Annotated in this window: 52 protein-coding genes and 4 pseudogenes (2 of these 56 only partly in view); 29 read left to right on the forward strand and 27 right to left on the reverse strand. The window is 43.9% G+C overall.

Translation table 11 applies throughout. The features are described from left to right. Both A4V03_RS12605 and A4V03_RS12610 read right to left on the reverse strand, forming a co-directional pair. A protein-coding gene (locus tag A4V03_RS12605) for a helix-turn-helix domain-containing protein (protein ID WP_065540413.1) crosses the window boundary here: on the reverse strand, positions 1-225 show its 5' portion. It extends 81 nt beyond the left edge of the window; 225 of the gene's 306 nt are visible here — the first part of the coding sequence; it begins with the start codon at positions 223-225; its stop codon lies off the left edge, out of view. 33 nt (positions 226-258) lie between these two features. Further along, the gene (locus tag A4V03_RS12610) at positions 259-552 is read right to left on the reverse strand and encodes a helix-turn-helix domain-containing protein (RefSeq protein ID WP_032535412.1); all 294 of its coding nucleotides are present in this window, start codon (positions 550-552) and stop codon (positions 259-261) included. A gap of 223 nt (positions 553-775) precedes the next feature. Here A4V03_RS12610 and A4V03_RS12615 point away from each other — a divergent pair, with 223 nt between their 5' ends. Genes A4V03_RS12615 through A4V03_RS12625 form a run of 3 tightly spaced genes read left to right on the forward strand, consistent with a single transcriptional unit; the run spans position 776 to position 3,071 of the window. Next, entirely contained in the window at positions 776-1,117 is a 342-nt protein-coding gene (locus A4V03_RS12615; RefSeq protein ID WP_458249831.1) for a helix-turn-helix domain-containing protein, read from the forward strand. A gap of 3 nt (positions 1,118-1,120) precedes the next feature. Continuing rightward, complete coding sequence (locus A4V03_RS12620) at positions 1,121-1,471, forward strand: helix-turn-helix domain-containing protein (RefSeq protein ID WP_065539140.1); 351 nt, start codon at positions 1,121-1,123, stop codon at positions 1,469-1,471. Between the two features lie 19 nt (positions 1,472-1,490). Then, a complete protein-coding gene (locus tag A4V03_RS12625; RefSeq protein ID WP_065539141.1) occupies positions 1,491-3,071 on the forward strand; it encodes a DUF4099 domain-containing protein in 1,581 nt (526 codons plus the stop codon). Positions 3,072-3,283: 212 nt separating this feature from the next. Here A4V03_RS12625 and A4V03_RS12630 read toward each other — a convergent pair whose 3' ends face one another. Genes A4V03_RS12630 through A4V03_RS12640 form a run of 3 tightly spaced genes read right to left on the reverse strand, consistent with a single transcriptional unit; the run spans position 3,284 to position 6,543 of the window. Then, positions 3,284-4,309 (reverse strand): site-specific integrase, encoded by a 1,026-nt coding sequence (locus tag A4V03_RS12630; protein ID WP_065538215.1) that lies wholly within the window; start codon positions 4,307-4,309, stop codon positions 3,284-3,286. A gap of 4 nt (positions 4,310-4,313) precedes the next feature. After that, the gene (locus tag A4V03_RS12635) at positions 4,314-5,321 is read right to left on the reverse strand and encodes a tyrosine-type recombinase/integrase (protein ID WP_065538214.1); all 1,008 of its coding nucleotides are present in this window, start codon (positions 5,319-5,321) and stop codon (positions 4,314-4,316) included. Further along, positions 5,314-6,543: a site-specific integrase gene (locus A4V03_RS12640; protein ID WP_065538213.1), complete on the reverse strand. Its 1,230-nt coding sequence runs from the start codon at positions 6,541-6,543 to the stop codon at positions 5,314-5,316. Before A4V03_RS12640 ends, A4V03_RS12635 begins: the two co-directional genes overlap by 8 nt. A 1,092-nt stretch (positions 6,544-7,635) precedes the next feature. Here A4V03_RS12640 and pheS point away from each other — a divergent pair. The 6 genes and pseudogenes from pheS to A4V03_RS20820 all read left to right on the forward strand — a co-directional run. Further along, on the forward strand, positions 7,636-8,655 hold the full coding sequence (gene pheS, locus A4V03_RS12650; RefSeq protein ID WP_065539142.1) for a phenylalanine--tRNA ligase subunit alpha: 1,020 nt from the start codon (positions 7,636-7,638) through the stop codon (positions 8,653-8,655). A 141-nt stretch (positions 8,656-8,796) separates the two neighbouring features. Then, complete coding sequence (locus tag A4V03_RS12655; protein WP_065539143.1) at positions 8,797-9,996, forward strand: MFS transporter; 1,200 nt, start codon at positions 8,797-8,799, stop codon at positions 9,994-9,996. Further along, entirely contained in the window at positions 9,993-10,670 is a 678-nt protein-coding gene (nth, locus tag A4V03_RS12660; protein WP_065539144.1) for an endonuclease III, read from the forward strand. The genes A4V03_RS12655 and nth overlap by 4 nt, the downstream gene beginning before the upstream one ends. A 93-nt stretch (positions 10,671-10,763) precedes the next feature. Beyond that, entirely contained in the window at positions 10,764-12,023 is a 1,260-nt protein-coding gene (locus A4V03_RS12665) for a phosphoglycerate kinase (protein ID WP_065539145.1), read from the forward strand. Positions 12,024-12,132: 109 nt separating this feature from the next. Beyond that, positions 12,133-12,310 (forward strand): annotated as a pseudogene (locus A4V03_RS12670) (ABC transporter substrate-binding protein); the annotation flags it as partial. 89 nt (positions 12,311-12,399) lie between these two features. Next, positions 12,400-12,534 (forward strand): annotated as a pseudogene (locus tag A4V03_RS20820) (DUF418 domain-containing protein); the annotation flags it as partial. A 30-nt stretch (positions 12,535-12,564) separates the two neighbouring features. Here the strand turns inward: A4V03_RS20820 and A4V03_RS12675 are convergent. Continuing rightward, positions 12,565-14,124, reverse strand: coding sequence for an IS1634 family transposase (locus tag A4V03_RS12675; RefSeq protein ID WP_065538612.1), 1,560 nt, complete (start codon positions 14,122-14,124; stop codon positions 12,565-12,567). 146 nt (positions 14,125-14,270) lie between these two features. Between A4V03_RS12675 and A4V03_RS12680 the strand changes: the two are divergent. The 3 genes and pseudogenes from A4V03_RS12680 to A4V03_RS12690 form a co-directional block, all read left to right on the forward strand. After that, positions 14,271-14,448, forward strand: a pseudogene (locus tag A4V03_RS12680) (ABC transporter substrate-binding protein); the annotation flags it as partial. 89 nt (positions 14,449-14,537) lie between these two features. Further along, positions 14,538-15,722: a DUF418 domain-containing protein gene (locus tag A4V03_RS12685; RefSeq protein WP_065539147.1), complete on the forward strand. Its 1,185-nt coding sequence runs from the start codon at positions 14,538-14,540 to the stop codon at positions 15,720-15,722. Positions 15,723-15,729: 7 nt separating this feature from the next. Further along, positions 15,730-17,937 carry a tetratricopeptide repeat protein gene (locus tag A4V03_RS12690; protein WP_084081150.1) on the forward strand — a complete coding sequence of 736 codons (2,208 nt, stop codon included), beginning with the start codon at positions 15,730-15,732 and terminating at the stop codon, positions 17,935-17,937. A 143-nt stretch (positions 17,938-18,080) separates the two neighbouring features. On the opposite strand, the gene A4V03_RS12695 is transcribed toward A4V03_RS12690, so the two are convergent. The 5 genes from A4V03_RS12695 to A4V03_RS12715 all read right to left on the reverse strand — a co-directional run bounded on the left by A4V03_RS12695 (position 18,081) and on the right by A4V03_RS12715 (position 20,912). After that, complete coding sequence (locus tag A4V03_RS12695; RefSeq protein WP_065539148.1) at positions 18,081-18,662, reverse strand: Maf-like protein; 582 nt, start codon at positions 18,660-18,662, stop codon at positions 18,081-18,083. Positions 18,663-18,733: 71 nt separating this feature from the next. Continuing rightward, the gene (locus A4V03_RS12700) at positions 18,734-19,255 is read right to left on the reverse strand and encodes a KdsC family phosphatase (RefSeq protein WP_004314223.1); all 522 of its coding nucleotides are present in this window, start codon (positions 19,253-19,255) and stop codon (positions 18,734-18,736) included. Continuing rightward, positions 19,236-20,030, reverse strand: coding sequence for a Rossmann-like and DUF2520 domain-containing protein (locus A4V03_RS12705; RefSeq protein ID WP_065540415.1), 795 nt, complete (start codon positions 20,028-20,030; stop codon positions 19,236-19,238). The genes A4V03_RS12700 and A4V03_RS12705 overlap by 20 nt, the downstream gene beginning before the upstream one ends. A gap of 7 nt (positions 20,031-20,037) precedes the next feature. Next, on the reverse strand, positions 20,038-20,373 hold the full coding sequence (locus tag A4V03_RS12710) for a hypothetical protein (RefSeq protein ID WP_065539149.1): 336 nt from the start codon (positions 20,371-20,373) through the stop codon (positions 20,038-20,040). A gap of 2 nt (positions 20,374-20,375) precedes the next feature. After that, entirely contained in the window at positions 20,376-20,912 is a 537-nt protein-coding gene (locus A4V03_RS12715) for a nitroreductase family protein (protein ID WP_065540416.1), read from the reverse strand. Between the two features lie 180 nt (positions 20,913-21,092). On the opposite strand from A4V03_RS12715, the gene A4V03_RS12720 reads away from it, so the two are divergent. Beyond that, positions 21,093-21,350 carry a hypothetical protein gene (locus tag A4V03_RS12720; RefSeq protein ID WP_065539150.1) on the forward strand — a complete coding sequence of 86 codons (258 nt, stop codon included), beginning with the start codon at positions 21,093-21,095 and terminating at the stop codon, positions 21,348-21,350. On the opposite strand, the gene A4V03_RS12725 is transcribed toward A4V03_RS12720, so the two are convergent. Further along, complete coding sequence (locus tag A4V03_RS12725; protein WP_065540417.1) at positions 21,333-21,875, reverse strand: beta-class carbonic anhydrase; 543 nt, start codon at positions 21,873-21,875, stop codon at positions 21,333-21,335. The genes A4V03_RS12720 and A4V03_RS12725 overlap by 18 nt on opposite strands. Positions 21,876-22,167: 292 nt before the next feature. Here A4V03_RS12725 and A4V03_RS12730 point away from each other — a divergent pair, with 292 nt between their 5' ends. The 6 genes from A4V03_RS12730 (at position 22,168) to A4V03_RS12755 (ending at position 27,898) form a co-directional block, all read left to right on the forward strand. Continuing rightward, the gene (locus A4V03_RS12730) at positions 22,168-23,166 is read left to right on the forward strand and encodes a GNAT family N-acetyltransferase (RefSeq protein ID WP_065539151.1); all 999 of its coding nucleotides are present in this window, start codon (positions 22,168-22,170) and stop codon (positions 23,164-23,166) included. 175 nt (positions 23,167-23,341) lie between these two features. Further along, positions 23,342-23,746, forward strand: coding sequence for a methylmalonyl-CoA epimerase (gene mce, locus A4V03_RS12735; protein WP_004311398.1), 405 nt, complete (start codon positions 23,342-23,344; stop codon positions 23,744-23,746). A gap of 28 nt (positions 23,747-23,774) precedes the next feature. Then, positions 23,775-25,328, forward strand: coding sequence for an acyl-CoA carboxylase subunit beta (locus A4V03_RS12740; protein ID WP_004300890.1), 1,554 nt, complete (start codon positions 23,775-23,777; stop codon positions 25,326-25,328). A gap of 31 nt (positions 25,329-25,359) precedes the next feature. Continuing rightward, positions 25,360-26,280 carry an OadG family transporter subunit gene (locus A4V03_RS12745; protein WP_065539152.1) on the forward strand — a complete coding sequence of 307 codons (921 nt, stop codon included), beginning with the start codon at positions 25,360-25,362 and terminating at the stop codon, positions 26,278-26,280. Between the two features lie 24 nt (positions 26,281-26,304). Further along, complete coding sequence (locus tag A4V03_RS12750) at positions 26,305-26,736, forward strand: acetyl-CoA carboxylase biotin carboxyl carrier protein (RefSeq protein ID WP_024986741.1); 432 nt, start codon at positions 26,305-26,307, stop codon at positions 26,734-26,736. Position 26,737: 1 nt separating this feature from the next. Further along, positions 26,738-27,898 (forward strand): sodium ion-translocating decarboxylase subunit beta, encoded by a 1,161-nt coding sequence (locus A4V03_RS12755; RefSeq protein ID WP_065539153.1) that lies wholly within the window; start codon positions 26,738-26,740, stop codon positions 27,896-27,898. Positions 27,899-28,048: 150 nt separating this feature from the next. Here the strand turns inward: A4V03_RS12755 and A4V03_RS12760 are convergent, their stop codons facing one another. Then, positions 28,049-29,053, reverse strand: a complete 1,005-nt coding sequence (locus tag A4V03_RS12760) for a class II fructose-bisphosphate aldolase (protein WP_024986739.1) — start codon at positions 29,051-29,053, stop codon at positions 28,049-28,051. Positions 29,054-29,482: 429 nt separating this feature from the next. On the opposite strand from A4V03_RS12760, the gene A4V03_RS12765 reads away from it, so the two are divergent. The 4 genes from A4V03_RS12765 (at position 29,483) to A4V03_RS12780 (ending at position 35,689) form a co-directional block, all read left to right on the forward strand. Continuing rightward, positions 29,483-29,737 carry a type B 50S ribosomal protein L31 gene (locus tag A4V03_RS12765; RefSeq protein ID WP_004300906.1) on the forward strand — a complete coding sequence of 85 codons (255 nt, stop codon included), beginning with the start codon at positions 29,483-29,485 and terminating at the stop codon, positions 29,735-29,737. A gap of 395 nt (positions 29,738-30,132) precedes the next feature. Then, positions 30,133-31,197 (forward strand): efflux RND transporter periplasmic adaptor subunit, encoded by a 1,065-nt coding sequence (locus A4V03_RS12770; RefSeq protein ID WP_065539154.1) that lies wholly within the window; start codon positions 30,133-30,135, stop codon positions 31,195-31,197. A gap of 86 nt (positions 31,198-31,283) precedes the next feature. Next, positions 31,284-34,316: an efflux RND transporter permease subunit gene (locus tag A4V03_RS12775; protein ID WP_065539155.1), complete on the forward strand. Its 3,033-nt coding sequence runs from the start codon at positions 31,284-31,286 to the stop codon at positions 34,314-34,316. 101 nt (positions 34,317-34,417) lie between these two features. After that, on the forward strand, positions 34,418-35,689 hold the full coding sequence (locus tag A4V03_RS12780; protein WP_065539156.1) for a TolC family protein: 1,272 nt from the start codon (positions 34,418-34,420) through the stop codon (positions 35,687-35,689). Between the two features lie 53 nt (positions 35,690-35,742). On the opposite strand, the gene A4V03_RS12785 is transcribed toward A4V03_RS12780, so the two are convergent. From A4V03_RS12785 to A4V03_RS12810, 9 genes and pseudogenes are all read right to left on the reverse strand, one after another. Next, the gene (locus A4V03_RS12785) at positions 35,743-36,978 is read right to left on the reverse strand and encodes a sodium ion-translocating decarboxylase subunit beta (protein WP_024986735.1); all 1,236 of its coding nucleotides are present in this window, start codon (positions 36,976-36,978) and stop codon (positions 35,743-35,745) included. Next, positions 36,978-38,810, reverse strand: coding sequence for a biotin/lipoyl-containing protein (locus tag A4V03_RS12790; RefSeq protein ID WP_065539157.1), 1,833 nt, complete (start codon positions 38,808-38,810; stop codon positions 36,978-36,980). The genes A4V03_RS12785 and A4V03_RS12790 overlap by 1 nt, the downstream gene beginning before the upstream one ends. Before the next feature lie 26 nt (positions 38,811-38,836). Beyond that, entirely contained in the window at positions 38,837-39,097 is a 261-nt protein-coding gene (locus tag A4V03_RS12795; RefSeq protein WP_024986734.1) for an OadG family protein, read from the reverse strand. A gap of 598 nt (positions 39,098-39,695) precedes the next feature. Then, entirely contained in the window at positions 39,696-40,463 is a 768-nt protein-coding gene (locus tag A4V03_RS12800) for a phosphate ABC transporter ATP-binding protein (RefSeq protein ID WP_065539158.1), read from the reverse strand. Continuing rightward, positions 40,451-40,576: pseudogene (locus A4V03_RS21680) on the reverse strand (phosphate ABC transporter permease PstA); the annotation flags it as partial. The gene A4V03_RS12800 and the pseudogene A4V03_RS21680, both read right to left, overlap by 13 nt. Then, a complete protein-coding gene (locus A4V03_RS20825) occupies positions 40,537-40,722 on the reverse strand; it encodes a hypothetical protein (RefSeq protein WP_135999279.1) in 186 nt (61 codons plus the stop codon). The pseudogene A4V03_RS21680 and the gene A4V03_RS20825, both read right to left, overlap by 40 nt. A 2-nt stretch (positions 40,723-40,724) precedes the next feature. Continuing rightward, positions 40,725-41,582: a phosphate ABC transporter permease subunit PstC gene (gene pstC / locus A4V03_RS21140; protein ID WP_065539159.1), complete on the reverse strand. Its 858-nt coding sequence runs from the start codon at positions 41,580-41,582 to the stop codon at positions 40,725-40,727. Between the two features lie 12 nt (positions 41,583-41,594). Then, positions 41,595-42,626, reverse strand: a complete 1,032-nt coding sequence (gene pstS, locus A4V03_RS21145; protein WP_236588634.1) for a phosphate ABC transporter substrate-binding protein PstS — start codon at positions 42,624-42,626, stop codon at positions 41,595-41,597. A 59-nt stretch (positions 42,627-42,685) separates the two neighbouring features. After that, entirely contained in the window at positions 42,686-43,660 is a 975-nt protein-coding gene (locus tag A4V03_RS12810) for a hypothetical protein (protein WP_065539161.1), read from the reverse strand. Positions 43,661-43,845: 185 nt separating this feature from the next. Between A4V03_RS12810 and A4V03_RS12815 the strand changes: the two genes are divergently transcribed. Together A4V03_RS12815 and A4V03_RS12820 are read left to right on the forward strand one after the other, a co-directional pair. After that, entirely contained in the window at positions 43,846-44,544 is a 699-nt protein-coding gene (locus tag A4V03_RS12815) for a response regulator transcription factor (RefSeq protein WP_065539162.1), read from the forward strand. Positions 44,545-44,674: 130 nt separating this feature from the next. Next, a complete protein-coding gene (locus A4V03_RS12820) occupies positions 44,675-45,964 on the forward strand; it encodes a sensor histidine kinase (protein WP_236588633.1) in 1,290 nt (429 codons plus the stop codon). Positions 45,965-46,151: 187 nt separating this feature from the next. On the opposite strand, the gene A4V03_RS12825 is transcribed toward A4V03_RS12820, so the two are convergent. The 4 genes from A4V03_RS12825 to A4V03_RS12840 all read right to left on the reverse strand — a co-directional run bounded on the left by A4V03_RS12825 (position 46,152) and on the right by A4V03_RS12840 (position 49,868). Continuing rightward, positions 46,152-47,726, reverse strand: coding sequence for a peptide chain release factor 3 (locus A4V03_RS12825; protein WP_024986730.1), 1,575 nt, complete (start codon positions 47,724-47,726; stop codon positions 46,152-46,154). 70 nt (positions 47,727-47,796) lie between these two features. Beyond that, positions 47,797-48,657: a dTDP-4-dehydrorhamnose reductase gene (gene rfbD / locus A4V03_RS12830; RefSeq protein ID WP_065539164.1), complete on the reverse strand. Its 861-nt coding sequence runs from the start codon at positions 48,655-48,657 to the stop codon at positions 47,797-47,799. After that, a complete protein-coding gene (locus A4V03_RS12835; RefSeq protein ID WP_065539165.1) occupies positions 48,658-49,203 on the reverse strand; it encodes a DUF4924 family protein in 546 nt (181 codons plus the stop codon). A gap of 11 nt (positions 49,204-49,214) precedes the next feature. After that, positions 49,215-49,868 (reverse strand): LysE family translocator, encoded by a 654-nt coding sequence (locus A4V03_RS12840; protein WP_065539166.1) that lies wholly within the window; start codon positions 49,866-49,868, stop codon positions 49,215-49,217. 610 nt (positions 49,869-50,478) lie between these two features. Between A4V03_RS12840 and purL the strand changes: the two genes are divergently transcribed. The 3 genes from purL (at position 50,479) to A4V03_RS12855 (ending at position 55,646) form a co-directional block, all read left to right on the forward strand. Then, entirely contained in the window at positions 50,479-54,183 is a 3,705-nt protein-coding gene (purL, locus tag A4V03_RS12845; RefSeq protein ID WP_065539167.1) for a phosphoribosylformylglycinamidine synthase, read from the forward strand. 189 nt (positions 54,184-54,372) lie between these two features. Then, positions 54,373-54,915 carry a chromate transporter gene (locus tag A4V03_RS12850; protein ID WP_065539168.1) on the forward strand — a complete coding sequence of 181 codons (543 nt, stop codon included), beginning with the start codon at positions 54,373-54,375 and terminating at the stop codon, positions 54,913-54,915. Positions 54,916-55,097: 182 nt separating this feature from the next. Then, positions 55,098-55,646, forward strand: a complete 549-nt coding sequence (locus A4V03_RS12855; RefSeq protein WP_065539169.1) for a chromate transporter — start codon at positions 55,098-55,100, stop codon at positions 55,644-55,646. A 176-nt stretch (positions 55,647-55,822) separates the two neighbouring features. On the opposite strand, the gene A4V03_RS12860 is transcribed toward A4V03_RS12855, so the two are convergent. Beyond that, positions 55,823-57,409: a glycoside hydrolase family 10 protein gene (locus A4V03_RS12860; RefSeq protein ID WP_201442219.1), complete on the reverse strand. Its 1,587-nt coding sequence runs from the start codon at positions 57,407-57,409 to the stop codon at positions 55,823-55,825. 17 nt (positions 57,410-57,426) lie between these two features. On the opposite strand from A4V03_RS12860, the gene uvrA reads away from it, so the two are divergent. After that, a protein-coding gene (gene uvrA, locus A4V03_RS12865) for an excinuclease ABC subunit UvrA (protein ID WP_065539171.1) crosses the window boundary here: on the forward strand, positions 57,427-57,671 show its beginning. It continues 2,527 nt past the right edge of the window; the window shows 245 of its 2,772 coding nt (coding positions 1-245); its start codon is at positions 57,427-57,429; the stop codon falls past the right edge of the window.

The following is a 57,671-nucleotide window of genomic DNA, read 5'->3' on the forward strand; positions in this document are numbered from 1 at the left end:
GATAAAGGGCAGCACCCTGTTGTTGCGGTACTCCTGCAAGGTGCGGCGGCTGACACGGAGCAGTTCCGCCACCTCCCTGTCCGTCAGGTAACGCTCCCCGTCCAACGGCGGACGGTAACTTTCCAGAAAGGCGGAGAGCCATTTCGAGCCTTTGCGCATGTTCTGCACAAGGGTGGCAAGCGGCTCGTTCTCCATTGTAAACACTTCATTGTTCTCGTTCATCATCATTTCGGATTCAGTGGGAATATAAAAATCAAATCATTTTCCGCCGGGATAGAGCGTGCCGACAAGCGGAATGAGCCTTTTGACCTCCTCCGGCTTGTAATAGAACCTGCGGTTAATCTGCGAGTAGCCGATAAGCCGCCTGTCACGCAAGGTTTGCAACGTGCGCGGGCTGATCCTCAACTGCCCGCAGACCTCCTCGCCCGTGAGCCACCTTTCCATCCGCCCGCCGTCGCTCCTGCGCCTCAGGGCGGCTACCTTCTCCGCGAGGGCGTTGAAGGACGCCACCATCATCTCGAAGGTCTTTTTCTCGATAGATACTATTTCCATAAGCAAAACATTTCTGAGTTTGCCGCAAAGGTAACGAAGCCGCCATGAACACGAGCCGTTTTCCGCTAAAAGGCAGCTTGTTGCGCCGTCTGTCCGGGTTACGGAGCCATTATCCGTAAAAATCTTACGTGAGCCACGTAGTGAGCTGTTAAAGCCCCTTTGGTTTATTGCCGAATTTTGCCGCAGAAACCAAAAGAAAGGACTGAATATGAAAGTGATAACGATGGAAAGTTCCGCCTTCACCGCATTGACGGAACAGATAGCCGAGATAGCGGCACACGTGCGTGCCGTTTCCGGCGGTAGGAAGGAAGAAGCTCCCGACAGGCTGCTCACCACCCGCGAAGCGGCGCACCTGCTGAACGTGAGTTGCCGCACCCTCCAGCGCATGCGCAGCGAACAGCGCATCGCCTATGTCGTGCTGCGCGGCAAGTGCCGCTACCGGCAGTCGGAAATCGACCGCCTGCTCGAAGACAGCACCGTCACGGGAGATGCCGCGACACCGGAACAGATGAAACGCAACCACACGCTGCGCACGGGCGGCAAACCCAAAGGAAGGAGGACGTAGGACATGGAACTGCTTACCCGCAACAATTTCGAGAACTGGATGCAGAAGGTGATGGAACGGCTCGACCGTCAGGACGAGATGCTGCTATCCATGCAGCCGTCCGGCAAAGCCCCGAACCCGATGGACGGGATCAGGCTTTTCGACAACCAAGACCTGTGCATGCTGCTCCAGATCAGCAAGCGCACCCTGCAACGCTACCGCAGCATCGGCGCGCTGCCCTACAAGACGCTCGGCAAAAAGACCTATTACAGCGAGGCGGACGTGCTGACGTTCCTCTCCGAACATGTAAAGGACTTCCGCAAGGAAGACACAGCCTTCTACAAGGCTCGTATCCATAATTTCTTTCAAAAATAACCATTAAAACATTTTTCAGATGGCAAAGAAAAAAGACGAAAAGGACGTGCTGGTTGTCCGTGACGAGAAGACGGGCGAAATCAGCGTGGTAGCCGGGCTGAACGCCGACGGCTCCCCCAAGCGCATCCCCGCGAAAGCGGAGAACGCGCAGAGTTTCCTGCAATTCGACCGGCACGGCAACGTGCTGGACAACTTTTTCAAGAACTTCTTCCGGCAGTGCAAGGAACCCAGCCGCTTCGGTTTCTACCGTGTCGCGGCGGACCAAGCCGACAAGCTATTGGAGATTATCAAGGACTTGCTGAAAGACCCCGACGGCAACAAGGAGATGCTTGCTCCCCACAAGGTGGACACCTCCGGCTACGAAAAGAAAATACAGGAGGAGCAGTCCGCCGAAAAGCAGGAACAACCGGAACAGAAACAAGATGACGAACCTAAAAAACAGGAAGAAATGGAACAGAAAAACGAACAGAATCAGGAAAGCCCGCAGCAGACGCAGGGCAACCGGGGCTACCAGCCTATCGACGAGAGCAAGATCAACTGGCAGGAGTTGGAGGAGAAATGGGGCGTAAAGCGCGACGACCTTGAAAAGTCGGGCGACCTTAACAGGATGCTCAACTACGGCAAGTCCGACTTGGTGAGGGTGTCGCCCAATTTCGGCGGAGAGGCTTTCGAGCTGGACGCCCGCCTCTCCTTCAAGAAGGACGGCGAGGGCAACGTCAGCCTTGTGCCGCACTTCATCCGCAAGGAGCAGAAGCTCAACGAGTACAAGGAACACAAGTTCTCCGACGACGACCGGAAGAACCTACGCGAAACGGGCAACCTCGGCAGGGTCGTGGACCTCGTGGACAGGGAAACGGGCGAGATCATCCCCTCGTTCGTCAGCATCGACCGCAAGACGAACGAAATCACGGATGTCCCGGCAAACAAGGTGCGCATACCGGAACGCATCGGCAAGACGGAAATCACCAAGCAGGAGCAGGACATGCTGCGTGCCGGGCTGCCCGTGCGCGACAAGCTCATCGAGCGCAAGGACGGCAGGAAGTTCGTCACCACCCTGCAAGTGAACGTGGAGCAGCGCGGCGTGGAGTTCGTGCCGGGAACCGGCAGATCGCCCCGTACCGCACAGACACAGGAGAAGCAAGCGCATGGTCAGGCACAGGGCGCAGAAAACGCCACAGCCACCCGGAAGGAGCAACGCCGCAACACGTGGACGAACGCCGACGGCAGCATCCGCCCCATCAGCAAATGGAGCGGCGTGGACTTCACCGAGCAGCAGAAAGCCGACTACGTGGCTGGCAAAGCCGTGAAATTGGAGAATGTGACCGACAAGCAGGGCTTCCACGCCACGATGTACATCAGGTTCAATCCGGAGAAGGGACGCCCGTACCGCTACGACACCAACCCCGACAACGCTCAGAAGGTCGCCCCGTCCAACGAGAGCCGCACGCAGGTGGCAGTGAACAGCGAGGGCAAGACCAACGAGGCTACCAAGAACCTGAAGGAGCCGTTGCGGAAGGGACAGACCGCCCCGAAGGACACCGCACAGCAACAGCAGCAGGAGAAGCCGCAAAAGAAAAACAATAAGGGCATGAAGATGTAATCCGGTGTCCGCCACTAAATCCGAAGTAACATTTGTAAAATTCAAAACGACAGAAAAATATGAAGACAATCATTGCAGAGAAGTTATCACAAGTTATGATAACTTTTCTTATCATAAGTAAATTATTATCCAAAGCTCTTATTTTTTGTTAGTCTGTATATCAGCTAATTAAATACATTACTTTATATTACAGCTTTGGATAATAATCATCTTCATTTAGATAGATTCCTTAGCCATATCTTAAGTTCTTGGTCTTTTTCCCATGAACGTTCTGTTATATCGTTTGGTATCATATTAACATAAGCTGATTCCAAAGCCTCTCTTTTTTGTTTAGAATCAGCCCGAGCATATATTTCAGTAGTTTGTATAGATACATGTCCTAAAATATCACGAATATAGACCAAATTTACACCAGCTTGTAACAAGTGCATAGCTTTACTGTGCCGTAAAGTATGCGGGCTTATTTTTTCCGGTATAAGTTCCGGATTTTGTATTCGGGCGTGATTAATATAATTGTTCAAGATATAAGATATGCCAGAGTTTGTCAGCTTTCTGCCACAACTGTTAAAGAAAAGAGGTCTTTGATTAAAACCGGACAGGTCTAAACGATTTTCTTCCATATAACTGCGTAGTAAATTCACTTGTTCGTCTTGTAAAGGGACAATTCTTTTTTTGCGTCCTTTACCAAATAAGGTGACATGACAAGGCTTTTCCAATTTCAAAGATGCGGGTGTCAAGTCTATTAATTCTTGTACTCTGGCTCCACTATCATAGAGTAGGGATATCAAAGCTAAATCCCGCCGTCCTTTTTTCGTGTTGATTGGTATTTGTGCCAATAAAAGCCTAATACCATCTATGCTGAGATAATTGACACTTCTTTTTTCATGTGTTTTTACCTTGATGGATAATATCTCTTGCCATTGTTCCAGATGCTTTACATCCTCATATTGCATATACGTACAAAAAGAACGTAATGCCGCCAATCTTTGATTTCTTGTCGCGTTACTCGATTTTTTCGTGTCTTGTAACCAATCAAGGAAGTTTAAAACCATTTTTCTGGTAATATGTTCCAATCTAAGATTATCAGCCTTTATGTTTACCTGTTCGTCCAGAAAGTTTAACAGCAAGCTAAATGATTCGCTGTATGACCGTATGGTATTAGGGCTTACGCCCTTTTCTCCGATAAGGTACTCTGTGAAAAAGGACGTTAAATGCTTTGCAGAATCTGTTGTTCTCATAAGCCTATATGTTTGAATCTGTTATTACGTTCATTTCAGGATATACAAACCGTGTTATGGTAGTTTGTTTCAATAGAATATCGGGAAACATGTCTTGTGTCAGGCGCACGTAGGTTTCAGTCCCTTTCAACGTCTTATGCCCCAAGAAGACCGACAAAAGGGGAAGCGCACAATATATGTCCATTCCTTCTTGCACCATCTTTGCAAGGGAATGGACGGCAAAAGTATGTCTGAGACTATGTATGCAGGCTCCTCCGGAACGGTTGCTCGAACAGGGTATATTGCATTTTTCCAACACTTTCTTAAAACCGCCCAAGACAGTGCAAGAAGATAACGGTCGTCCTGATGGAGATATTAACAGGAACTTGTCCGGGGCATCAACATCTGGCAAGGGCATCTTATTGCGATATTCCAAATACTGTTGTAGAACCTTGGACAGGGAGCCACTTAAAGGAATAAGCCTTTCCATCTTGTTCTTTGTCTTCCGAACAATGATGCAATTCCTTCTCAAATCAACATCCCGATTCCTAATGGATATGGCTTCTCCGATTCTAATCCCTGTAGCATATAAGATTCTATATAAAGTAGGTAATGCAAAAAGATTACAATATATATTATGACTATACATCCTTTGCTTGTCACAGGTTTCAAATATATCCTGTATCTGTCCACGAGTAAACACATAAGGAGTAAAATCCGAATATTCCTTCTTTGGTAACTTGGGTATATAGCATTCTTTTCCTATGTGGCATAAGTATAGGCAAAACTGCCGGAACATGGACACCTTGTCATAGAGGGTTTTCTTTTTGTCATGTATGCGGGTGCACTTCCATGCATCAATCATGCTTTTAGTTATGAACACATCCCTGATGTTGCTATTAACGAAGAACTTGTCAAACTCCAAGAGCATCCACTTTATCCGTCCAATGTCGGAAACTTGACTCTCTTTCATCGCAAGAAAATCCTTAAAATAAGGAGCGAACACGCTTTGATATATGAATTGTTCAGACATAGAACAAACCTCCTTTCTGTGTGTAGAAATCGGATGGGACATCCGGAACTTCAAGGACACATTTCATCAAACCATCAATGTCTATCCGAAGATAGCCCATTGTCGTTTGCGTAGTTTTGTGTCCCAATGTTTCAGAAATGACGGGCAGTGATACGCCATTACGCAATAGCTGGCTGGCTAAAGTATGTCTCATTGCGTGAGGGCCTTTTTTTCTATCCCTTGTATCTATTCTTGAATGGCAGATAATCTTTCTGACCGACAAAGAAACTACCGCCCCATTCACAGGATTATATGGGGCTAAAGAGGATAGGAATATCTGTTTGGAAGAAGAACTTGGTCTGCCATATTTTACATAATTTATAATAGCTTCCCCCACATCCTTTAATAGCGGCAATTCTATTTCACGCTTAGTCTTGTACTGTATCAGGCGGATAATGTTTCTATCCCAATCTAAATTACTGAATTGTAATCCAGCAATATCGGAGGAACGTAGTCCTAACCGTGTCGCTAATAGGAGCATGGCGTAATCTCGTTTTCCTACAGGAGTGGATTGATTTACCGAAGATTCTATTTGCAAGACTTCTTCACAAGTGTATGTTGACGGTAGTTTTTCTTTTACAACATAACGGTTTCTTCCTATCACATAATCAATATTCTTATTGATAAGCTTTTGTTCGTACAGGTAACGACAAAATACACGCATCGTTGCCAATACTCTTTGTTTACTGTTTTGGCTGGAAGATATAAAAGTTAGCACATCATCCTCACCTATATCTGAGATACGGAATACATTCCTCAAAGACAAATGCCTGAGAAAATAGCTAAATACATGTTCGTAGCCATCTATCGTTTTAGGAGATAGTCTTTGTTCTTCCAAGAGATGAAGGTATTTTGTCATAATGCCTCCTATTTCTCCTGAGAATTTGCGTATAACGTATCTCACAACTGGTTTTTGGATAGTTCTATCCGTAAGATAATTAACGAATAGCAGCAATCGATAATTGGTTCCATGTATCAACCGCGTTTTTTCTTGTGGCATAGTCTTTAAAAACAAATTGATGGATTCTACATTACAGTCTTGTATGTAGTTTATATCCATGTAAACGATAAAAAGACGACAGGTCTTTTTATACTGTCGGATAGTCGATTCTGAATATCCGGCTTTACGCAACGCTTCTAAAAAATCCGAAACTTTGGATTCAAAATGATTTTTATTGTCCATAATACTATATTTGGAGGGAGCAACATTACTCTCTCCACAATATAGCATATTATTATCAGAACATTATTATCACGAGTTTGATTGATTATCTGTCAGTTATTTGATGTATTAGCCTATAGCTTTGGATAACAATTTACTTGTGATAAGAAAAGTTATCACAAGTTATGATAACTTTTCGGGAAAAATACTACCCACAGGGCTGGAGATTTTTCCCGAAAACAGGAGGCTTGACCTTGCTTTCCCGTCAAATCCCGGAGTTACCTTTGCGCCCAGAACGGAAATGACTGCCTGATGCGGCTCACTGAAAGGCGCTAAAATGGAGGTAAACGGAAGTAGAGGCAGATTAGACAGAAAACTTCAAAAGAGAAATCCGAGAAAACTGGAAGCCCCCAACAAAAAAAGAACATAGCCGGTAACGTGAAACCGGGCAAACCACCTGTAAGGAAGTAGGGTTTTATCTGTCCGGCCAGACGTGTCGGGGTGGTCAGATAAAATTTTTCTTCCCGGTTTGCCTGCTGTGGGTGACGGCTTGTTACATTTATGGACAAGCGGTCATACACGGCTTTCCGCTTTCGGCTCAAAGGAACAGCGAAAAAGAAAAATCATCTGAAAAACCGTAAAAGCACCTCTTTGGCATAAGCACAAAAGAAATGGGCCTTGCCTCATTAGTCTAAACAGTTGTTTAGGTGTGAGACAAAGCCCTTTTCTCAGTTTATGCGGTAGTCGGCACACGTTCGTTCAAAATTCTTTTGGACAATGGTGTGCCGACGGATAAAATCGCTTTTACGGAAAAACGTATATGATAAAGAAAAAATCAGGGAGATTCATTTCAAAATCTCCCGTTTTATTGTTACTTTTGCATACGAAGAGTTCTTTGAAGGTTACGCAATGCGCAGAAGAATAATGCAGCAGATAACTAACTAAATCGTAACCTATTACTATCATGAGCGATTAACATACGCTCATTTCCAATAAAATACACTCTTTTCGTAACTTCGAATAACAAAGATACAAATTATTTCGATGGTTCGTGATAAAATTATATCTTTGCACGGTTTTTACTAAGAAACTGAATAACAATACATCGAAAATATGATAGCTAAGATTGAACAACTTCTGAAAGAGGTGGAAGCCTTACACGCCTCCAATGCCGAAGAACTCGAAGTTCTCCGCATCAAATACCTAAGTAAGAAGGGAGCCATTAACGACTTAATGGCAGATTTCCGTAATGTAGCTGCCGATCAGAAAAAAGAAGTCGGCATGAGACTGAATGAACTGAAAACAAAAGCGCAAGACAAAATCAACGCGCTGAAAGAATTGTTTGAAAGTCAGGACAATGATTGTGACGGATTGGATTTGACGCGTTCGGCTTATCCCGTGGAACTTGGTACACGCCACCCGCTCACCATTGTAAAGAACGAAATCATCGATATCTTTGCCCGCCTGGGATTCAGCATCGCCGAGGGTCCGGAAATTGAAGATGACTGGCATGTATTCTCGGCACTGAACTTTGCCGAAGATCATCCGGCACGCGATATGCAGGACACTTTCTTTATTGAAGCTCACCCGGACGTTGTATTGCGTACGCATACTTCTTCCGTACAGACCCGTGTGATGGAAACTTCACAACCTCCCATCCGCATCATTTGCCCGGGACGTGTGTATCGTAACGAAGCAATCAGCTATCGCGCACACTGTTTCTTCCATCAGGTAGAAGCGTTGTATGTAGACAAAAACGTATCGTTCACCGACTTGAAACAAGTATTGTTACTTTTCGCTAAAGAAATGTTCGGCGCTGATACAAAGATTCGTCTGCGTCCGTCTTACTTTCCGTTCACTGAACCTAGTGCGGAAATGGACATCAGCTGTAATATCTGCGGCGGTAAGGGTTGTCCGTTCTGTAAACACACCGGCTGGGTAGAAATCCTCGGTTGCGGTATGGTAGACCCGAACGTACTTGAATCTAACGGTATAGACAGCAAAGTATACAGCGGTTATGCTCTCGGTATGGGTATCGAGCGTATCACAAACCTGAAATATCAGGTGAAAGACCTCCGTATGTTCTCTGAAAATGATACTCGCTTCCTGAAAGAATTCGAAGCGGCATATTAATTTACGATTGGACAATTTACGATTTACGATTGATGGTAGCGTCTCTCGTAAATCGTAAATTTTCAATCACTCTATATTTTCACTATCCGAATGGGCACTCCCAATCGTAAATAGTAAATCGTCTAATCGTAAATAATTCCCATGGCAAAGGATAGACTCATTACTCCCAGTTATTGTTTCATCTTGGCAGCCAACTTCCTGCTCTACTTCGGCTTTTGGTTGTTGATTCCTGTTTTGCCGTTCTATTTATCAGAATTCTTCCAAACTGGAAATTCTACTATTGGCATTGTACTTTCCTGCTATACGGTAGCCGCTCTTTGCATCCGTCCGTTTTCCGGTTACCTGCTCGACACGTTTGCCCGCAAACCTCTCTATCTGTTTGCTTACTTCATCTTTATGATGATGTTCGGCGGATACCTGATAGCCGGCTCCCTTACCTTATTTATTATATTCCGAATCATTCATGGCGTCTCTTTCGGAATGGTTACAGTAGGAGGAAACACGGTAGTGATAGACATTATGCCATCTTCCCGCCGTGGGGAAGGTTTAGGCTATTACGGGCTTACTAACAATACGGCTATGTCCATCGGACCGATGTTCGGACTGTTTCTGCACGATGCAGGAGTCACTTTTGCTACGATCTTCTGTTATGCATTCGGTTCCTGCATTTTAGGTTTTCTATGCGCCAGTCTGGTGAAAACGCCCTATAAACCTCCAGTGAAACGGGAACCGATTTCACTCGACCGCTTTATCTTGATGAAAGGATTGCCAGCCGGATTTAGTCTGTTGTTACTTTCCATCCCTTACGGAATGACAACCAACTATGTCGCCATGTATGCCCGCCAAATCGGACTGAACACGCAAACCGGATTCTTCTTTACCTTTATGGCTGTAGGGATGGCAATCTCCCGCATTTTTTCGGGGAAGCTGGTGGATCGTGGAAAAATAACACAAGTAATAATAGCCGGATTATACCTGGTTGTTTGCAGTTTCTTCCTGCTTTCAGCCTGTGTATATCTGATTCAATGGAATGATACTGTTTGCAACATTCTGTTTTTTGGTATCGCATTGTTGATGGGCGTCGGATTTGGAATCATGTTTCCGGCATTTAATACGTTGTTTGTCAACCTTGCCCCCAATAACCAGCGGGGAACAGCCACTTCCACTTATCTTACCTCTTGGGATGTAGGAATCGGCATCGGTATGCTGACGGGCGGATATATTGCAGAAATAAGTACATTTGACAAGGCCTATCTTTTCGGAGCCTGCCTGACGGTAGTTTCCGCCCTCTATTTCAAACTTAAAGTGACGCCTCATTACCATAAAAACAAGTTACGATGAGAAAGAAAGAACGTTATGAGAAAGTAATCGCCTGGTTTCAGAAGAATGTGCCTGTAGCCGAAACCGAACTGCATTACAACAATCCGTATGAGTTGCTGATCGCTGTTATTCTTTCTGCACAATGTACGGACAAACGGGTGAATATGATCACTCCCCCTTTGTATAAAGACTTTCCGACTCCGGAAACACTGGCAGCCACTACGCCGGAAGTTATTTTCGAATATATACGAAGTGTGTCCTATCCGAACAACAAAGCCAAACATCTGGTCGGTATGGCAAAGATGCTGGTGAATGACTTCAATAGTCAGGTGCCCGACAATCTGGATGATTTGATAAAGTTGCCCGGTGTAGGAAGAAAAACCGCCAATGTCATCCAGTCGGTTGTGTTCAATAAAGCTGCAATGGCAGTAGATACACACGTATTCCGTGTCAGCCACCGCATCGGACTGGTGCCGGGCAGTTGCACCACTCCGTTCAGTGTGGAAAAAGAATTGGTGAAGAATATTCCGGAAAAACTCATACCGATTGCCCACCATTGGCTCATTCTGCACGGTCGTTATGTTTGTCAGGCACGCACTCCCAAATGTGACACCTGTGGTTTGCAAATGACGTGCAAATATTTCTGTAACACCTATAAAGTTACGAAAGAGGAACCAAAAGCCAAGAATAAATAACGATTTAATAGCAAGGAACCGAAATAAATAGTAACTTTGCGGTCGTTCTAAAAGAAGAATTTTAAAAACACTTTTAAATAAAAATAGAGTATTATGCAGACAATTGACAAATTCAATTTTGCCGGTAAAAAGGCATTTGTTCGCGTGGACTTCAATGTACCCCTGGACGAAAACTTCAACATCACAGATGACACTCGTATGCGTGCAGCTCTTCCTACTTTGAAGAAGATCCTGGCAGACGGCGGAAGCATCATCATTGGCTCTCACCTGGGCCGTCCGAAAGGCGTTGCCGATAAATTCTCTTTGAAACATATCATCAAGCACCTGTCTGATTTGCTGGGCGTTGAAGTTCAGTTCGCTAACGACTGCATGGGCGAAGAAGCTGCTGTAAAAGCTGCTGCTCTGCAACCGGGAGAAGTGCTGTTGCTCGAAAACCTTCGCTTCTACGCTGAAGAAGAAGGCAAACCAAGAGGTTTGGCTGAAGATGCAACTGACGAAGAAAAAGCTGCTGCCAAGAAAGCTGTGAAAGAAAGCCAGAAAGAATTTACCAAGAAATTGGCTTCTTACGCTGACTGCTACGTAAACGATGCATTCGGTACTGCTCACCGTGCACACGCTTCTACAGCCTTGATCGCTAAATATTTTGATGTAAACAACAAGATGTTCGGTTACCTGATGGAAAAAGAAGTGAAAGCCGTTGATAAAGTATTGAACGACATCAAACGTCCGTTCACTGCTATCATGGGTGGTTCTAAAGTTTCTTCTAAAATCGAAATCATCGAAAACCTGTTGAACAAGGTAGACAACCTGATCATCGCTGGTGGTATGACTTATACATTTACTAAAGCTATGGGGGGTAACATCGGTATCTCTATCTGTGAAGACGATAAACTTGACCTGGCTTTGGATTTGATGAAGAAAGCAAAAGAAAAAGGTGTAAACCTGGTATTGGCTGTTGACGCTAAGATTGCCGATGCATTCTCTAACGACGCAAATACTAAATTCTGTGCTGTTAACGAAATTCCTGACGGATGGGAAGGCCTTGATATCGGTCCTAAGACGGAAGAAATCTTCGCTAACGTTATCAAAGAATCTAAAACTATTCTTTGGAACGGTCCTACAGGTGTATTCGAATTTGACAACTTCACTCACGGCTCACGTACAGTAGGTGAAGCAATCGTTGAAGCAACTAAGAACGGCGCATTCTCACTTGTGGGTGGTGGCGACTCTGTAGCTTGTGTTAACAAGTTCGGTTTGGCTAACGGTGTATCATACGTTTCAACAGGTGGTGGCGCATTGCTCGAAGCAATCGAAGGAAAAATTCTTCCGGGTATCGCTGCTATTCAAGAATAATAGAACTAGATAATTAATTTCTAAATAGGAATAATAAAAGGGCAGTTCTTTGTGAAAAGAGTTGCCCTTATTTCTAAAAACGAAATCCTTCTCATTTATAAAAACGAGGAATGAAATGAATATGCCGGAAATCCGGTCAGCTTCCTCTCCGACTGCAAATGTTGCAGTACAATCAGATTGACGTCTTTTTCCTACCTGACCCTGCCGTATCCATCGCCCTGAACAGCCAGCATCGTTCATTGGTGAATACAATGGAATTGAGCATTGAATTTACTCGCAGTCGGTTTGTTATCTGGCGGAAGTAGCAGTATTGAAAACAGCAGAATCAAATAATTATAGAATATCAACTTTATAAATAACAGTAACTAAAAAAACCATGAAACACAAAATCGCGGAAACCAACGCCCGAATAGACGTGGCCGACGTATTAAGAGGGTTGGCAGTAATGGGAATTATTCTCTTACACAGTATCGAACATTTTAATTTCTACTCTTTCCCGGAAGAAGTACCTTTTCCTGACTTTATCATTGCGTCACCCAAATCATAACTCTAACCAATCATCAGTATCAATGAGGTACGCTATAGCTCTCTCCTCCTCTGTGAGGCAGAGAGTTTTTGTTATAGTGTCTTTATTCTCCGGACGTGCAATCTCAATAGTAACTATAGTCTCGGCTATCTTGAGTGTTTCATCTACAGAGTATGGACACCCAGACAATTTTAATAGCCTTTCAAGTTCCTTGTATACTTTCAAAGCAACGAAACATATACAAACATGAGCCTCAATTCTTCTTGGCGTGAAATGGAACATCGGTCTTACATCCAGCGTACCTTTGGTAATACGAAACGACCGTTCCACATTCCATAGATTCTGATAGGCTTCATAGACTTTCTCTGGACTTAGATCCGTATTTGTCTTATACCCTTTTAATCCATCCCATATTGCATCTTCCTTTATCTTTTCCTCATCTATACTGACTGTAATTCCAGAACTGACTGAAAGGAACTTGTTGTAGCCTCGTTTGTTGATGTCCGCCTTCGTCAGTGTTCCCTTAGAAAAACGTTTTCTTAGCCTTTCCACACCTTGTTCTCTATCGAATGCGTTCTTCTTTGCCCTTTCATCAGAGTATCCAACAATAAGCCTGTCTCCATCCGGATATTTGATATCATTGAACACCCCACACCGACGCTCTGTTGCAATTATTTTCTCCATTATCCGGCCGGATTCCTTCTTTATCCTGGCACCTATTATATACTTATATCCACCATCACGGAGTAGCTTTACATTCTTTGCGCTCATAAGCCCGGAGTCTGCAATTACTACAAAATCATTGCCGAGATTGAATCTTTGAACAAAATCATCTACGATGGGAAGCATTGTATATCCCTCATATTGTGAACCGTTAAACAGAGAATAAGACAAGGGATATCCTCCACGACTGACAAGAAGTCCTAAAACTACTTGTGAATTTGCATTTTTACCATCTTTGGAAAAACCGGATTCCCGTAACTCGTCCTTATTCGTTGTCTCAAAATAAAGGGTTGTGACATCGTAGAAAAGTATCCCTAAATTCCCGCCAAACAATCCTTTTGTATGCTTAACACTTATCTCCTGCACGAGTTCCTGCTGGGTATTATATAGTTTATCGAGATAACGATAAATCTTCTGTAAACTGACCTCTTCCTTGAAATGCCGTCTCAGATAATCCACTGTGGCCTTCTTGCTCATAGGAGAGCATATTCTGGATACTACAAGATGACGTAGTTCTTCATCCTGTATGATATTGAATCCGATTTTATCGTAAACTTTATTGATGATTCTCTGAGGTGAATTCAGAGAAGTACTTATTATATTGGATACTATGTACTCAGTCATTGAATTCTCTTCCCGTCTTAGTTTTTCACACTCATCATCAGGGAAGCTTATGGTTTGCTGTCCACCGTAATGGGCTATCCAATTCTTTCCTTCATTTACAAGTTGACTAATTTCATCCTCGGTTGTACCCACACCTATGACATGGAGTTCCGTAAATCTACTGGAACTCTTATCGGCGACGACAACACTGGTCGAACCGGATCGATTCTTTTTCCTACGCACAAACATAGCACGAAGATACAAAATTCCCGTGCGTCACCCAAATTAGACTTAAAAACACTGCTACAGATATCTATAGGGCAGGTTCATGAGAAAATTTTAAAAAAGTGATAAAGTCAGGAAAAACGAAATCCTTCTCATTTATAAAAACGAGGAATGAAATGAATATGCCGGAAATCCGGTCAGCTTCCTCTCCGACTGCAAATGTTGCAGTACAATCAGATTGACGTCTTTTTCCTACCTGACCCTGCCGTATCCATCGCCCTGAACAGCCAGCATCGTTCATTGGTGAATACAATGGAATTGAGCATTGAATTTACTCGCAGTCGGTTTGTTATCTGGCGGAAGTAGCAGTATTGAAAACAGCAGAATCAAATAATTATAGAATATCAACTTTATAAATAACAGTAACTAAAAAAACCATGAAACACAAAATCGCGGAAACCAACGCCCGAATAGACGTGGCCGACGTATTAAGAGGGTTGGCAGTAATGGGAATTATTCTCTTACACAGTATCGAACATTTTAATTTCTACTCTTTCCCGGAAGAAGTACCTTTTGAATGGATGAAGTTTACCGACCAGGCTATCTGGAGAGGGTTATTCTTCACATTCAGCAACAAAGCATACGCTGTATTTGCCCTGCTCTTCGGTTTCAGTTTCTATATCCAAGACAACAACCAACAACGGAGAGGGAAAGATTTCCGCTTGCGCTTTTTATGGAGATTATTCATTCTCTTCCTGATAGGACAGTTCAATGCCGCCTTCTTTACCGGTGAAATATTGACCATGTATGCGATTTTAGGAATTATCCTTCCGATATTCTGCCGGATGAGTGACCGCACAGTTGTCATCTTCGCTACTTTACTAATTTTACAACCTATCGATTGGGGGAAATTAATTTATGCTTTGTGTAATCCTGACTATGTGGCTGGAAAAAGTTTGGCAAGTTATTATTTCAGCATTGCTTTCGACGTACAAAAGAACGGAACTTTCCTCGAAACAGTCCGCATGAATATGTGGGAAGGACAACTGGCCAATATGACCTGGGCACTAGAACATGGACGTATCTTGCAGACACCGGGGTTATTCTTATTCGGAATGCTTGTCGGTCGCCGCAAATATTTCCTGTACAGCGAACAGAACGAACGCCTATGGTTAAAAACATTGGCCGTTTCGCTTCTCTGCTTTTTCCCCATCTACGGATTGAACAATATGCTGCCGGAATTCATCGAACGAAGTGCTGTCCTTGTTCCCCTGCAATTGATTTTAAGCTCACTCAGCAACCTTAGCTTCATGGTGTTGCTGGTTACAGGATTACTGCTGACTTTCTACCGCGTGAAAGACCGCAGTTTCTTTATGCGTTTCACATCTTATGGTAAAATGAGTTTAACAAACTATCTCGGACAATCTATTTTCGGTTCTCTTTTGTTCTATCATTGGGGATTCGAACTCGGACGGTATTTAGGAATAACTTACAGTTTCCTTTTTGGCATCCTTTTTGTTCTATTACAAATGGCATTTTGTTCATGGTGGCTCCGACACCATAAACACGGTCCTTTTGAGGGTCTCTGGAAACGTTTGACCTGGATTGGAAAAAATAAATAATTAAATAATGATGAACGAAAAAACGATTAACGAACAATACGCATATATACGTACTTTACTCGAAAAGAAAAGACTCAAAGAGGCCTTGATGCAATTGGAATCTTTGCTGTGGCAATGTCCTGACTGGGATTTGCGCGCCCGCCTGGAACAATTGCAGACCTCTTACAAATATATGCTGGAATACATGAAACAGGGAGCAAACGACCCTGACCGGTGGAACCTGTATCAGAAAATGGTAGCAGACACCTGGGGAATTGCCGACCAATCACGTCTGCTCATGTTGGATAATGCTTCATCAAGATACTATCATGAGGTACGCCGTACTCCCGTACCGGCAGAGTTGTCGGACTATAGCCTTAAAACCATACTACACATGCTGGAGTCATTTAATGACGACTTGGCAGTCAGCGGATTACTGTCTGACGAAAAGATGGATGAAGTATTAAAGCGACATGAAGACACGCTCAAGTTTATGTTTATAAGAACATGGGCAAACAGTGCATGGACTCCCGAAGACGAGGAAGACGCAAAAGCTATGCTTGCCTCGGAATTACTTCCGGGGGACGACTTATGTTTATTTGTCAGCGCCCTCACATTGAGCTTGATGGAATGTTTCGACTTACGAAAAATAATGTGGTTGCTTAATGCTTACGAACATCCTAACGTCAACGTCAGCCAGCGGGCATTGGTAGGTACAATGATTATCTTCCACCTCTACAGAAGCCGTCTTTCTTTTTATCCGGAACTCATCAAAAGGGTAGATCTTATGGCGGAAATACCTTCATTCAAAGAAAACGTCGCACGTATTTACCGCCAAATGCTATTATGCCAGGAAACAGAAAAGATTGATAAAAAGATGAGGGAAGAGATTATCCCTGAAATGCTGAAGAATGTTTCCTCCATGAAAAATATGCGGTTCGGTTTTGAAGAAAACGATGAAGAAAACAATGATATGAACCCGGACTGGGAAGATGCGTTCGAGAAGTCCGGTCTGGGGGATAAATTGCGTGAAATGAACGAATTGCAACTAGAGGGAGCAGATGTGTATATGAGCACTTTTGCCGCATTGAAGAATTATCCGTTCTTCCGCGAAGTACATAACTGGTTTTATCCGTTCAGCAAACAACAGTCCAATGTGCTCAAAGCAATGAAGCAAGCGGGGAATCAAGGCAATAGTTTACTGGATTTAATTCTTCAATCCGGCTTTTTCAGCAACAGCGATAAGTACTCGCTCTTTTTCACGATTCATCAATTGCCACAAGCGCAACAAGATATGATGTTGAGTCAGCTGAACGAACAACAGGTGGCAGAATTGGCAGAGAAATCGAATGTTGAAACAATGAAAAAATTCAATGAACGTCCGGGAACGGTCAGTAACCAGTACCTGCACGATTTGTACCGTTTCTTCAAACTTAGTGTGCGCAAGAATGAATTCAGAGATATTTTTAAAGAAAAACTCGATCTTCATCACGTTTCTGCACTTGACAATACATTGTGTTGGAAAGATGTATTGTTCCCCATTGCCGATTTTTATCTGTCAAAAGAACGTTGGGACGAGGCTACCGAAATTTATGATGACCTGGAGTATATCGGAGGATTCCTAGGAGAGAGTGCGGAATGTTATCAGAAATTTGGCTATGCATTGCAGAAAAGAAAAAAATATGCAGAAGCTATTCAGGCTTACCTGAAAGCAGACACACTGAAGCCGGATAATATCTGGAATAATCGCCACCTGGCTATTTGTTACCGGCTAAACAAAAACTACCAAGCTGCACTCACTTATTATAAAAAGGTAGAAGAAGCTGCTCCCAAAGATGCTAATGCGACTTTCTATATCGGTAGTTGCCTGGTTGAATTGAAACAGTATGAGGAAGCTCTGAATTATTTCTTCAAATTGGATTTCATCGAGAACAATTGCATAAAAGCATGGCGCGGCATCGGTTGGTGCTCGTTCATCAACGAAAAGTATGAACAGGCGATGAAATATTATGAAAAGATTATTGAACAAAAGCCGCTAGCTATTGATTATATGAACGCAGGACATGTGGCTTGGGTAATGGGAGATATTCAGAAAGCTGCCGTTTTCTACGGAAAAGCCATTACAGCTAGTGGAAATCGGGAAAGATTCCTGGAAATGTTCTATAAAGATAAGGATTCTCTTATCATACAAGGGATTCGAGAAGAGGACATTCCTCTGATGCTGGATTTGTTATAGTCTTCTACATCTTTCAATTCGGGATATTCAGTAAATGTCCCTGCTTAAGAATACAGAAAAAGGCTGTCTCATTTTCTATTTTGAGGCAGCCTTCTCATATTATTGGGTTACGTAGAAATATTCAGATAGATTCAGGATCCTTACTATAACTTTTTCAACTCTCCATACAACTTCTGTATGGGAAGTCCCATAATATTATAAAAGCTCCCTGAAATTGATTTTACACCGATATACCCGATCCATTCCTGAACCCCATAGGCTCCTGCCTTATCCATCGGCTGATAGCGGTCGACATAATACAGGATTTCATCTTCTGACAGAACATCAAACACTACTTCGGAAGAAGCAGTAAAGCTTTTTTGCCATTCAGTAGTAGTCAGGCAAACGCCTGTAAAAACCTGATGAGACTTTCCCGAAAGAGCGCGGAGCATTTCAATGGCTCCTTCCCTACCCTCCGGTTTTCCAAGTACTTTTCCATCCATCCAGACAATAGTATCTGCTGTAATCAATAATTCTCCCGGCTCCATCATGGTACGATAGGCATCTGCTTTTTCACGAGCAATATATTCGGGTATCTCAGCACCAACCAACGTATCTGGATATGACTCGTCTACATCCGGCAATGTTCTGACTACATAGTCCACTCCCAGCCCTGACATCAATTCTTTCCGACGGGGAGAATTGGAGGCGAGTATAATCTGATATTTCTTTAAATTATCAAGCATGATTTTATTTACAATTTGACGATTTACTATCTACGATTGAAAATACTATTTATTGATGTCACCAGTTGATTTCACCAGCCGAAAGCATCTTCTGCCATCCACAGACCATGAGCTTTCAGTACTTGCTCCACTACATCACGTCCGCAACCACGTCCACCGTCTGCATAAGAGATATATTTTGCTACGGATTTCACTTCCGGCACGGCATCTTTCGGACAACACGGAAGTCCACATTCACGCATCACTTCAATATCCGGAACATCATCGCCCATATAGAGAATTTCATCATCGGTCAGTCCGTATTTATCACGAAAATCACGATAGTCGTGTATCTTGACGGCGGATCCCATATACAGATCCTTCACGCCCAGTCCCTCAAAACGGATACGCACTGCTTCTGTACGGCCACCGGTGATGATGGCTATGTGAAGTCCTTTCTTCACAGCCAACTGGATGGCATACCCGTCTTTGATATTCACGGTACGCATCGGCTCTCCGGAAGGATGCAAAGGTATGGTTGTCGAACTCAATACTCCGTCTACGTCAAAAGCTAAAGCCTTGATACGAGATAAATCATAATTGATGGTGCTCATGGATACTTTTGCTCATTAATTTATATATTTCCTGCAATGCCGGAGAATCTACCAACATGGCAAGATGATTGCTAATCACATTCTCATCGTAACGGACAGCGGGCCCGGTCTGTGCATCACGTGGTGCCAGTTCGTGTACTTTACGTGCCGTTTCATCTATCAACGGCAGCATGGCATCGAAAGGCAAATTATATTTTTCAAGCAAATCAGCAGCTAATGCATACATGTGATTTGTGAAGTTGCAGATAAAAACAGCTGCCAAATGTAGGCTTTTACGTTGCTCGGAAGAAGCTTCGTAAACTTTCTCCGAAAGAGTGGCGGCAACAGCTTTCAAGAACTCTACATCTTCCGGCCGTTTTGCTTCAACAAAGAAAGGAATTTCCTGAAAACTTACCTCACGTTGTTTGCTGAATGTCTGCATCGGGTAGAATACTCCATATCGTTCTGCATGCCCTTCCCAAATACTCATCGGAATACTTCCCGCCGTATGTACCAACAAAGAATTCTGTTTCCCTTCTGTTATCTGCGGCAACAAATCTACTAAAGCGGCATCCTTCAAAGATACGATATACAATTTGGCATCTTTGGAGACTTCTTGTAAATCTGTTGTATATTCAGCTTCCACTTTCTCGGCTAAAGTACGGGCAGATTCTATGGTCCGGCTATATACCTGCACAATACGGAAACCTTTACGATAGAGAGCTTTCGCCAGATTAGTGGCCAGGTTGCCTGCACCGATAAACACAATCGGTGTATCTTCTATACTTCTCTTCATTATTTCTTTACCGTCTTGCAAACCAGAATAAAATGATGCCGACAATGAGCAAAGTCAATGGCAACAGATAGCCGGATAACGAACCCAGCAATGATATTACCAGACTGATATTCATCACCAGCCAAAGCCCAAGCAACACCACACCTATTGATTTGTCGCGTTTAAAAATAAGAAAACAGATCGAAGCATATAATAACATATTGTCCTTATTCATTACCCAGGGTAACCCAATAGTAGAGAAATGAATCAATTTATCAATCAGATAAAGTGCTCCGATAACAATAAAGGTAACAGCAGTAGCCAAATAAGTATCTTTGCTGTTACTCGCTTTAGCAGCTCCCATATTTATTTTCCTCCGAATTTATTTATGTGAATTTTCTCCCATTGAAGATGTTCTTCGTTGAAAGGTTTACGTTCCATCCCTTTATGTCCGATAGCAATAACGGAAAGAATTTGAAGTTGCAGAGGAATACCCAGGATTCCATGGACAAACTCATCGGAAGGCATTCCGGTAGCAGTGAAACGTTCGCGAACCTGCACCCAGCAGCTTCCCAAGCCTAAATCTTCAGCCTGCAACTGTATCATGATGGAAGCGATGGAAGCATCTTCAATCCAAACATCACTCGCCAACGGATCGGCCATTACCACAATTGCCAAAGCTGCGTCGGCAATGAATGAAGAAGCTTGTTCCTTGCAATGAGACAATTCTTTCAATACCTCTTTATCATCAATCACAACAAACTGCCAACTATTACTACGTTTGGAAGAAGGAGACATCAAAGCTGCTTTCAACAACGTAACTACCTGATCTTGTGTCAACTCTTCACCGGTGAACTTCCGCATACTACGACGGTTCTTTATTAATTCACTGAAATTTTCCATATTATTTTCCGGTTTCATTTGATTAATGTATGCAAAGATAATGCAAACCGAGCGTAATAGGAAATAAAAATATCTTTTTCATTTCTTTTGTCAGAAGGGAATCTATGACATGAAAAGAGTGCCAAATACTCCACTAAATGAAGAATATTTTTTATCTTTGCACAGAGAAATAATTTCATTATGAAAAAGCGAATTACACAAGACGATTACATTAAAGCGAATCGTAAAGCCAGCCGTGAGGCAGAAATTGAGATGTACGGGCACCCTATTTGTCACAAACGAGTGCACCAGTCAAAGAAAGTATATAACCGTAGAAAGATAAAGGCAGCCGATAAAAAGCTGCCTTATTTTTTTCTTCAGGATAGCGTCACTATATCTAGGAAATTAAAAAGAAGTTTATCTATTTACCTATCTAATTATCTATACAATCCGAGTTAATTCCCCGGTCGTAGAATCAATAATAAACCCGTAGACTGTCACATCTGAAGGAATCAAAGGATGGTGTACAATAAAATCAACCGTTCCTCTCACCGACTTTTCTGTATCTTCGAAACCATCCAGCCACGAATTAAAGTCAACTCCGCAGAAACGCATCATGTCAATATAATCCGGATCAATTCCGCGTGCTTTCATTTTTTCAATCATTTCTTCACTGTGCATGTGGCAAGCTCCACAGTCAGAATGAGCAATCACCATTATTTCCTCTACCCCCAACTCAAAAATAGCAACGAGCAAACTACGTATCACGCTACCGAAAGGATGGGAAATAACGCCACCTGCATTTTTTATCATTTTCACATCGCCATTCTTAATTCCTAATGCTGCTGGAAGCAAAGCAGTCAGTCGGGTATCCATACAGGAAAGAATAGCTATTTTCTTATCGGGATATTTATTGGTGATATACGATTCGTATCCCTTGTTCTCAACAAATTGCTTATTGTAAGCTAAAATTTCTTCTACCATAGTTCCGTTTAAATTATAGAGTCCTGTTTGATTAGACAAAGATACGGAAAATATATAAAAAAGGAATATATCATCACGATATATCCCTTCCTAAATTAAAACTTAATCTAAACAGTTGACACTACACTAAAATATCTTAGAAGTTCGGATTCTGATATTGGCTTCATCAGCCATCGGATTCACTTTTCCCCCGTCTTTACAATATTCATAGTTGATGTTTACTTCAAGCATCTCCAACAAAATCTTAGTTTTGTTGTTGGATAAAGAATAAAAAGTGTAAATTTGTACCTAAATGCCACTTAAACTAACAACATATTACCATGGGAAGGACATTCCTGAATTGCCGGGAAACAATGCCTTCCATTCCAAAGAGTTATTTCAGATTTATGAAGCGACTCCGGGATATACTCCTTTATTAATAGTGGCAACAGAAGACGGCAGACCTGTGGCACGCCTGCTTGCCGCCATCCGCAAAGCGAAAAAGTGGCTTCCCTCCTCTTTGGTAAAACATTGCGTAGTATATAGCGAAGGTGAATTTCTGGATGAGTCATTTTCGACCAACAAAGAAAAAGCTGAAGAAGTTTTCGGCGAGATGCTCGAACATCTCACACAAGAGGCATCGCGTAGTTGTGTCTTGATCGAATTCCGGAACCTCAACAATTCGATGTTCGGTTACCGGGTTTTCCGTGCCAATGATTATTTCCCTGTCAATTGGTTACGGGTACACAATTCGCTGCACAGTATGAAAAATACGGAAGACCGGTTCAGCCCGTCACGCATCCGTCAGATAAAAAAAGGACTCAAGAATGGAGCTAAAGTAGAGGAAGCACATACCGTGGAAGAGATACACGACTTCTCACGGATGCTGCACAAGGTTTATTCTTCCCGCATACGCAGATACTTCCCTGCCAACGACTTTTTCCATCACATGAACAACATATTAATCAAAGGACAACAGGCAAAAATATTCGTAGTAAAATACAAAGAGAAAATCATCGGCGGTTCCGTCTGTATTTATTCGGGAGACGATGCATACCTTTGGTTTTCGGGAGGAATGAAAAAGACATACGCACTTCAGTATCCGGGGGTACTGGCCGTATGGAAAGCCTTGGAAGATGCGCGCCAGCGGGGATTCCGCCACATGGAATTTATGGATGTAGGACTTCCGTTCCGGAAACACGGTTATCGTGATTTTGTTCTCCGCTTCGGCGGAAAGCAGAGCAGTACCCGCCGCTGGTTTCGTGTCAATTGGAATTGGCTGAACAAACTCTTAATCAAATTTTACGTCTAAATGTAATCTCAAGATTACAAAACAACCCTTCATACCCCTTCTCTACCATTCTTTCTGTTCAATAATCCAATAATTAAATGCAGAAATATTTCTTTATTAGGTAAGAAATGTCTTTCTTTGTACTGTTTTATGCCATATAAGCACATGATTAAAACCAAATAAAAAAAGTATAGTTATGAAGATTTCACACATTGAACATCTGGGCATTGCTGTAAAAAGCATCGAAGAAGCCCTTCCCTACTACGAAAACGTATTAGGTCTGAAGTGTTACAACATTGAAACAGTGGAAGATCAGAAAGTAAGAACCGCTTTTTTAAAAGTAGGCGAAACAAAAATTGAATTGTTGGAGCCGACTTGCCCGGAGAGTACTATTGCCAAATTCATTGAAAACAAAGGTGCAGGCGTTCATCACGTTGCATTTGCTGTAGAAGATGGCGTAGCCAATGCTTTGGCAGAAGCAGAAGGCAAAGAAATCCGTCTTATCGACAAAGCTCCCCGCAAGGGTGCTGAAGGTTTGAATATTGCTTTCCTTCACCCGAAATCAACTTTGGGCGTGCTGACAGAACTCTGCGAACATTAATCATAAACTCTAAAACCAACAAGAACTCATGAGTAATCAACTTGAAAAAATTAAAGAGCTTATTGAACGCCGTGCCGTAGCACGTATCGGAGGCGGTGAAAAAGCAATTGCGAAGCAACACGAAAAAGGAAAATACACAGCACGCGAGCGTCTGGCTATGCTGCTTGACGAGGGTAGCTTCGAAGAAATGGACATGTTCGTTGAGCACAGATGCACGAACTTCGGTATGGAGAAAAAGCATTATCCGGGAGACGGTGTAGTAACCGGCTGCGGTACAATCGAAGGACGTCTGGTATATGTGTTCGCACAAGACTTCACTGTTTCTGCCGGCTCACTGTCAGAAACAATGTCATTGAAGATTTGTAAAATTATGGATCAGGCCATGAAGATGGGTGCTCCTTGTATCGGTATCAACGACTCGGGTGGTGCACGTATCCAGGAAGGTATCAACGCTTTGGCAGGTTATGCAGAAATCTTCCAACGCAACATCCTTGCTTCAGGTGTTATTCCGCAGATTTCCGGTATCTTCGGTCCTTGTGCCGGTGGTGCTGTTTATTCTCCGGCTCTGACCGACTTCACACTGATGATGGAAGGCACTTCTTATATGTTCCTCACCGGACCGAAAGTGGTGAAGACCGTTACAGGTGAAGACGTCAGCCAGGAAAACCTCGGTGGCGCAAGCGTTCACTCCACTAAATCGGGTGTGACTCATTTCACCGCCCAAACAGAAGAAGAAGGTTTCGAGCTGATTCGCAAACTGTTGAGCTATATTCCTCAAAACAACCTTGAAGAAGCTCCTTATGTAGATTGCACAGACCCAATCGACCGCCTGGAAGATTCTTTGAACGATATTATCCCCGACAGCCCTACTAAACCGTATGACATGTACGAAGTGATCGGCGCTATTGTGGACAACGGTGAATTCCTTGAAATCCAGAAAGATTATGCTAAGAATATCATCATCGGTTTCGCCCGTTTCAACGGCCAGTCGGTAGGTATCGTTGCTAATCAGCCTAAATATCTGGCTGGCGTGCTCGATAGCAACGCATCTCGTAAAGGTGCACGCTTCGTCCGTTTCTGCGATGCATTCAATATTCCTATCGTATCGTTGGTAGACGTACCGGGATTCCTTCCGGGAACAGGTCAGGAATACAATGGTGTTATCCTTCATGGTGCTAAGTTGTTGTATGCTTACGGTGAAGCTACTGTGCCTAAGGTTACTATCACATTGCGTAAATCTTACGGCGGTTCTCACATTGTGATGAGCTGTAAGCAACTTCGCGGTGATATGAACTACGCATGGCCTACTGCTGAAATCGCAGTAATGGGTGGTGCAGGAGCAGTAGAAGTATTGTACGCACGCGAAGCCAAAGATCAGGAAAACCCGGCTCAATTCCTTGCAGAGAAAGAAGCAGAATACACGAAACTGTTTGCCAATCCTTACAATGCAGCTAAATATGGCTACATCGACGATGTGATTGAACCGCGCAACACACGTTTCCGCGTCATCCGTGCTTTGCAGCAGTTGCAGACTAAGAAATTGAGCAATCCGGCTAAGAAGCATGGTAATATTCCGTTGTAATCCTACTTTTCACATTAAAACAAGAACGATTATGAACAAAACCAAAATCGGAATATTCCTTTCTTTGCTGTTGCTGATTGGTCTGACTTCTTGTGGAGAGCAAAAGTCGAACAATAAGCTGGTGCTAAACGAAATCCTGATAGACAATCAGAGTAATTTTCAGGACGATTACGGATTGCACAGCGCATGGATTGAAATATTCAATAAATCATTCGGTAGCGCCGACTTGGCAGCTTGCTTGCTGAAAGTAAGCAACCAACCGGGCGATACAGTTACTTACTTTATCCCGAAAGGTGATATACTTACATCAGTGAAACCACGCCAACATGCGCTATTCTGGGCAGATGGCGAACCCAACCGCGGTACGTTCCACACCAGCTTCAAGCTGAATCCGAAAACCGCCAACTGGATTGGTCTGTTCGACTCCGGCAAAAAGTTGCTCGACCAGATTGTAGTGCCCGCAGGCACTCTCGGTCCCAACCAATCATACGCTCGTGTAAGCGACGGAGCAACTGAATGGGAAGTAAAAAGTGGAAGTGGTGACAAATACGTGACTCCAAGCACTAACAACAAAACTCTTGACAGCAATGCCAAGAAGGAAAAGTTTGAAGAACACGATGCTAATGGTATTGGAATGGCCATTTCTGCCATGAGTGTAGTATTCTGCGGATTGATTCTTCTTTTTATAGCCTTCAAGATTATAGGAAAAGCAGCCGTTAATTTGAGCAAGCGCAACGCTATGAAATCTAAAGGCATCGACAAGCATGAAGCTAAGGAACTGTCACAAGCTCCGGGTGAAGTGTATGCGGCTATTTCTATGGCATTACACGAAATGCAAGATGAAGTGCATGACGTAGAAGAAACAGTGCTGACCATCACTCGTGTAAAACGCAGCTACTCACCATGGAGTTCGAAGATTTACACGTTGCGTGAAACTCCTTCCAGAAAGTAAGTCACCTTTTAAAAAGTAAAAACGATGAAAGAATATAAATATAAAATCAACGGTAACTTATATAAAGTAACCATCGGAGATATTGAAGACAACATCGCTCATGTAGAAGTGAACGGTACACACTATAAAGTAGAAATGGAGAAACAGCCGAAGCCTGTTGCAAAACCTGTGACAGTACGCCCGATGCCTAATGCTCCTACTGCTCCTACTCAAGTAGTGAAACCGACCGCTCCATCTACCGGAAAATCAGGAGTGAAATCTCCGCTGCCGGGTGTAATCCTCGACATCAAAGTGAATGTAGGCGATACTGTAAAGAAAGGACAGACCATTATCATATTGGAAGCCATGAAGATGGAAAACAATATCAATGCGGATAAAGACGGTAAGGTTACTGCCATCAACGTAAATAAGGGAGATTCTGTTCTTGAAGGTAATGACCTCGTAATTATTGAATAATATGGGAGATTTTATAAACTTTTTAGGAAACAACCTCGCCGACTTCTGGACCTACACAGGCTTTGCCAATGCTACGGTAGGGCATGTAGTCATGATTCTCGTTGGCTTGGTATTCATCTATTTGGCAGTAGCCAAAGAATTCGAACCGATGCTTCTGATTCCTATCGGTTTCGGTATATTGATTGGTAATATACCTTTTAATATGGAGGCCGGATTGAAAGTCGGTATTTATGAAGAAGGTTCAGTATTGAATATATTGTATCAGGGAGTGACCTCCGGCTGGTATCCGCCGCTCATCTTTTTGGGCATCGGCGCCATGACGGACTTCTCGGCACTTATCTCTAATCCGAAATTGATGTTAATCGGTGCGGCAGCACAGTTTGGTATCTTCGGTGCATACATGATCGCCTTAGCAATGGGCTTTGATCCTATGCAAGCCGGTGCAATCGGTATTATCGGTGGTGCAGACGGTCCGACGGCAATCTTCCTATCCTCGAAGCTGGCACCTAACCTGATGGGAGCCATTGCAGTGTCCGCCTATTCCTATATGGCGTTGGTTCCGGTGATACAGCCGCCTATCATGCGTTTGCTCACCACAAAGAACGAACGTATCATACGTATGAAACCGCCGCGTGCCGTTTCTCACACAGAGAAAGTGATTTTCCCGATTATCGGTTTGTTGCTGACTTGCTTCCTGGTTCCTTCCGGTCTGCCTTTGTTGGGTATGCTGTTCTTTGGTAACCTGCTGAAAGAAAGTGGCGTAACCCGTCGTCTTGCCAATACGGCAAGTGGTCCGTTGATTGACACCATTACTATTCTGTTAGGTTTGACAGTAGGTGCTTCTACTCAGGCTTCCGAGTTCCTCACTTTCGACTCTATCAAGATTTTCGCCCTCGGTGCATTGTCATTCGTCATTGCAACTACATCAGGCGTAATCTTCGTGAAGATATTCAACCTCTTCTTGAAGAAGGATAACAAGATCAATCCATTAATCGGCAACGCAGGAGTATCTGCTGTTCCCGACTCGGCACGTATCTCACAAGTGATTGGTTTGGAATACGATTCGACCAATTATTTGCTGATGCACGCTATGGGTCCGAACGTTGCCGGAGTGATCGGTTCAGCTGTTGCTGCCGGTATTCTGCTTGGATTCTTGATGTAAGAAACATTAATAATAGATAAGAACACCCGTGTTACATTCAGTTGTGACACGGGTGTTTTTATTAACGATTAAACATCATAAAAGAGGCTGCTACCGATGTTCAAACCGGAGCAGCCTCTTTCTTTTATTTATGGAATAATCCGGAGATTATTACTGTGCCAATTTATTGTCAGAACCGAGCACGTTGATGATTTTGTGCTTGTACAGTTTTTCCATGTTGTCACGAGCCGGACCAAGATACTTACGTGGGTCGAATTCTGCCGGTTTTTCTGCGAACACCTGACGTACAGCAGCAGTCATAGCCAGACGAGAGTCTGAGTCGATGTTGATTTTGCAAACTGCAGAAGTAGCTGCCTTACGCAACCATTCTTCAGGAATACCGATAGCAGCTTTCAGATTACCACCGAACTTATTGATAGTCGCAACTTCTTCCTGAGGAACTGAAGATGAACCGTGAAGAACAATAGGGAATCCAGGAAGTTTTTCCATTACAGCATCCAATACTTCGAATGCCAATGGAGGAGGAACCATTACGCCTGTAACCGGATCGATGTGGCATTGTTCCGGAGTAAACTTGTAAGCCCCGTGAGAAGTACCGATTGAGATAGCCAAAGAGTCGCAACCAGTGCGAGTAGCGAAATCGATTACTTCTTCAGGGTCAGTATATGTGTGGTGGTCAGCAGAAACTTCATCTTCTACACCAGCCAATACGCCAAGTTCACCTTCTACAGTTACGTCGAACTGGTGAGCGTATTCAACAACTTTCTTAGTCAATGCTACGTTTTCTTCGTAAGGAAGGTGAGAACCGTCGATCATTACAGAAGAGAAACCTGAATCGATACAAGATTTGCAAGTTTCGAATGTATCTCCGTGGTCAAGGTGAAGAACGATTTCCGGATGTGCGCAGCCTAATTCTTTAGCATATTCTACAGCACCCTGTGCCATGTAACGCAACAAAGTAGCGTTAGCATACTGACGAGCACCTTTAGAAACCTGAAGAATCACAGGAGATTTAGTTTCAACAGCAGCCTTGATGATAGCCTGCATTTGTTCCATATTGTTGAAGTTGAATGCTGGGATAGCATATCCACCTTTGATAGCCTTAGCAAACATTTCTCTTGTGTTTACCAATCCTAAATCTTTGTAATTTACCATTTTGTTTAAAGTTTATTGTTAGTGAATAAAAATTCTACGCAAAAGTAAGCATTATCCATCGAATAACGAACACCGGAAAGGAAAATATAGTAGAAAAAGGTTTAAATCAGACTGCAAAATTTAGCAGGAATACGAGTGTGACATTAGATTGTAATGTCTACCTTGCAAACTTTGAGATTTCTGATTTCTGATTGATGGTTGATGCCTTCGGATTTATATCTCCTTATTTATACCTTAATTTATACCTCATTTTTCAATTCATTTAATCACCAAAATCTGCATAGTAAATTAGAAATTAGAAATCAGAAATTTTAGAAAATCTTTTTCTATTTCACAGAAAAGCATTATCTTTGCGCTCTGAAAAATGACCATTACACTATTTCTTACCAAAATAGTAACAGAATATAAATTAAAAAAACAGATACTGAAATGAAAAAAGGCCTTCATCCAGAATCATACCGTCCGGTAGTATTTAAAGATATGTCAAATGGTGACATGTTTTTGTCTAGATCAACTGTAGCAACTAAAGAAACCATCGAATTCGAAGGTGAAACTTATCCGTTGCTGAAGATTGAAATCTCAAACACTTCTCACCCGTTCTATACAGGTAAATCTACATTGGTAGATACTGCTGGTCGTGTTGATAAGTTCATGAGCCGTTACGGTGACCGTAAGAAGAAATAATTCGATCTTTCGTGAAAGATGAAAAAGAGGAGATTCTCGCAGAGAATTTCCTCTTTTTCGTTTTCTATATTCCTTAGTGCCAAGCATCATCCAATAAGGAATCGACTATATGACGATGCCTGACACTCTTCACATTATCCTACCACAAGCTGTCCATGCTAACTTCCCCTTGCACTAGAACTCCCGTTTCCTGGATGGAAAGAGAGTTCCCACGTAGGGAAATCGACAATTTCACCACAGAGGACCCGTAAAGTTCCCGTTTTTTTTGTGTTCCATATAAAGGTTAACAGGCAGGATATGAAAAGACAGGAATATTGAACATAAATAAACAGGAGTTGTTTTAGTATATTATTCGCTATTTATCAACGCAAAACCTCTAAACATCAACGTGGTATATGAAAAAGGAATTTGGATTCGTCTTGGCAGCCGCAATCTTGCTGGCCGGCTGCGGACAGAAAAAAGAAACGACAACAACAACTGCACGTCCCGTAAAGACTACGATTGTCGAGTCAAGATCGATTATCAGAAAAGATTTCTCGGGAATCGTGGAAGCGGTGGAATATGTGAAGCTGGCTTTCCGGGTCAACGGGCAAATCATCCAGCTTCCTGTCATCGAAGGACAGAAAGTGAAAAAAGGACAACTCATCGCGGCTATCGACCCCAGAGACATCGCGTTGCAATATGCCGCTACGAAATCGGCATACGAAACGGCTTCGGCACAAGTGGAACGCAACAAACGGCTCCTCTCCCGGCAAGCGATCTCCGTACAGGAATATGAAATCAGCCTCGCCAACTTCCAGAAGGCGAAGTCTGAATACGAACTGTCTGCCAACAATATGCGCGACACCAAGCTGACAGCTCCTTTCGACGGTTCTATCGAAAAACGACTGGTGGAAAACTATCAGCGTGTCAACTCCGGTGAGGGTATCGTGCAGCTTGTCAATACGCACAATCTGCGTATCAAATTCACCATTCCGGATGCGTATCTTTATTTGTTGCGTGCCAAAGAGCCGCATTTCCTGGTAGAGTTCGACACATTTAAAGGACACGTGTTTCAAGCGAAACTGGAAGAATATCTTGATATTTCTACAGATGGCACAGGAATTCCGGTCAGCATCACGATTGACGATCCGTCATTCGACCGCGACCTGTATGCTGTGAAACCCGGTTTCACGTGCAGCATCCGTTTCACGGCAGATGTAGGTCCGTTGGTGCAGGATAGCTGGACGATCGTACCGCTTAGTGCCGTATTCGGCGAAAGCGAAGGGAATAAAATGTATGTCTGGGTGGTAGAAGACAATAAAGTCCACAAACGGGAAGTAACCGTCAACGCCCCGACCGGAGAAGCACAGGCGCTCATCTCGGAAGGTTTGAAACCCGGTGAAGAAATCGTCATAGCAGGCGTATACCAACTAGTAGAAGGAGAATCTATCACAACTGTTGACAGGGAGACTATCTGAAAAGTCGTTAGTAACTCCAACTCCCCTACGGGGACTCACAGCCTCTTTATCCACTTTCATTCATCAATTATCAACGACCATTTATTATGAGTTTAGCCAAATATTCATTAGATAATACGAAAATCATCTATTTCTTTCTTGCTGTATTGCTGATTGGGGGAATCACTTCCTTCGGCAAGCTGGGTAAGAAAGAGGATGCTCCTTTCGTCATAAAGTCGGCGGTTATTATGACCCGCTATCCGGGCGCCGAGCCGGCAGAAGTGGAGCGGTTGATTACCGAGCCTATCTCTCGCGAGATCCAAAGTATGAGCGGTGCGTACAAGATTAAATCAGAATCGATGTACGGGCTCTCGAAAATCACATTCGAGTTGCAACCTTCCTTGTCGGCAAGCTCCATTCCGCAGAAGTGGGATGAGTTGCGACGGAAGGTACTTAATATACAGCCACAATTGCCGAGCGGTGCTTCTGCACCGACGGTTTCCGATGATTTCGGCGACGTGTTCGGTATCTATTACGGTCTGACGGCGGACGACGGTTACACATACGAAGAGATGCGCAACTGGGCGGAACGGATCAAAACGCAGGTAGTGACGGCGGACGGAGTGATGAAAGTCGCCCTGTTCGGGACGCAGACGGAGGTGGTTAATATTTTTATTTCCACCAATAAGCTCGTAGGTATGGGCATCGACCCGAAACAGCTTGCCAGTCTGTTGCAATCGCAGAACCAGATTATCAATACCGGAGAAATCCGTGCCGGCGAGCAACAACTCCGAGTGACCGCCAACGGTATGTATACCACCGTAGACGATATCCGCAACCAGGTGATTACCACCAAAGCCGGACAAGTGAAACTGGGCGATATCGCCGTCATCGAAAAAGGGTACATGGACCCTCCATCCAACATCATGCACGTGAACGGCAAACGTGCCATCGGCATCGGCGTCTCCACCGACCCGCAACGGGACGTGGTGCAGACGGGCAAGAACGTGAAAGCCAAACTGGACGAATTGTTGCCACTGATGCCTGTGGGACTGGAACTGCAAAGCCTGTATCTGGAGAACGAAATTGCCAACGAAGCCAACAACGGATTTATCATCAACCTGATCGAATCGATTCTGATTGTTATTGTAATCATCATGTTGGTGATGGGTTTGCGCGCAGGTATGCTGATCGGCTCGTCACTGATTTTCTCTATTGGCGGCACATTGCTTATCATGTCTTTCTTCGGTGTCGGGCTGAACCGTACTTCGTTGGCGGGATTTATCATCGCCATGGGGATGCTGGTGGATAACGCCATCGTGGTAACGGACAATGCACAGATTGCCATCGCCCGCGGAGTAGACCGACGGAAAGCGCTGATAGACGGAGCAACCGGTCCGCAATGGGGATTGCTTGGGGCTACGTTCATCGCTATCTGTTCGTTCCTCCCGCTCTACCTTGCTCCTTCTGCCGTGGCGGAAATCGTGAAACCGCTTTTTGTGGTGCTTGCCATCTCGCTGGGATTGAGCTGGATACTCGCGCTGACGCAGACCACTGTTTTCGGTAACTTCATCCTGAAAGCGAAAGCAAAAGATGGCACGAAAGACCCGTATGACAAACCGTTCTACCATAAATTCGCCTCCATCCTCCACACGATGATTCGCAGGAAAACATTGACACTGGGTTCGATGGCAGTGCTCTTTGTTGCTTCGCTGGTTATTATGGGAATGATGCCGCAAAACTTCTTTCCTTCTCTCGATAAGCCTTATTTCCGGGCGGACGTGTTTTATCCCGACGGGTATAGCATCAATGATGTAGTGAAAGAGATGAAATCTGTAGAAGAGCATCTGGCAAAGCAGCCGGAAGTGAAGAAAGTGTCGATCACCTTCGGCAGCACGCCGCTAAGGTATTACCTGGCTTCTACTTCGGTGGGTCCGAAACCGAATTTTGCCAATGTATTGGTTGAGTTGACGGACAGTAAATATTCGAAAGAGTATGAGGAAGATTTCGACGCGTATATGAAGGCAAATTATCCGAATGCGATTACCCGTACCAGTCTGTTCAAACTGTCGCCTGCGGTGGATGCCGCTATCGAAATCGGGTTTATCGGTCCGAATGTGGACACGCTTGTGGCGCTCACCAACCAGGCTTTGGAAATTATGCACCGGAATCCGGATTTAATCAATATACGCAATTCGTGGGGAAATAAAGTTCCTGTATGGAAGCCTGTATATAGTCCCGAACGGGCGCAACCGTTAGGGGTATCGCGTCAGGGAATGGCACAAAGTATCCAGATCGGAACCACAGGCATGACGCTTGGAGAGTATCGACAGGGCGATCAGGTACTTCCTATCTTATTGAAGGATAACACGGTGGATTCGTTCCGCATCAATGACCTGCGCACGTTGCCCGTGTTCGGCACAGGCAATGAAACGACCAGTCTAGAACAGGTGGTATCGGAATTTGATTTCCAATATCGTTTCTCGAATGTGAAGGATTACAACCGGCAAATGGTGATGATGGCGCAATGCGATCCGCGTCGCGGAGTAAATGCGATTGCTGCTTTCAATGAGGTTTGGCCGCTGATGCAGAAAGAGATTAAAGTGCCGGAGGGGTATACGATGAAGTATTTCGGGGAGCAGGAAAGTCAGGTGGAGTCTAACGAGGCGTTGGCCAAGAATTTACCGTTGACGTTCTTCCTGATGTTCGTCACCCTATTGTTCCTCTTCCGCACCTATCGCAAACCTATCGTGATTCTGTTGATGTTGCCGTTGATTTTTATCGGCATCGTGCTGGGGCTAGTGGTGTTGGGCAAATCGTTCGACTTCTTCTCCATCCTCGGACTGTTGGGGTTGATAGGAATGAATATCAAGAACGCAATTGTATTAGTGGATCAAATTGATACTGAGACGACTATGGGCAAAAAGCCGTTGGATGCAGTGGTCAGTGCCACCACCAGTCGTATTGTCCCCGTAGCAATGGCGTCCGGCACTACCATTTTGGGGATGTTGCCCCTGTTGTTCGACGCAATGTTCGGTGGTATGGCGGCAACGATTATGGGAGGTTTGTTAGTGGCTTCGGCACTGACATTGTTTGTGCTGCCTGTGGCTTATTGTGCCATTCTGAGAATCAAAGGATAAATGGCATTTTTCAGACACGGATTTCACGATGCGGATGCGCCCGGTCAGCAATTACATTGCATTCATTCTAAAATTCGAATTTATTATTTACAATTAGCGAAATGAAAACTCAACTTATCACTCTGTCTCTGCTGCTCCTCGGCCTCACAGCCGAGGCACAGCAACCATCTCTCAGCCGGGAAACTTACCGGAATAAAGTGGAAGCTTACAGTCAAATCCTGAAGCAACAGAAACTAAAGACGATGGCAAGTACGGAAGCACGGAAGATTGCTCACACGGGATTCTTGCCTAAAATTGATGTCAATGCGGACGGGACCCTCAACATGAGCGACCTTAATGCCTGGAACGAACCGGTAGGCGAATACCGTAACCATACCTATCAAGGTGTATTTATCGTCTCGCAACCGTTGTACATGGGCGGGGCACTCAACGCGCAGCACAAGATTGCCCAAGCGGATGAAAGGCTAAATCAACTAAATGAAGAGCTCACTATCGACCAGATTCATTATCAGAGTGATGCGGTCTACTGGAATGCTTCCGCTTCACAGGCTATGTTGCAGGCGGCGGACAAGTATCAAAATATCGTGAAGCAACAGCATGACATCATTCAGGATCGTTTTAACGACGGTATGATTAGCCGAACGGACTTATTAATGATTTCCACCCGGCTGAAAGAAGCGGAATTGCAATACATCAAGGCGCGTCAGAATTATACGCTGGCGCTGCAAAAGCTGAATATCCTGATGGGAGAAGAGCCGAACAATCCCGTAGACAGTCTGTACACAATTGACGCAGCTTCCGCTCCGGTGCAGATCCTTTCTCTGGAGAATGTACTGCAACGTCGTGCGGATTACGAAAGTACGGAGGTGAATATCATGAAAAGTCAGGCGCAACGCAAAGCGGCTCTTAGCCAGTTCAATCCGCAATTGAATATGTATTTCAGCGGCGGATGGGCTACAGCAACACCTAACCTCGGTTATGATGTTTCTTTCAATCCCATCGTCGGCATTAACCTGAATATACCGATCTTCCGTTGGGGAGCCCGGTTCAAAACCAACCGTCAGCAGAAAGCGTATATCAGCATACAGAAACTGCAACAAAGTTATGTGGCGGATAATATCAACGAAGAACTTTCTGCCGCCCTGACCAAACTGACGGAAACGGAATATCAAGTGAAAACCGCCAAAGAGACTATGAATCTGGCCAATGAGAATCTCGACTTGGTTTCTTTCTCTTATAATGAGGGAAAGGCAAATATGGTGGATGTACTCTCCGCACAATTGTCATGGACACAAGCGTACACCAATCTGATTAACGCGTATCTGTCGGAAAAGATGGCGGTAGCGGAATACAGAAAGGTGATTAGTGAATAAAAAAAAGAGGCTTTGAAAAGCCTCTTTTTTTATAATATCAGTTACATTCAGCGTTACGCAAGGAAGGAGATCAACACACCCGCAGCTACGGCAGAACCGATTACTCCGGAGATGTTGCTTGCCATGCAATATTGCAATACGTGATTCTTCGGATCATACTTCAAAGCAATCTCATTGGCTACACGGCTCGCCATCGGAACGGCACTCAAACCAGTGGCGCCGATAAGCGGATTGATTTTCTTCTTCGAGAAGAGATTTACCAGTTTCACAAAGAAAATGCCACCGGTTATAGAAAGTGCAAATGCAAGGAATCCACCGATTACAATACCGATTGTTGTCCAATTGAGGAATGCTTCGGCTGTCATCGTTGCTCCTACGGACAGCCCGAGGAAGATGGTAGCAGCATTCATGATGCTATTGGAAGCAGCATCGAACAAACGGAATGTATTGGTTCCGATTTCTTTCACCAGGTTACCAAACATCAACATACCCACCAAAGGCACTGCACTTGGCACGAAGAGGGCAACAACGGTAGTTACCACAATCGGGAAGATAATCTTCAATACACGCAGATTCTTGATTTCAGTCTTCGAAGGATACATCTTTTCCTGTTCTTTCATGTTGATGCACAACTCTTTCTTCGTGCAGAACAGTTTCACTACCAGCGGAATAATCACCGGAACGAGCGCCATATACGAATAAGCGGCAATAGCAATCGGTCCCAGCAAATGCGGCGCCAATTTGATAGTGGTAAAGATGGCTGTCGGACCATCCGCCCCACCGATAATACCTAGAGACGCGGCTTCTTGTGGAGTGAATCCCATCAGGATAGCCACCAGCAATACGGTAAAGATACCCAACTGTGCGGCTGCACCGAATATAGAAAGATGCAAGTTACGTAACATCGGCCCGAAGTCCGTCAACGCACCAACCCCCATAAAGATGATCGGTGGCAGAAAACCTGTTTTAATCAACATATAGTAGATGAAGTTCATCAGCCCCAACTCGTGGGCAATGTCATGCAAAGGCATTTCCCAGATGTTCTTCAGCACTCCGTTTACCATCACCATACCATTTTCGTCCGCCTGAATCACGCCCATATCTCCTCCGGGGAAGTTGGCTAACAACACACCGAAAGCAATAGGAATAAGCAACAGCGGCTCGTACTGTTTCTTAATACCCAGATAGAGCAGAACGAACGCAATAGCATACATTATCAGGAACTGCGGTTCGGCAATGATATTGCTGAACGCAGTCATGTCATATAAGTTCTCAAATATTTCGTTCATTATCCTATCTTCATTAATATGTCATCTTCTGATACAGCATCTCCCGGGTTGACACAAATAGCAGTCACCGTACCGCCAAACTCCGCACGAATAGCATTGTAGGTTTTCATCGCTTCTACATAGCAGATTACATCACCCTCTTTCACCGCATCGCCTACTTTCAAAGCAGTTTCCTGCGCATTCTTCACCAAGAAGAACTTGCCTTCCAGTGGTGAAAGCACCTCTTTGCCCTCTCCTGCCGGAGCAGCAGCACCCGCAGGCGCAACAGGCAGTTCGGCATCACCGTATGCTACCGTCACACGATAAGCCTGTCCGTCCACTTGTACAGTCAGCGTCTTCGGTTTGGCATCTTCTGTCGGCGACTTATCTTTCTCGGCACGGCGTTTGGCCACGTCTGCCAAGAAATCTTCTTTCGCCTTGCCGCTCTTATAAGCCTCATATTGAGCCGGGTGCATCGCATATTCAAAGAGTTCTTCGTCGTCCTGTCCCACTTCCCATTTGTTCTCTTTCATCAGTTTGCGATATTTGTCGAGAGCATCGGGATAGTTATTCTGCGGATCACCTTCGAAGAACTTACGACCTTCACGTTCAGCCTTTTCAACGATTTCGGGAGCAAGTTTGCCCGGCAGACGTCCGGCTTTACCCAGAATCATATCCCAGATATCATCGGCAATCATTCCCCAACGTTCCTTGCCTTTCTCCATAGCCATCACGTTCATCATAGCGAGGTTCTTCACATACTGACTGAACGGAGTCACCAACGGAGGATAACCGACACGAGGCCATACGTATGCCACTTCGTCAAAGAGCTTAATGAGCAACTGGTCCTGCGTCATAAACGGCAAATTGCGTTTTGCCTTATATTTATTGATTGATTCCAGATTGGATTCGAGATCGGCCATCAAACTACCCATCATACCGCCGGGAAGTCCGGGAGCAATCAGCAAAGAGTTCATCAGACGGTTTTTCGGGCTGATATACAAGCCGAGGAAGTCGTCCATAAATTCCTGAATCATGCCACGTACTTTCATGTAGGCTTCCATATTGATTTCGGGCACTTGATATCCGGCGTCTTTCAGCATCGCCTGCACGCTAAGCAAGTCTGCGTGACCTGTTCCCCATGATAGTGGTTCCATACCTACGTCGATGTAGTCGCAACCGGCTTCGCATACTTCGAGGATGCTTGCCATATTGAATCCGGGACCTGCATGGCTGTGATACTGGATAGGGATTTCGGGATGCGCCGCCTTGATATTTGCTACGATCTTACCTAACGATACAGGGCGACCGATTCCTGCCATGTCTTTGATACAGATTTCGTCTGCTCCCAGTTTGATAAGTTCCAGCGCCATATTGGTGTAGTACTCCACGGTATGGATAGGCGAATGAGTGATGCAAAGCGAGCATTGCGAAATCATGCCGGCTTCCTTTGCGTATGTGATGGAAGGAGCAATGTTACGCACGTCGTTCAATCCGCAGAACGTACGGGTAATGTCTGTTCCTTGCGCTTTCTTTACTTTGTAGAATAATTTGCGGACGTCTGCCGGAACGGGGCTCATACGGAGTCCGTTCAGTGCGCGGTCGAGCATGTGGGTTTGAATACCGGCTTCGTGGAACGGTTTCGTCCATTCGCGCACCGCTTTATTCGGGTTTTCACCAAACAATAAATTTACCTGTTCAAAACCTCCGCCGTTTGTTTCTACGCGGGCAAAACAGCCCATTTCAATGATGGCAGGAGCTACCTTTACGAGTTGGTCTACACGAGGTACGTATTTTCCGGCAGATTGCCACATATCTCGGAAAACCAAACTAAATTTTACTTCTCTTTTCATGTCTTTCAGTGATATGCTTTATAGATTTATAATTTTTCTACTTTAGTGATTTTTCCTTTACCGTGTGTCACCACATTTACAGCAGCTGTAATGGCGGCTAAGATGTTTCCCGGAATAGGAGCAGGACCTTGCGATGCTTCCCGCTTCACAGAAACCACTTCTTCAGGGGCATACTTGTTGACTAATGTAATCAGCAACTTACCTAAACAAATCACAATCAGCAGAATAACAAATACAGTAGCCATTCCGACCACCATCAGCAGGATCGCTGTTTCGATATTTTCCATATAAATAAATTATTAGTAATTGAAGCCGTTTATTCAAAAAGCGTCCGAATTTACCATTTTTTTATAAGAAAATTCATCAGAAAAGAGATAATAAAAATTAAATGAATGCTTTGTCAACAACCATTTATGTAAAGTTCTGCTTCCTCCACATTTCTTTTTTCCTCTTTAATACCGATAATCTTATTGCTAACTTTACATCATCAATGGTTCATCGTCCACTGGTTCGTCAATGCCCTATACGAATCTTTATCTTTGATAATCGAGTAGAAATCCATAGTCTAGGTACACTCCCGGACTATGGATTAAATGTCAAGGATATTAAAGTTGAAACATCGTTTTCCCATAACATTTTTTGTTCAGTAATGCCATATTTTCATTACCGTATGCAGGTATAGTCACTGGTATTAGACGCAGTATAAGTCTTGGCATTAAATCTGAGTTTAAGAATGATGAGCACCTGAATGAGTTATTATTATCATTCCTCGATTAAAAGCAAATGATACCCAAGTCGGACGAGGGAAGCAACCAAGTGCAAAGCGAAAAGAATCTCAAAAAAACCTCTTCATCTGCAAAATATTTTAATAAGCAAAATTTTGAATTAACCCATCTTTCCTGTCAAATAAGCCTTTGTACGCTCGTCAACAGGGTTTGTAAACATCGTTCCAGTATCTCCGTACTCAACCAGTTCTCCCAAGTACATAAACATCGATTTCGATGATATACGCTTTGCCTGTCCCATATTATGAGTTACAATCAAGATTGTAACCTCCTTTTGAAGTTCGAGCAAAAGTTCCTCGATATGCTTCGTTGCAATAGGGTCAAGAGCTGATGTTGGCTCGTCCATCAACAGCACATCGGGTTTCATTGCCAATGCACGGGCAATGCACAAGCGTTGTTGCTGACCACCCGAGAGAAATGTACCTTTCTTGTTCAATACATCTTTAACTTCGTCCCAAAGGGCAACACTACGCAAGCAACGCTCAACAGTAGCCTCCTTCTCTGCCTTGGAGAGTTTGATGCCATTCAATGCAAATCCCGACAGAACATTGTCATAGATACTCATTGTGGGGAACGGTGCAGGACGTTGGAAGACCATACCCACACGACGGCGAACATCGATAGGTTCCATTGAAAGGATATTCTCACCATTGAGCAAAATCTCGCCATCTACGCGGATATTCTGATAGAGATTGTGCATAAGGTTCACAGCGCGAAGCAATGTAGATTTACCACATCCCGAAGGTCCCATTATTGCTGTGATTGTATTCTTTTCTATGACTGCCGATACATATTTTACGGCCATTGTTTGCTTGGTATATGATACGCAAGTCTTCTTAAATTCAAGTATAGGTGTTACTGATTCCATTTCTTTGCAAGATATTTGGCGGTAAGGTTCAAAGTAAGTACGAATAACAAGAGGAAGAGCGATGCACCCCAAATCAACTCTTGTAGGTTAGGGTCGTTGAAGAACTCCCATATGCCCAAGATAGCTGATCATAACCACGTAATAATACCTCTCCCAAGATAGCAAGCAACGGAACGGCAGTAAGTGCCGCCAACAAGCAAATGCCCCAAAGCATCAACTTGTCTTTTGCCAAACGATGTTTAATTCTCAATTTATTCATAACTAAACTATTTTTGCGCGTTTAATCATTATCTTACCAATCATATTGATAAGAGCAGTAATTAGAAACAATACCAATCCTAGGGCAATCAAAGATGAAAGACGTAAATCGTTGGCCTCGCCAAACTGGTTGGCGATAATTGAAGCCATTGAATTACCTGTAGATGTGATTGAATTTGGAATATTATTGGTATTTCCAATAAGCATTGTTACAGTCATTGTTTCACCCAATGCACGACCTATAGCCAATACATATGATGAAAATATACCTGAACCAGCTACAGGAAAAATGATTTTTCTTACAACCTCAGCACGTGTTGCTCCCAGGCTATATGCTCCTTCTTTCAGGTCGTTTGGCACCATCTTTATGAATTCCGCACTAAGCGATACAGCGTAGGGAATAATCATTATCGCCAAAACAAGTGATGCGGTTAGTACGCCCGAGCCTTGCGGAGAAATATTAAGCGCCATAATAATTGGTCGCAAGGTGTAGAACCCCCACAAACCATAAACGATAGAGGGAATGCCTGCCAACAAGTCTGTTACGGTACTTAGTACCAATGCAACCTTTGTCTCCTTGAAATATTCACCAACGAAAAGTGCCACGGGCAGCGAGAATGGTATGCAAAAGATAAGAGCCAAGAGTGTGGTCATCAGCGTACCTGTAATGAATGGCAAAGCGCCATACTGCTCATTACCTTCGATATAGCTCCACTCCGAAGAGGTTAGAAATTTCAAAAAACCGAAATGTTCGAACGCATCATAAGCATCAGTGACAAGGGCATAAACAATGCCCCCGCACACTATCGGCATAATCAATGTTGCTACAAACAATATTATTCTGTAAAGTTTATCGTTCATAGATTGTTGTTTTTACTGGAGGATCGCAACTCCGTCGTATGTCACAGTTTTCAAGTTAGTCATATTTAATTCTTTTGTCTTTGCAGGAAGTGGAGCATAGTGAACCTCCGAGGTGATATTCTGTACCTCGTCAGAGAGGATATACTTCAACAAATCGAGTGTAGCCTCCGCCTGCTCCTTGCTACGGTCTGAGTAATTCTGCTCCTTGTAGATAATCATCCAAGTGAATGTAGATATCGGATAAGCACCGACTGCATCTACATTTGTGATTGAAGTACGAGTATCAGCAGGAATTACACCCGAAGCTGCTGCTGAAATTGTTGCAGACGATGGTAACACAAATTCGCCTCTTACATTCTGGATGCGTGCATATGGAATTTTCAGTGTGAACGCGTACTCAGAGCTTACATAACCGATTGAGTTCTTGGTCTGTGAAATCACGCCTGCAACCCCCGGATTACCCTTCGCAGCCTGTCCCGAAGAGAAGTTTACCGACTTGCCTGCACCAAACTTCTCCTTCCACATAGGACTAACCTTTGTGAGATAATCGGTGAATACGAAGGTGGTTCCCGAACCATCCGAACGGAATACGGGAATGATTGCTTCTGCAGGAAGTGTTACATCGGGGTTAAGAGCTGCCAAACGCTCATCGTTCCACATCTTAATCTCTCCAGCAAAGATGTCTGCAATAACCTCACCTGTAAGTTTCAACTCCTTTACGCCATCTAAATTGTAGGCTACAACCACTGCACCCATACAAGTCGGAACATGAACTACGGGAGCCATATCAGCCATTTCCTTTTCTGTAAGGAAAGCATCACTGCCGGCAAAATCAACAATCTTATCACGCAGGTTACGAACACCACCGCCAGAACCGATACCCCCATAAGCAACTACATCACCATTTACCTGAGCAAAATTCTCAAACACCACATTGTAGAAAGGAAGAGGAAATGTTGCACCAGCTCCCGAAAGTTCCTGAGCCTTACGGCCACCATTTGTTGCATTACCGCCACACGATACCATTGCAATGGCAAGTGTCAATGTTATAATTGACGAGATCTTTTTTTCATAATAATATTAATTATTAAATGTTTATTCTATTAGAAACCAAAGTAGCAATTTATGCATGCCGAATAGCTATTCTTTACACCATCAGCCTTAGGCATTGCCATCCTAAAATCAGGCGCTATCTTCACATATTCGCCAAGCTTGAATTGAATTCCAAGAATTGCAGCAGATTCATCCTTTACCTTATTCCAGTCGTTCTTTGAATATAAGTCATCGAATCGTACGTACAAAGAGATCTCTTTTGGCAGATTTACAGAAGCGAAGATTGAATAACCACTTTGGTCAGCATCCTCATTATATGATGCGTTCATCATATAGTTGTATTCAGCACCGATGGTAAATTTCTCGTGCTTATATCCTGCAAACGCTGCAAAGTTTCCGGTATCCCTTTTGCCTTCTTCTCCACACTCGTTCAAACCACCATACAAGCGAATCTGAAAGCCCTTTACAGGGGTAAGTGTTACACCCAAGCCATAATTAAGGCCCTCATTTTTCTGAATTTTCTTATAACCCTCACCATTTACGATAATCGCATCAGCCGAAATCCAGCCTGCAAATCTGTAGGCTGCCGAGATACCCAAATCGGCACTGCTACCGAACTTGTATTCGTCTTGGAAAGACTTCATGATGTAGCGATAACCCCAGAACTTCTCTTGAAAGTTGAATTGTGTAGTCGAAATAAGACCTCCATTCAATGTCAGATTTCCCGTTTCCCACGAAACCATTGCATTTTTAATGTAAGCAATGCGTTGATAGTCGCTTACATCTGAAGACTTGCCGATGTCCATCACACCTTTTACAGACAATCCATTTCCGGGTTTATACTCATAACCCAAGTAACTTCTTTCTAACTCGAAGCCTCGGTCGTCATTTTCTGCTCCCAAACCTGTATGGAAATTTCCAAACACTTGAACAACCGCTTTGCCTTTCGGCTCCTCTGTTTTGGTATCCTGCGCCTGCGTAGCAATACCGATGCTGGCTAAAAGACCTGCCATAATAAATTTCATTGTCACGTCAGTTTTAATTCGACACTGCAAAAGAACGGACTTCTTGTTTCATAAGAGTTTCAAAAAAATTAGGCTTTCGTTAAATACTGATTTCTTGAAAATATTACATTTTCATTAAATATCATTTGGAATAATATTCAGTTCGGTTTTTCTCTATAATTTTGCAGCACATAATATATAAGTATATGGCAACAGAACGTATATTGATAGTGGATGATGAAGAGACTCTATGTGAAGTCTTGAAAATCAATCTTGAAAATGAAGGCTACGATGTTGATACAGCATTAAGTGCGGAAGAAGCCTTGCTTCTGGATCTGAAGAAGTATTCTTTGATACTCCTTGATATAATGATGGGAGAAATCAGCGGTATCAAAATGGCCAAGATGCTAAAAGCAGATATCACTACTGCTGACATTCCGATTATTTTCTGCACCGCTCGCGATACGGAAGATGATATGGTTATGGGGCTGAATCTTGGTGCGGACGATTATATAATGAAGCCATACACCATTCGTAATGTAATAGCTCGTGTAAAGAGTGTATTAAGGCGCACTTCGGGACAGAAAACAGTGACTACGACTATTGAAAAGCCAAATAAACTTAAGGTGGAAGGGTTGCACCTTGATTTAGAATTCAAGCGCTGTGTTGTAGATGGCGAAGAGGTTAAGCTTGCTCGCAAGGAGTTCGAATTGTTGGGTTATTTGATTTCCCACCGAGGCAAGATTTGTTCCCGCGAACAAATTCTCAACCGTATATGGAGTAACGAGGTGGTTGTTCTTGACAGAACTATTGATGTAAACATCACCCGTTTGCGTTCTAAAATAGGTAAATATGGTTCGTATATCGTAACTCGTTCCGGTTTTGGTTATGGCTTCCGCGATTAAAATATCTTACCACAAGCGGCTTTTTCTTATGTTGCTTGCTTTCTCATGGACTCTAATCCTATCCTTCATCGGATTTCAATATCTGCGAGAAAAACAATACAAATCAGATTTCTTGAATGCACAACTTCAAATGTACAATTGCCACCTTCTTGAAGTTGTAGAAGATGGTTTGTCATACGAAGAGTATATAGCGACACACGAAAAGCCTTTCAATGACCTTCGCATATCCATAATAGCTCTTTCCGGCGCTGTTATTTATGACAATATGATTTCACCGGATTCTCTTGACAATCACCGCCATCGACCCGAAATCGAAACAGCATTAAATGACGGATTCGGATACCATATCGAACGACAATCAGCAAGTGATGGACGTGAATATTTCTATTCTGCAACAAAGGGCAAACGTGCTATAATCCGTACAGCTATTCCTTACTCATCAACACTTCGTGAGTTACTTAAGGCTGACTGGGATTTCTTGGGAATAATGATTATCATCAGCTCAGTGATGAGCGTGTTGGCTTATTTCGCAACAAGAAGACTTGGCAAGACCATTGAACGACTAAACAGGTTTGCAGATAAGGCTAAAAAAGGAGAGGTTTTTGACGAGAATGAACCATTTCCTAATGATGAACTTGGTTTTATTTCCAATCATATTGTACAACTTTATGCTCAATGGCAACAAACCATTAGGGATAGAGATATTGCTTATGAGGCAACTTTGCGTGAGGAACAAGAGAAAATGCGAATCAAGCGTCAGCTTACCAATAATATAAACCACGAACTGAAAACCCCTGTGGCATCCATACAAGTCTGCCTTGAAACCTTGCTTTCGGGCATCAATCTTAGTGAAGACAAAAGACTAGAACTTATAGAACGGTGTTATACAAACAATGAACGCCTTAGACGATTATTGGCTGATGTATCCTTAATAACAAGAATGGAAGATGGAAGTATGCTTATCAGCAAAGAGAAGGTCGTTCTCAACGATATTCTGTGTGAGATTGCCGAAGAATTGACGATAATGCCGGACGAGGAACGTATGACACTACATACCAACTTTAACGAACGAGTGATATTAGATGGTAATCTCTCGCTTATCGGCTCCATATTCCGCAACCTCACCGAAAATGCAATTGCCTATTCTGGAGGTAGGAACATCTATATCTCGCTTATCGCTAACGAAAACAAAGAGTATCATATCCGCTTTGAGGATGATGGTTGCGGTGTGGAAGAGAAACAATTAACACGCCTATTTGAACGATTCTACCGAATTGATAAAGGTCGTTCAAGACAAAAAGGTGGCACAGGGCTTGGTCTTGCCATAGTCAAACACGCTGTACAATTTCATGGAGGAACCATAACTGCCAGCAACCGGCCAAATGGAGGATTGAGATTTGATTTTGTTTTGAAAAAGTAGTTAACAGCATTATACCAACAGAGTTATCATACTGCTTCTGCCACGTGCAATAGGTATCCCCGGACTGTGCTTGCCATTCCGGCTGCCGAATCGTGTGCTTGCACTGTTATTTGCATCCGTTATATCCAGAGCAACTCCACCCAAAAGAAAAAAGACGGTTTGAAACCGTCTTTTTTCTTTTTACCTCTTAAAACTCGCTCGTAAAGTGGAAGCGGATATTCTTGAAATCCATCTGCGCCATTTGCAGCACATACCCGGAGTCGGCAAGGAACACATCACGCCCTTCCCTATCCTTCGCCATATACTGATATTTGCGTTTCTTGAAGGCTTCCAATTCAGCCGGGTCGTCACTCTCTACCCAGCACGCTTTGTAAAGGCTGACCGGCTCCCAGCGACACGATGCATTGTATTCATTCAACAAACGGTATTGGATGACCTCAAACTGCAACTGCCCCACCGTACCGATAATCTTGCGGCCGTTGAACTGGTTGACAAACAGCTGTGCCACCCCTTCGTCCATCAACTGATCGATACCTTTTGCCAACTGTTTCTGCTTCATCGGGTCGGCATTCTCGATATACTTGAACATCTCCGGCGAGAAACTGGGCAAACCACGGAAATGAAGCATCTCGCCTTCGGTCAGCGTATCGCCGATTTTGAACGTGCCGTTATCAGGCAAACCGATAATATCTCCTGCGTATGCTTCGTCAATCGTTGTCTTGCGTTGTGCCATAAACTGCGTGGGCGAGGAGAAACGCATTGTCTTGCCGTGGCGCACGTGCATATACGGAGCGTTACGGACAAACTTACCGGAGCAAATCTTGCAAAACGCCACACACGAACGATGGTTCGGGTCGATATTGGCGGTAATCTTAAAGATAAACCCAGTGAATTTCGGTTCGTCAGGTTTCACTTCACGCTCTTCTGCCTGTACAGGACGAGGACTGGGAGCTATCTCTACAAAACAGTTCAGCAACTCTTGCACACCAAAGTTGTTCAACGCCGATCCGAAGAATACAGGCGCACAGTCCCCCGCCAAATAGGATTCCGAATCAAATTCCGGATAAACACCCTCAATCAGTTCCAAATCGCCACGCAACTTGTCTGCCAACGACTTGCCAATCTGTTGGTCCAGTTCTTCCGAATGAATATCGACTGCCACTTTCTCTGTTACCACCTGTTTGGATGGCTGATACAAGTCCAGTTTCTGTTCGTAGATATTGTATACTCCTTTAAAACGTGCTCCCTGCTCAATCGGCCATGACAACGGACGGACCTGAATCATCAGTTCCTCTTCAAGTTCGTCGAGCAAGTCGAACGGATCTTTTCCTTCACGGTCCATTTTGTTGACGAAGATAATTACCGGTGTCTTTCTCATACGGCACACCTCCATCAGTTTACGCGTCTGCGTTTCCACACCTTTCGCACCGTCTACCACGATGATAACACTGTCTACAGCTGTCAATGTGCGATATGTATCTTCGGCAAAGTCCTGGTGACCGGGAGTATCGAGAATGTTAATCTTATAGTCCCGATAGTCGAATTCCATCACGGAAGTCGTTACCGAAATACCGCGTTGTTTCTCAATCTCCATCCAGTCGGACGTAGCCGTTTTTTTAATTTTATTACTTTTTACCGCACCTGCCACCTGTATCTGACCTCCGAAAAGCAACAGCTTTTCCGTCAGCGATGTCTTACCAGCATCCGGATGCGCAATAATGGCGAACGTCCGCCGTCTCAAAATTTCTGTATTATCTGCCATAGTTTTTTAGTTAGAATGATGAATTATAAAACATGAATAAGCTATGCTGGAATAACATAGCCTACATCCATTATTCATCTTTCATAATTTTATCAATGCATTGTTTGAGGCTCTCCTCCCAATGAGGAATCTCTATATCGAACGTTGTTTTTATTTTTGTTTTATCAAGCACGGAATATGCCGGACGGTTTGCTTTCGCTGGATATTCGGCTGTATGCAAAGGTTTCACTTTGCAGGTGGTTATCCCTGCCAGACGATGAATAGCTACCGTGAAATCATACCAGGAACAAACTCCCTCATTGCTGAAATGGTAAATACCGCGAACTATACCTTTATTTATAATAGTATAGATAGCACGTGCCAAGTCATTGGCATACGTCGGAGTCCCTATTTGGTCGAAAACAACTCCCAGGCTGTCACGCTCTTTTCCGAGACGAATCATCGTCTTTACGAAATTATTACCGAAAGTGGAATAGAGCCATGCAGTACGAATCACGGCTGTTTTCTCACAGCAATTCATTACCTCCTTTTCTCCTTCCAGTTTAGTGGTACCATATACTGAATCCGGGCTGGGATTGCACTCTTCCGTGTATGGAGAATGCGCAGTACCGTCAAATACATAGTCAGTAGATACTTGTATCATGGTAGCACCATTGGCCTGTGCCGCACTTGCCAGTTGTTTCGGTGCTTCACAATTCAATTTGTATGCTAATTCTTGATTATCTTCTGCTTTATCTACAGCTGTATAAGCAGCACAATTCACAATAAGCTCAATCTGCTTCTCTGCCATATAAGCCCAAACAGCTTGCTTGTCGCAGATATCGAGTTCCTGCACATCTGTGAAATAATACGTATGTTGCGGATTCTCTTTTGCAAGCACCTGCATCTCATTGCCAAGCTGACCGTTGGCACCTGTTACTAAAATTCTCATTTATTCATCCAGTTTTAATTCACCTTTACGGTCTTTATCATAATAATTTGCCAACATCGAAAGGAAATTAGTGATAGCTTCCACTGCCTTGGCTGTTCCTTCGCTGATAGGCTTCTTTTGAAGGCGAAGCAGGAGTATTCCATACAACGCTTCAAAACAGGTTTCCAGTTCGGGTTCGTCTTTCTTACCGTTTTTATTCCGTAATTCTACAATAAACGGTAATGCTTTGAAATAAGCAGCACTGTAAAAAGGAAATTTAGGAGAAGAGGACAATGCATTATGCAATTCTGTCAGATTGATAATCACGTTCTTATTAATCTGCAGATGCCCTTTTTCCCGTACTCCTTCCTCACCCATCATCGTAATCAAATTGACGTACCATTCTCGCATGGCAGGCTGCTGTTCTTCCGGATAGCGTGCAATCACATTTGCCTCCATCTCTTCCGGTTCACAATGATTGGCACGGATCAAGTCTTCCTCTTGCCACATATATATAAGGTATTCGGCAATATTTTTCTCTTTCAGTTGTTGTGCTATCTGATTCATTATGTTATCCCTTAATAAAGTGACTCTCCCAACAAAGTATAAACCAGCCCTACCATAGATACCAGCATTACAATACTTCCAATGATACGGTTCAGCATCCAAATACCACGCAGATTGAACTTGGTACGCACTTTATTCACAAAATAAGTGATGCCCAACCACCAAGTCAACGCCCCGGCAGCAATCGCAAAATATCCCGTTATCTCTTCAAAAACCAAAACGCCCTGCTGCACAAAGGCAAAACGGGCGAAAAGTCCGATAAACAGGAAGATTATCAACGGATTGGATAGAGTAACAAAAAAAGCGGTAATAAAATTATGGAAATAAGAACCTTTGTTGGACGAAGCCGGACGAATGGATTGCACCGGATTGCTACGGAAAGTATATATACCGAAAAGTAGCAACATGATGCTTCCCAACAGTTGCAAATAGAAAATGTTTTTATTGATATAATCGAAAACGAAACTCATCCCATAACCGGTGAGCAAAGCGTAGGCTATATCGCTCAACGAGGCTCCCAGTCCCGTTACAAAGCCATACCAACGCCCTTTGTTCAATGTCCGCTGTATGCACAATACGCCCACCGGCCCCAAAGGTGCGGACACTACAACGCCAATAATAAAGCCTTTAACTAATATATCGAATATTGTCTCTATCTGAATCATTCTGCAAATATCGCACTTTTTTATGATATAAGGATAGGATATTAACGTTTTTTCCAACGAATCGCCCCTATTTCATGGAGCAAAGGACACTTAAAATGACACTTGGAAAACACAGGCAATACGAATGATTCCTTTTGTTTCTCTAGTTTCATTCATTACGATACAGCAATAAGCTACAAGTCCATTACTATATTTAAGATTTTCCAGTGCTATGAATAAGGACTTTCAGTGCGCAGGAGTAAGATTTTCCATGCAGTCAGGAAGTAGTCACCTTATAACGTGATAATAGTCATCTTACAAGGTAATATTTGTCCGATTATAAGGTGATATTTATCATTATCCAAGGTGCCCACTTGTCAGGGAAACGGGAAACAATAAAGATACGAGATTAAATTGGTAAAAAGCAAGAGAAGGATAGAAACTAATCGTGCATTTATCGTACGGAAATAAATCAATCCATAAAAAGGGAAGACGGAAAAAAGATTTATTTCTGTTTTATTTCTCACCACCAATGAAATTACTTATCTTTGCACCACAGAAAAAGAGAAGAGTTTCTCCTGTAGGAACTTCAATCGTAAAATCGTAAATCGTAAAATCGTAAATATACAACATGATTCTTTTTTTCAGAACCCCTTCCAAGAGCGTGATTGCCGTAGAGAGCAACCATCAGCTCACCACTGACGAAAGTAATAAACTCTGCTGGCTTTTTGGCGAAGCCGTGATGGAAAGTGAAGAAAACCTGAAAGGCTGTTTCGTTGGTCCACGCCGCGAGATGATCACTCCTTGGAGTACAAACGCAGTAGAAATCACCCAAAACATGGGGCTCGAAGGCATCAGCCGCATCGAGGAGTACTTCCCTGTTAAGGATGAAAACGCTGACTACGACCCGATGCTCCAACGCATGTACAAAGGACTCGACCAAAACATATTCACGACCAACCGCCAGCCGGATCCGATTATCTACATCGAAGATCTCGAAGCGTACAACGAAAAAGAAGGTCTGGCACTTTCTAAAGAAGAAATGGACTATCTGAAGAAAGTGGAAAATGACCTCGGTCGTAAACTGACTGACTCCGAAGTTTTCGGTTTCGCACAAATCAACTCCGAACACTGCCGCCACAAAATCTTCGGCGGAACATTCATCATCGACGGTGTAGAACAGGAGTCTTCCCTGTTCCAGATGATTAAAAAGACGACACAGGAAAATCCGAATAAAATCATCTCTGCTTATAAAGATAATGTAGCCTTCGCCGAAGGTCCGGTGGTGGAACAGTTTGCTCCGGCAGACCACTCCAAGCCCGATTACTTCCAGGTGAAAGACATCAAGAGCGTTATCTCACTGAAAGCAGAAACACATAATTTCCCTACTACGGTAGAACCGTTCAACGGTGCTTCTACCGGTACAGGCGGTGAAATCCGCGACCGTATGGGCGGTGGTAAAGGTTCATGGCCTATTGCAGGTACTGCTGTCTACATGACTTCTTACCCCCGCACGGATGAAGGACGCGAGTGGGAAGAAATACTTCCGGTACGCAAATGGTTGTACCAGACTCCCGAGCAGATACTTATCAAAGCATCCAACGGTGCTTCCGACTTCGGTAATAAGTTCGGTCAGCCGCTGATCTGCGGTTCGGTACTGACTTTCGAACACACGGAAAACAAAGAAGTTTATGGTTACGATAAAGTAATCATGCTTGCCGGCGGTGTAGGTTACGGCACACAACGCGACTGCCTGAAAGGTGCACCGGAAGCAGGAAACAAAGTGGTAGTAATCGGTGGTGACAACTACCGTATCGGACTAGGTGGTGGTTCCGTATCCTCTGTAGATACCGGTCGTTACAGCAGCGGTATCGAACTGAACGCAGTTCAACGTGCTAATGCTGAAATGCAGAAACGTGCCAACAACGTAGTACGTGCTCTTTGCGAAGAAGAGGTGAACCCCGTTGTTTCTATCCACGACCACGGCTCTGCCGGACACGTCAACTGTCTGTCCGAGTTAGTGGAAGAATGTGGCGGTTTAATCGATATGAGCAAGTTGCCTATCGGCGACAAGACCTTGTCGGCAAAAGAAATCATCGCCAACGAGAGTCAGGAACGTATGGGGCTATTGATTAAAGAAGAAGCCATCGAGCATGTACGTAAGATTGCCGAACGCGAACGCGCTCCAATGTATGTAGTTGGCGAAACAACCGGCGATCATCGTTTCGCCTTCCAACAGGCTGACGGGGTACGTCCGTTTGATCTTGCCGTAGAACAGATGTTCGGTTCTTCTCCCAAGACATATATGGTAGACAAAACCATAGAACGTCATTACGAAATGCCGAAATACGAATTGTCGAAACTCCATGAATATCTGACGAATGTGTTGCAGCTCGAAGCTGTTGCCTGCAAGGATTGGTTGACAAATAAGGTAGACCGCTCCGTGACAGGTAAAGTAGCACGCCAGCAATGCCAGGGCGAACTTCAGTTGCCGTTGAGCGACTGCGGTGTCGTAGCGCTCGACTACCGTGGAGAAAAAGGAATCGCTACTTCTATCGGACATGCTCCACAAGCAGCATTGGCTGATCCGGCTGCCGGTTCCATCCTCGCCGTATCCGAAGCGCTGACCAATCTTGTTTGGGCTCCGATGGCGGAAGGCATGGACAGCATTTCTCTGTCTGCCAACTGGATGTGGCCTTGCCGCTCTCAAGAAGGTGAAGATGCCCGCCTTTACACAGCCGTTAAAGCATTGAGCGACTTCTGTTGCGCATTGCAAATCAATGTTCCTACCGGAAAAGACTCTCTGTCTATGACGCAGAAGTATCCGAACGGTGAAAAAGTGATTTCTCCGGGAACTGTGATTGTTTCTGCCGGCGGTGAAGTTTCCGACGTGAAGAAAGTGGTATCTCCGGTATTGGTTAACAATGAAAAGACTACGCTTTATCATATTGACTTCAGCTTCGACGAACTGAAACTAGGTGGTTCGGCTTTCGCACAATCTTTGGGTAAAGTGGGTGACGAAGTACCTTGCGTACAGGACGCCGAATATTTCCGTGACGCTTTCCTTGCCGTACAGGAACTTGTAAACAAAGGATTGATTCTTGCAGGACACGATATATCTGCCGGTGGTCTGATCACTACATTGCTCGAAATGTGCTTCTCTAATGTAGAAGGCGGTTTGGAAATCAGCCTCGACAAGATGAAGGAAGAGGACATCGTCAAGATTCTGTTTGCAGAAAACCCGGGTATCGTTATCCAGATCAGCGACAAGCACAAGGATGAAGTGAAGAAGATTTTGGAAGACGCCGGCGTAGGCTACATAAAGCTGGGTAAACCGACTGACGAACGCCACATTTTGGTATCTAAAGACGGTGCAACTTACCAATTCGGCATTGATTATATGCGTGATGTATGGTATTCTTCTTCTTACCTGCTCGACCGCAAACAGTCTATGAACGGCTGCGCCAAGAAACGTTTTGAAAACTACAAGATGCAACCCGTAGAATTCGCTTTCATGCCGGAATTCAAAGGTAAGCTTTCTCAATACGGTATCACTCCAGACCGTCGCACTCCAAGTGGTATCCGTGCGGCTATCATCCGCGAAAAGGGAACGAACGGCGAGCGCGAAATGGCATACTCACTCTATCTGGCAGGCTTTGACGTAAAAGACGTTACGATGACCGACCTTATCAGCGGGCGCGAGACACTGGAAGACGTAAACATGATTGTTTACTGCGGTGGTTTCTCCAACTCCGACGTATTGGGTTCTGCCAAAGGATGGGCAGGCGGATTCCTGTTCAACCCGAAAGCGAAAGAGGCACTCGACAAGTTCTACGCTCGTGAAGATACGCTCTCACTGGGTATTTGCAACGGTTGCCAGTTGATGATGGAACTTGGTCTTATCAATCCGGAACATAAGAAAAAAGGCAAGATGCTACACAATGACTCCCATAAATTCGAGTCTACTTTCGTCGGCCTGACTATCCCGACAAACCGCAGTGTGATGTTTGGTTCACTAAGCGGAAGCAAACTGGGTATCTGGGTAGCACACGGAGAAGGTAAATTCTCACTGCCGTACGATGAAGACAAATACAATGTAGTGGCGAAATACAGCTACGATGAGTACCCGGGCAACCCGAACGGCTCAGACTACTCCATTGCAGGACTTGCCAGTGCAGACGGGCGTCATTTGGCGATGATGCCTCACTTGGAACGTGCCATCTTCCCATGGCAAAACGGTTGTTATCCGACAGACCGCAAGAACAGCGATCAGGTTACTCCATGGATAGAAGCGTTTGTCAACGCTCGCAAATGGGTGGAAGCTAAAATGAAATAAATCATTCCTATATTTACAGAGGCTGGTACATTTTAAAGTGCCGGCCTCTTATTTTACCCAACATTTCGTTCTACCATTAACATGACAGATAACATTGACAACCCGGCTCTCACAGTAGATGTAATGTAAATCCCAGTCAATATGGCAAAGAGAAAAAACAGTTAGTCAGGAAGGAGGAGAAAAGAAAGAATGAACATTTATCTCGAAGCATTTGGAATCTTTTTTAAAATTGGCGCTTTCACCATTGGAGGAGGGTATGCAATGGTGCCACTGATTGAAAATGAAATTGTCACCAAACGGAAGTGGATTGCGCAGGACGATTTTATCGATCTGCTGGCTATCTCCCAATCCGCTCCGGGAATTTTGGCAGTCAATATTTCTATCTTTATAGGATATAAGCTGCGCGGCATCCGGGGAAGTATTGTCACGGCATTGGGAACAATCTTGCCCTCTTTCCTTATCATATTGGCTATTGCCCTGTTCTTTCATAGTTTCAAAGACAATCCGATAGTGGAACGCATCTTCAGAGGAATCCGACCGGCAGTGGTAGCACTCATTGCCGCACCGACCTTTACCATGGGGCGATCTGCCAAAATCAACCGCTACAATCTGTGGATTCCGGTTGTTTCAGCATTATTAATCTGGTTGTTGGGCTTCTCTCCTATTTGGATTATCATCGCTGCGGGTGTAGGCGGTTTTCTTTGGGGAAAGGTTAAAAAAGTTGAGAGTTGAGAGCGGAGAGTTGAAGCGGCATAGATTACACGGATTAACGTTGTTGTTTTACAGATTCCTAATTCTAAACAGCCATGAAAGCCATGAAATCCGTGTAATCCACGTAATCCATGCAATCCACGTGATCCGTGCAATCCACGTGATCCGTGCCTAAAATTATTATATAATAAACTATTAATCATATGATTTACATACAGTTATTCTATACATTTTTCAAGATCGGGCTCTTTGGCTTCGGCGGCGGTTATGCCATGCTTTCCATGATTCAAGGTGAAGTGGTGACCCGCTATGGATGGGTAAGTCCGCAGGAGTTCACGGATATTGTCGCAATCAGCCAGATGACACCAGGACCTATTGGTATTAATGCAGCTACTTATGTAGGGTTTACTTCGACAGGTAGCGTATGGGGTTCCATCATTGCGACTTTCGCTGTAGTTCTCCCCTCTTTTATCTTGATGCTGACTATCAGCAAATTCTTCCTGAAATACCAGAAACACCCCGTAGTGGAATCTATTTTCGGTGGATTACGCCCGGCAGTAGTCGGATTACTCGCCTCTGCTGCGTTGGTATTAATGAATGTAGAAAACTTCGGTTCGCCTATTGAAGATACCTATTCATTCGTTATCAGCGTCATTATATTCCTGATTGCTTTCATCGGAACAAGAAAATATAAAGCCAATCCGATTCTGATGATTATCGCCTGCGGCATTGCAGGGTTGCTGCTTTATTAATAGCAAGCGACTGAATAACGACAAACAAAAAAAAACGGTGAACAGAAAAACAGTAAACAAAAAAACGGTGAACAAAAAAACGATATACCCAAAACAGTAAACAAAAAAAACGGTGAACAAACTGCGTTATCATTCTGCAGAGTGTCCACCGTTTTACCGTTGTTTATTCTATACCTTTACAGTTTCAACTTCTTACTTACGGATTTCGATTCATTATGAAGACGGTCCAAAGCAGTCACTACATAACGGTATTTTGTTTTTCCTGTTTCGTATGGGAGTTTGTAGAACGGATTGCGGGTGATAGCTACAATATGTGAAGGATCGTCAAGGTTCACTTTTTCTTTTCCGCTAAAGCGATAGACTACATATTGAACTGCCTTATCCATTTCTGTTTCTGCTTTCGGAGCAGTCCAGAAAAGGATATAGCCGTCTTCTGTCCATACCTTTTTCATCTTGCGCACTTTGCCCGGAGCCTTGTTATCCATAAAGTCAAAGACAGGAATCAATGCAGGATACTTATGATATTCACTCACTAAAGCATCGCGGTATCTTCCCTGATTTTCGACAACCGCTGCCGCATACCATTGGCAACTGCCTCCGATTGTTTGATAAGCACGCTGCAAAGCCATCTTTCGTGGAAGCTGGTTGATGGAAGGATTCTGCGGGTCGGCATGCTGGATAGTGTTCGGCACAGACTGACCGATAAACAACGGACGGTTTTCCGAATGGGTAGCCCACCATTTCACCAATGTCTCATAGTCGGCAGCCTTATGGCCGATTTGCCAGTAAATCTGCGGAATATTATAATCAATCCATCCCTCACGTGCCCAATGCAGGACATCGGCATACAAGTCATCGTAATTCTGCAAACCATTCGTATTACTTCCCAACGGGTCGCTCTTCTGATTACGATAGATACCAAACGGACTGATACCGAACTTCACCCATGGCTTGATGCCACGGATAGTCTCGTGAAGTTTCTTTATCAACACATTGACATTACTACGACGCCAGTCTGCCTTACTTGTAAAACCTCCACCATAACGGGCAAAGCTCGCATCATCCGGGAAGTCCAGTCCTTTCACCGGATAAGGATAGAAATAATCATCCATGTGGATAGCGTCCACATCATAGCGGGACACGATATCGGTCACGATCTTACAGATGTATTCCCGGCTTTCGGGAAGTGCCGGGTCGAAGTATAGCTGATCGCCATAAGTAATGAACCATTCCGGATGCTGGTGGTAAATATGTTCCGGAGCCAATTCATTTTTTAATGAAGTCTTCACACGGTAAGGATTGATCCAGGCATGAAATTCCATATTCCGTTTCTTACACTCTTCAATCATAAACTGCATCGGGTCCCACATAGGAGAAGGCGTCTGTCCTTGCGTACCGGTCAGGAAGCGGCTCCACGGTTCATATTGGGAAGCGTATAATGCATCCGCTTCGGGACGTACTTGAAAGATAATCGCATTAATGCCGGCTCCTTGAAGAGAATTCAACTGGCTAATCAATATTTGCTTCAGTCGCTCTGTGGGAATGCCACGAAACTGGCTATTGACAGCCTGTATCCATGCTCCACGGAATTCACGTTTGGGATATTTATTGCCTGATGGCACCTGTGCCCTTACTCCCACCGCAAGAAGAAGAGCCAAAAGTAAAAGATAGTTTTTCAGCTTCATAATATTCTTAAATCGTAATAATGTGACGCAAAGATAATACAAACTCCCGATAAATTCGCTAACTTTGCCGACTACCATAAAACAAGGAGTATTTTATGTCAGAAAACAACTATATTTCGATAAAAGGTGCACGAGTAAACAACCTGAAAAACATCGATGTAGATATACCACGCAACAAACTTGTTGTAATCACCGGATTGTCGGGTTCCGGCAAATCATCACTTGCTTTTGATACCCTTTATGCAGAGGGACAACGCCGCTACGTAGAAAGCTTGAGCAGCTATGCGCGTCAGTTTCTGGGGAGAATGAGCAAGCCGGAATGTGACTTTATCAAAGGGAT

It is taken from the genome of Bacteroides caecimuris, from assembly GCF_001688725.2.
Taxonomy (GTDB): Bacteria; Bacteroidota; Bacteroidia; order Bacteroidales; family Bacteroidaceae; genus Bacteroides; species Bacteroides caecimuris.

Bases quoted from the DNA above. Each gene is read 5' to 3' on its own strand.
- A4V03_RS12610 (WP_032535412.1), bottom strand. From the start codon at position 552: ATGGAAATAGTATCTATCGAGAAAAAGACCTTCGAGATGATGGTGGCG.
- A4V03_RS12615 (WP_458249831.1), top strand. From the start codon at position 776: ATGGAAAGTTCCGCCTTCACCGCATTGACGGAACAGATAGCCGAGATA.
- A4V03_RS12620 (WP_065539140.1), top strand. From the start codon at position 1,121: ATGGAACTGCTTACCCGCAACAATTTCGAGAACTGGATGCAGAAGGTG.
- A4V03_RS12625 (WP_065539141.1), top strand. From the start codon at position 1,491: ATGGCAAAGAAAAAAGACGAAAAGGACGTGCTGGTTGTCCGTGACGAG.
- A4V03_RS12630 (WP_065538215.1), bottom strand. From the start codon at position 4,309: ATGAGAACAACAGATTCTGCAAAGCATTTAACGTCCTTTTTCACAGAG.
- A4V03_RS12635 (WP_065538214.1), bottom strand. From the start codon at position 5,321: ATGTCTGAACAATTCATATATCAAAGCGTGTTCGCTCCTTATTTTAAG.
- A4V03_RS12640 (WP_065538213.1), bottom strand. From the start codon at position 6,543: ATGGACAATAAAAATCATTTTGAATCCAAAGTTTCGGATTTTTTAGAA.
- pheS (WP_065539142.1), top strand. From the start codon at position 7,636: ATGATAGCTAAGATTGAACAACTTCTGAAAGAGGTGGAAGCCTTACAC.
- A4V03_RS12655 (WP_065539143.1), top strand. From the start codon at position 8,797: ATGGCAAAGGATAGACTCATTACTCCCAGTTATTGTTTCATCTTGGCA.
- nth (WP_065539144.1), top strand. From the start codon at position 9,993: ATGAGAAAGAAAGAACGTTATGAGAAAGTAATCGCCTGGTTTCAGAAG.
- A4V03_RS12665 (WP_065539145.1), top strand. From the start codon at position 10,764: ATGCAGACAATTGACAAATTCAATTTTGCCGGTAAAAAGGCATTTGTT.
- A4V03_RS12675 (WP_065538612.1), bottom strand. From the start codon at position 14,124: ATGTTTGTGCGTAGGAAAAAGAATCGATCCGGTTCGACCAGTGTTGTC.
- A4V03_RS12685 (WP_065539147.1), top strand. From the start codon at position 14,538: ATGAAACACAAAATCGCGGAAACCAACGCCCGAATAGACGTGGCCGAC.
- A4V03_RS12690 (WP_084081150.1), top strand. From the start codon at position 15,730: ATGATGAACGAAAAAACGATTAACGAACAATACGCATATATACGTACT.
- A4V03_RS12695 (WP_065539148.1), bottom strand. From the start codon at position 18,662: ATGCTTGATAATTTAAAGAAATATCAGATTATACTCGCCTCCAATTCT.
- A4V03_RS12700 (WP_004314223.1), bottom strand. From the start codon at position 19,255: ATGAGCACCATCAATTATGATTTATCTCGTATCAAGGCTTTAGCTTTT.
- A4V03_RS12705 (WP_065540415.1), bottom strand. From the start codon at position 20,030: ATGAAGAGAAGTATAGAAGATACACCGATTGTGTTTATCGGTGCAGGC.
- A4V03_RS12710 (WP_065539149.1), bottom strand. From the start codon at position 20,373: ATGGGAGCTGCTAAAGCGAGTAACAGCAAAGATACTTATTTGGCTACT.
- A4V03_RS12715 (WP_065540416.1), bottom strand. From the start codon at position 20,912: ATGGAAAATTTCAGTGAATTAATAAAGAACCGTCGTAGTATGCGGAAG.
- A4V03_RS12720 (WP_065539150.1), top strand. From the start codon at position 21,093: ATGAAAAAGCGAATTACACAAGACGATTACATTAAAGCGAATCGTAAA.
- A4V03_RS12725 (WP_065540417.1), bottom strand. From the start codon at position 21,875: ATGGTAGAAGAAATTTTAGCTTACAATAAGCAATTTGTTGAGAACAAG.
- A4V03_RS12730 (WP_065539151.1), top strand. From the start codon at position 22,168: ATGCCACTTAAACTAACAACATATTACCATGGGAAGGACATTCCTGAA.
- mce (WP_004311398.1), top strand. From the start codon at position 23,342: ATGAAGATTTCACACATTGAACATCTGGGCATTGCTGTAAAAAGCATC.
- A4V03_RS12740 (WP_004300890.1), top strand. From the start codon at position 23,775: ATGAGTAATCAACTTGAAAAAATTAAAGAGCTTATTGAACGCCGTGCC.
- A4V03_RS12745 (WP_065539152.1), top strand. From the start codon at position 25,360: ATGAACAAAACCAAAATCGGAATATTCCTTTCTTTGCTGTTGCTGATT.
- A4V03_RS12750 (WP_024986741.1), top strand. From the start codon at position 26,305: ATGAAAGAATATAAATATAAAATCAACGGTAACTTATATAAAGTAACC.
- A4V03_RS12755 (WP_065539153.1), top strand. From the start codon at position 26,738: ATGGGAGATTTTATAAACTTTTTAGGAAACAACCTCGCCGACTTCTGG.
- A4V03_RS12760 (WP_024986739.1), bottom strand. From the start codon at position 29,053: ATGGTAAATTACAAAGATTTAGGATTGGTAAACACAAGAGAAATGTTT.
- A4V03_RS12765 (WP_004300906.1), top strand. From the start codon at position 29,483: ATGAAAAAAGGCCTTCATCCAGAATCATACCGTCCGGTAGTATTTAAA.
- A4V03_RS12770 (WP_065539154.1), top strand. From the start codon at position 30,133: ATGAAAAAGGAATTTGGATTCGTCTTGGCAGCCGCAATCTTGCTGGCC.
- A4V03_RS12775 (WP_065539155.1), top strand. From the start codon at position 31,284: ATGAGTTTAGCCAAATATTCATTAGATAATACGAAAATCATCTATTTC.
- A4V03_RS12780 (WP_065539156.1), top strand. From the start codon at position 34,418: ATGAAAACTCAACTTATCACTCTGTCTCTGCTGCTCCTCGGCCTCACA.
- A4V03_RS12785 (WP_024986735.1), bottom strand. From the start codon at position 36,978: ATGAACGAAATATTTGAGAACTTATATGACATGACTGCGTTCAGCAAT.
- A4V03_RS12790 (WP_065539157.1), bottom strand. From the start codon at position 38,810: ATGAAAAGAGAAGTAAAATTTAGTTTGGTTTTCCGAGATATGTGGCAA.
- A4V03_RS12795 (WP_024986734.1), bottom strand. From the start codon at position 39,097: ATGGAAAATATCGAAACAGCGATCCTGCTGATGGTGGTCGGAATGGCT.
- A4V03_RS12800 (WP_065539158.1), bottom strand. From the start codon at position 40,463: ATGGAATCAGTAACACCTATACTTGAATTTAAGAAGACTTGCGTATCA.
- A4V03_RS20825 (WP_135999279.1), bottom strand. From the start codon at position 40,722: ATGAATAAATTGAGAATTAAACATCGTTTGGCAAAAGACAAGTTGATG.
- pstC (WP_065539159.1), bottom strand. From the start codon at position 41,582: ATGAACGATAAACTTTACAGAATAATATTGTTTGTAGCAACATTGATT.
- A4V03_RS12810 (WP_065539161.1), bottom strand. From the start codon at position 43,660: ATGAAATTTATTATGGCAGGTCTTTTAGCCAGCATCGGTATTGCTACG.
- A4V03_RS12815 (WP_065539162.1), top strand. From the start codon at position 43,846: ATGGCAACAGAACGTATATTGATAGTGGATGATGAAGAGACTCTATGT.
- A4V03_RS12820 (WP_236588633.1), top strand. From the start codon at position 44,675: ATGTACAATTGCCACCTTCTTGAAGTTGTAGAAGATGGTTTGTCATAC.
- A4V03_RS12825 (WP_024986730.1), bottom strand. From the start codon at position 47,726: ATGGCAGATAATACAGAAATTTTGAGACGGCGGACGTTCGCCATTATT.
- rfbD (WP_065539164.1), bottom strand. From the start codon at position 48,657: ATGAGAATTTTAGTAACAGGTGCCAACGGTCAGCTTGGCAATGAGATG.
- A4V03_RS12835 (WP_065539165.1), bottom strand. From the start codon at position 49,203: ATGAATCAGATAGCACAACAACTGAAAGAGAAAAATATTGCCGAATAC.
- A4V03_RS12840 (WP_065539166.1), bottom strand. From the start codon at position 49,868: ATGATTCAGATAGAGACAATATTCGATATATTAGTTAAAGGCTTTATT.
- purL (WP_065539167.1), top strand. From the start codon at position 50,479: ATGATTCTTTTTTTCAGAACCCCTTCCAAGAGCGTGATTGCCGTAGAG.
- A4V03_RS12850 (WP_065539168.1), top strand. From the start codon at position 54,373: ATGAACATTTATCTCGAAGCATTTGGAATCTTTTTTAAAATTGGCGCT.
- A4V03_RS12855 (WP_065539169.1), top strand. From the start codon at position 55,098: ATGATTTACATACAGTTATTCTATACATTTTTCAAGATCGGGCTCTTT.
- A4V03_RS12860 (WP_201442219.1), bottom strand. From the start codon at position 57,409: ATGGTAGTCGGCAAAGTTAGCGAATTTATCGGGAGTTTGTATTATCTT.